A 57,671-nucleotide genomic window follows, 5' to 3' on the forward strand; every position below is an offset into this window, starting at 1 on the left:
TGGCACATCGCGTATTGGTCATGAAAGACGGCCGCATCGTGGAGCAGGGTCCGGTGCAAGCGGTGTTCGAATCGCCAGAGCAGCCGTACACCCGCAGTTTGCTCGCCGCCACCGCGTAATTCGTTAGGAATCAAGGGGCTTTCCCCAGCTTTTGCAGTACAATCCAAGCTCACGACCAAACGGGCGGGTATTTACCGCCCGTTTTTTTTGGGCGATTGTTTTTGATGTGTGGTTTTTGAATAGGGATTGATGCAGCGTGGCGTTACAGGAAATCGTTGAACAGACAGTGAGCGGCTTGGGTTACGACCTGGTGGAGATTGAACGCTCCGCTGGCGGCCTGTTGCGCATCACCATCGATTTGCCTTGGACCAAGCCCGCTGAAGGTGTCGTGCAAGTCGACGAGTTCATCAATGTGGAAGATTGCGAAAAGGTCAACCGCCAGTTGCTGTTTGCGCTGGAGGTGGACGGTATTGAATACAAGCGGCTGGAGGTTTCCTCGCCCGGTATTGACCGCCCCTTGCGCCACACGGCCGACTTCGAGCGTTTTGTCGGCCATGTGATCGACATCACGCTTAAGGCCCCCATGGGTGCAGCGGCCAACGGCCAGGTGCACGCCAGCCGCAAGAAGTTCCGTGGTGCGCTCGAACGTGTGGCACTGGAAGACGGTGCTGTGAGCTGGCAAATTGTGTGGAGCGATGCGCCGCTCCCGAAGCCCGGTCAGCGGGTGAGCAAGAAGCGTGTGCCCCCGCCTATGCAGGCCTTGGGTTTTACGCTGGATGAAATACGCGAAGCGCGCCTGGCTCCGATTGTGAGCTTCAAGGGGCGTGGACAGGGCGGCAGCACGGGTGGCGAAGAGCCGGCCGTGGGCCAGGAAGTTTAGTTTTGTTGTTGATAAGAGTGATCAGGAGAGTCATGGCATGAATCGCGAACTGTTGATGCTGGTTGAAGCTATTTCCCGTGAGAAAAACGTGGAACGTGATGTGGTGTTGGGCGCTGTGGAAGCAGCACTGGCGCAAGCCACCAAAAAGCTCTTCCCCGGTGAAGTAGATATCCGGGTGGCCCTGGACCGCGACAGCGGCAACTACGAAACCTTCCGCCGCTGGCACGTGGTGCCCAACGAGGCCGGTCTGCAACTGCCCGACCAGGAAATCCTGCTGTTTGAAGCACAGGAGCAGATTGCCGACATCGAAGTCGACGAGTACATCGAAGAGTCCGTGCCCTCGGTGCCCATCGGGCGCATTGGTGCCATGGCCGCCAAGCAGGTCATCCTGCAAAAAATCCGTGACGCCGAGCGCGAAATGCTGCTCAACGACTTCATGGCACGCGGCGAAAAAATCTTTGTTGGCACCGTCAAGCGCATGGACAAGGGCGACATCATTGTGGAGAGCGGCCGCGTCGAAGGCCGTCTGCGCCGCAGCGAGATGATCCCCAAGGAAAACCTGCGCACCGGCGACCGCGTGCGCGCCATGATCATGGAAGTGGACCTGACCCTTCGCGGTGCACCGATTGTGCTGTCGCGCTCGGCACCCGAGTTCATGATCGAGCTGTTCCGCCAGGAAGTGCCCGAGATCGAGCAAGGCCTGCTGGAGATCAAATCCTGTGCCCGTGACTCTGGCTCCCGCGCCAAGATTGCCGTGCTCTCGCACGACAAGCGCGTAGACCCCATCGGCACCTGTGTCGGCGTGCGTGGCACCCGTGTGAATGGTGTGACCAACGAGCTCGCTGGCGAGCGCGTGGACATTGTGCTGTGGAGCGAAGACCCTGCCCAGTTCGTGATTGGCGCGCTGGCTCCGGCCAATGTGTCCTCCATCGTGGTGGACGAAGAGCGCCATGCCATGGACGTGGTGGTGGACGAGGAAAACCTGGCCATCGCCATTGGCCGCGGCGGACAGAACGTGCGCCTGGCGTCCGAGCTCACCGGCTGGAAGATCAACATCATGGACGCTGCTGAGAGCGCGCAGAAGCTGGCTGTGGAGACCGACTCCGGCCGCCGCCTGTTCATGGAAAAACTCGATGTGGACGAAGAAATCGCCGACATCCTGATTGCTGAAGGCTTTACCAGCCTGGAAGAAGTGGCTTACGTTCCCTTGCAGGAAATGCTGGAGATCGAAAGCTTTGACGAAGACACGGTGCATGAGCTGCGCAACCGTGCCAAAGACGCCTTGCTGACGATGGAAATCGCCCACGAGGAAAATGTGGAAGGGGTCTCCCAAGACCTGCGTGATCTGGAAGGCCTGACACCTGAGCTGATCGGCAAGCTGGCCGACCAGGGCATTCACACCCGTGATGACCTGGCCGACCTGGCCGTTGATGAACTCACCGACATCACCGGCCAGACCGCTGAAGAGGCCACCGCCCTGATCATGAAGGCGCGCGCACATTGGTTTTCCAATGACGCCGCTTCTCAAGAGTAATGGTTATGCAATAGAAGTCCAGAAATGGCTGGCAGCTCCCACAAGGCACTGCCAGCCGACGCCAAAGGTTAAGTAACAAATGTCCAGTACGACCGTCGCCGAGTTCGCCAATGAGCTCAAGAAATCCACCGAGACGCTGATCGAGCAGCTGAAGTCGGCCGGAGTAGCCAAAACGGCTGCCACCGACCCGCTCAACGAAGCCGACAAGCACAAGCTGCTGAGCTACCTGCAGACCAGCCATGGCACTGCCGCGCCCGAGCGCAAGAAGATCACCCTGGTCAAGAAGCAGACCACCGAGATCAAGCAGGCCGATGCCAGCGGCAAGGCCCGCACCATCCAGGTGGAAGTGCGCAAGAAGCGCACCTTTGTGCGACGCGAAGACGGAACCGATCAGCCCGTGGACGGAATGGAGCATGACGAAGCCGAACAGGCACAGGCCGCACCCGCTGTGGACCATGCCGAACTGACCCGACGCGAGGAAGAAGCCCGCCACCAGGCCGAATTCATCCGCCGCCAGGAGGAAGAGCTGGCCCAGCGCCGCAAGGAACGCGAAGAGCAGGAAGCCCGCGCCGCCAGCGATGCCAACGACGCTGCTGCCAAGCAGGCCGCCGATGTCCAGGCTGCCAAGGAGCAAGCCGCCCGCGACGCTGCGACCAAGCCGCAAGTCAAGGCCAAGGCCAAGCCCGTGCCGGAAATCGACCACGCTGCCGTGGCTGCCGCCGCTGCTGCTGCCGCCGAACTCAAGCGCGAGCAGGACGCTGAAAAAGCCGCTGCAGCTGCGGCTGCCTCCAAGGCCCAGGCCATTGAAGACGCATCGCGCGCCGCCGATCTGGGCGACCGCCGCCGCAAGGCCGAAGCCGAAGCCGCGGCCATCCGCAACATGATGTCCGCGCCCAAGCGCGTGCTGGTAGCCAAGCGCCCCGAAGAAATCCGCGCCGAAGCGGCTGCCAAGGCCGGCATCAAGGGCACGCTGCACAAGCCGCCAGCTGGCACAGTGCCGCCCAAGCCGGGCGCCAAGCCCGCACCCGGTGCCGCCACGACAGCTGCCCCCGGCGCCAACAAGGAAGTCAAATCCGCCAAGCTGTCCAGCAGCTGGGCAGGCGATCCGGCCAAGAAGAAAGAGCTCAAGACCCGTGGCGACACCGGTGCAGGCGCTGGCCGTTCGACCAACTGGCGCACGGGCCCACGCGGCCGCCGTGGCAGCAATGACCGCGACCGTGACAACCACCAACAGCAGCAAGCGCCGGTGGAAACCCGCGTGCTGGAAGTGCACGTGCCAGAAACCATCACTGTGGCCGAACTGGCCCACAAGATGGCTGTGAAGGCGTCCGAAGTCATCAAGCAACTGATGAAGCTGGGCCAGATGGTCACCATCAACCAGCCGCTGGACCAGGACACCGCCATGATTTTGGTGGAAGACATGGGGCACAAGGCCGTGGTGGCTGCACTGGATGATCCGGAAGCCTTCACCGACGACGAAACCCTGGGCCAGCACGCAGAGTCCCTGCCGCGCGCCCCGGTGGTCACCGTCATGGGCCACGTGGACCACGGCAAGACTTCGCTCCTGGATTACATCCGCCGCGCCAAGGTGGCGGCCGGTGAAGCCGGTGGCATTACCCAGCACATCGGTGCCTACCACGTGGAAACTCCGCGCGGCATGGTCTCCTTCCTCGACACCCCCGGCCACGAGGCGTTTACCGCCATGCGTGCCCGCGGTGCCAAGGCTACCGACATTGTGATTCTGGTGGTGGCAGCAGACGACGGCGTGATGCCGCAAACCAAGGAAGCCATCAAGCACGCCAAGGCGGCCGGCGTTCCTATCGTGGTGGCAATCACCAAGTCGGACAAGCCCGATGCCAACCCCGAGCGCGTGAAGAACGAGCTGGTGGTGGAAGAAGTCGTGCCCGAAGAATTCGGTGGCGATTCTCCCTTTGTGGCCGTGTCCTCCAAGACCGGTATGGGCATCGATGCCTTACTGGAGCAGGTGCTGCTGCAAGCCGAAGTGCTGGAGCTCAAGGCCCCGGTGGATGCCATGGCCAAGGGCCTGGTCATTGAAGCGCAGTTGGACAAGGGCCGCGGCCCGGTGGCCACGGTGCTGATCCAGTCCGGCACGCTCAAGGCCGGTGACGTGGTGCTGGCGGGCCAGACCTATGGCCGCGTGCGCGCCATGCTGGACGAAAACGGCAAACCCATCAAGATGGCCGGTCCTTCCATTCCGGTGGAAATCCAGGGCCTGACCGAAGTGCCGCAAGCCGGTGATGAATTCATGGTCATGTCCGACGAACGCCGGGCCCGTGAAATTGCCACCTACCGCGCAGGCAAGTTCCGCAACACCAAGCTGGCCAAGCAACAAGCCGCCAAGCTGGAAAACATGTTTGGTGATCTGTCCAGTGGCGACGTCAAGATGCTGCCCATCATCGTCAAGTCCGATGTGCAGGGTTCCCAGGAAGCGCTGGCGCAGTCGCTGCTCAAGCTCTCCACCGAAGAGGTCAAGGTGCAGATGGTGTACGCCGCAGTGGGTGCCATCAGTGAGTCCGACATCAACCTGGCCATTGCCTCCAAGTCGGTGGTGATCGGCTTCAATGTGCGGGCCGATGCCGGTGCGCGCAAGCTGGCCGAGAACAACGGCGTGGACATCCGCTACTACAACATCATTTACGACGCGGTGGATGAGCTCAAGGCCGCCATGTCCGGCATGCTGGCCCCCGAGAAGCGCGAAGAGGTTATCGGTTCTGCCGAGATCCGCACCGTGTTCGTGGCCTCCAAGATCGGCACGGTTGCGGGTTGTATGGTTACCAGCGGCTTTGTCAACCGCAGCTCGCATTTCCGCCTGCTGCGCAACAACGTGGTGATCTACACCGGCGAGCTCGACTCCCTGAAGCGCATGAAAGACGATGTGCGCGAAGTCAAGGAAGGCTTCGAGTGCGGTATCAAGCTCAAGAACTACAACGACATCAACGAAGGTGACCAGCTCGAGTTCTTTGAAGTGCGCGAAATCGCACGGACGCTGTAAGTGGCAAGGGCAAAGAGACAAGCATGGTGAAGAAGAAGTCCTCCACCCCGAACCGCGGCTTTCGCGTGGCCGATCAGATCCAGCGGGATCTGACCGAGCTGATTGCGCGCGAGCTCAAAGACCCACGGGTGGGCATGGTGACCATCCAGGCGGTGGAAGTCACACCCGACTATGCGCACGCCAAGGTGTTCTTCAGCCTGCTGGTGGGCGACCCGGTGCAGACGGCAGAAGGTTTGAACCAGGCTGCGGGCTTCTTGCGTGCCGGACTGTTCAAGCGCCTGCACATCCACACCGTGCCCACGCTGCACTTCTACTTTGACCAGACGGTGGAGCGGGCGGCGGACATGAATGCGCTGATTGCGAAGGCCGTGGCTTCGAAGGCGAAGGACGACTGAACATGGAAAGCGCCGGGCCGTCCCAAGGAGCGACTGCCGCTCCCAAGGGCGGCAAGGTTTCCCAGCAAAAAGCCAAGGTGCAGCGCAGACCTGTGCATGGTGTTCTGCTCTTGGACAAGCCCTTGGGCCTTTCCAGCAACCAGGCTTTGCAAAAAGTGAAGTGGTTGTTACGGGCCGAGAAGGCAGGCCATACCGGCACGCTGGATCCGCTGGCCACGGGGGTGTTGCCCATTTGTTTTGGTGCGGCCACCAAGTTCAGCCAGGTGCATCTGGATGCCGACAAGGCGTATGCGACCACGCTGCGCCTGGGGCAAAAGACCAGTACGGCGGATGCCGAAGGTGAAGTGATAGAAGAGCGACCTGTGCAGTTCACGGTGGAGCAGCTGGAAGAAGCGGTGCAACGGTTTACCGGCCCCATCTCCCAGGTGCCGCCCATGCACAGTGCCCTGAAGAAGGATGGCAAAGCCCTGTACGAGTACGCCAGGGCTGGCATTGAGATTGAGCGGGAAGCCCGCCATGTGACGATTTACAGCATCCAGATCGTGGCAGCACGGCTGGACGCAGAGTGCCCGGAAGTGGACCTGGAGGTGGCGTGCAGCAAAGGCACCTACATCCGCACCCTGGGCGAGGACATCGGTGAGGCGCTGGGATGTGGCGCCCACCTCAGTGCGCTGCGCCGCATCCGCACCGGCGGGTTTGGCCAGGCGCAGTGTGTGACGGTCGCCGCGCTGGAAGCGATGAGTGACGCAGAGCGGCTGGCCTGTGTGCAGCCCCCAGAGGCGCTGCTCGCGGGTCACACCGTGGTCACGCTGGATGCCGACAATGCGGCACGGTTTTTGAGTGGAATGCGCAGGCGCGGTGCCTGGGGTGATGCGGATGCAGTGGCAGTTTTTGCCGAGCAACCGCGCGCACTTCTGGGTAGCGCGCATGTGAAAGGCGGGGAGTTGATCCCCACGCGGCTCTTGAGTCCGCCCGAGGTCAGTGAATCCCTGCAGCAGCAGTTAATGAATGTTTGAAAGTGAAATATGAGCCATAAGCAAATCAGAAATATCGCCATCATTGCCCACGTTGACCATGGCAAAACCACCATGGTGGACCAGCTGCTGCGCCAAAGCGGCACCTTTGCCGAGCACGAAAAAGTGGTCGACACCGTGATGGACAACAACGCCATTGAAAAAGAGCGTGGCATTACCATTCTGGCCAAGAACTGCGCCGTGACCTGGGAAGGCACTCACATCAACATCGTGGACACCCCCGGACACGCCGACTTCGGCGGCGAAGTGGAACGCGCCCTCTCCATGGTGGACGGCGTGGTGCTGCTGATTGACGCGCAAGAAGGCCCCATGCCCCAGACCCGCTTTGTGACCAAAAAGGCCCTGGCCCTTGGTTTGAAGCCGATCCTGGTGGTCAACAAGGTGGACAAGCCCGGTGCGCGCCCTGACTTCGTGGTCAACGCTGCATTTGATCTGTTCGACAAGCTCGGTGCCACCGACGAACAACTCGACTTCCCCGTGGTCTATGCCTCCGGCATCAACGGCTGGTCCTCGATGGAAGAGGGCGCTCAGGGTGAGCAGTGGGGCCCCGACATGTCGGCCCTGTTCAACACCATTCTGGCCCACGTGCCCGCACAAACCGGTGACCCCAAGGCACCGCTGCAGCTGCAAATCTCGGCGCTGGACTTCTCCACCTTCGTGGGCCGCATTGGCGTGGGCCGCGTCAGCCAGGGCACCATCAAGCCCATGATGGACGTGGTGGTCATGGAAGGTCCGGACGGCAAGCCGGTCAAGGGCCGTATCAACCAGGTCCTGACCTTCCAGGGTCTGGAGCGCGTGCAAGCCACTGAAGCCGGCCCCGGCGAGATTGTGCTGATCAACGGCCTGACCGACATCGGTATTGGCGTGACTATCACCGACCCTGCCAACCCTGCGCCGCTGCCCATGCTCAAGGTGGACGAGCCCACCCTGACCATGAACTTCTGCGTCAACACCAGCCCCCTGGCCGGCCGCGAAGGCAAGTACGTGACCAGCCGCCAAATCTGGGACCGCCTGCAAAAAGAGCTGCAACACAACGTGGCCCTGCGCGTGAAAGAGACCGACGAAGAAGGCATCTTCGAAGTCATGGGTCGCGGCGAATTGCACCTGACCATCCTCTTGGAAAACATGCGCCGCGAAGGCTACGAGATGGCTGTCTCCAAGCCGCGCGTGGTGTTCCGTGATGTCAATGGCGAGAAGCACGAGCCTATCGAGTTGGTCACAGCCGACATCGAAGAGCAGCACCAGGGCGGCGTGATGCAAGCCCTGGGCGAGCGCAAGGGCGATCTGGTGAACATGGAGCCGGACGGACGTGGCCGTGTGCGCCTGGAGTACCGTATTCCTGCGCGGGGCCTGATTGGCTTCACCAATGAATTTTTGAACTTGACCCGTGGTTCGGGCCTGATCTCCAACATCTTTGACAGCTACGAGCCGCACAAGGGTGACATTGGTGGGCGCAAGAATGGTGTGCTGATCTCCATGGACGCCGGTGAAATTTTCACCTACGCCCTGGGCAAGCTGGACGACCGCGGCCGCATGTTTGTGCGCCCCAACGACCCCGTGTACGAAGGCATGATTGTGGGCATCCACAGCCGTGACAACGACCTGGTGGTCAACGCCACACGTACCAAGCAGCTGACCAACTTCCGCGTGTCCGGCAAGGAAGATGCGATCAAGATCACGCCGCCCATCGACTGCACGCTGGAGTACGGTGTGGAATTCATCGAGGATGACGAGCTGGTGGAAATCACGCCCAAGTCCATCCGCCTGCGCAAGCGCCACTTGACCGAGAGCGAACGCAAGCGCGCTGGCCGTTAATCCGGCTTCCATCTGGTTACGCCTTGAAACTGCGCCACCACCACGCCGTCTGGCTGATGGTGCTGGTGGCACTCCTGTGGTCTACCGCAGGGGTGGCCACACGCTATCTGGAATACGCGCGCACCTTTGAGGTCACCTTCTGGCGGGCGCTGTTCGCGTCTCTCAGTCTGCTGGTGATCCTGCCCTTCTTCCAGGGCAGGGCCGTGTTTCAAAAAATACGCCACGCTGGTTGGGCCCTATGGGGCTCGGGCCTGTGCTGGGCCGTCATGTTCACGTCCTATATGGTGGCCTTCACGCTCACCACCGTGGGCCATGTGCTGGTGACCCTGTCGCTCGGCCCGCTGCTCACAGCCCTGGTGGCCCGCGTGGCCATTGGCTTCCAGGTTCCCCTGCGGACCTGGGTGGCGATTGTGGTGGCCGGCAGTGGCATGGCCTATATGTTCTCCTCCCAAATGGGCTCGGCCTCGCTGCTGGGCGGCCTGGTGGCCCTGACCATACCGATTGCAGCGGCCATCAACTGGACCATCAGCCAGTACGCGCACGACCAGGGCCATGCTCTCGATCTGGTGCCCGCCGTGCTGCTGGGTGCTGTGCTATCCACATTGGCTACCTGTGTGCTGGCCTATCCCTTCCAGGCAAGCAGGCACGACGTCATGCTACTGGGCTTGCTGGGCGTGTTCCAGTTGGCCATTCCCTGCGTTCTGTGCATGGTCTGCGCGCGTGTGCTGCATGCGCCGGAGATCTCGCTGCTGCAACTGCTGGAAGTTATTTTCGGCATCTTGCTGGCGTGGTTGGGGGCAGGGGAGGAGCCAGGCCTGCCGGTGCTGCTGGGCGGCACACTGGTGATTGGTGCGCTGGTCGCCAACGAGTTTTTGGCACAGACAGTCAAGCCAAGGCGCACTGAATAATCTGTCGCGTATGAATGCGAACACAGATAGTCGTTCTGTTCATACATTTCCCTCTCTTGACAACTAATTCACTAGTTTTTAAAAAAATATAAGTGCCAATTTGGCATTGCCACAGCCAGGGCCCGGCTAGGATTCGACGAGCGTTGTTCGAATCAAAAATATATTTCGGGGCTGCACACATTCAGGATGTGTGAATAAAACTATATGAATCTAGTAAAAGCGTTGGGTGCGCGGTTTGCGCGCGCAGGGATAGGTGCGTCCACTCTGTCCCTGATGTTGTTGGCCTCGCCCGCTTGGGCGGCCTTGGGTACATCGGTGACGCTGTCCACTGGATCGCTGACCGATATCTACCCCGGCCAGTCCACAACGCTGCGCATCACACTCTCCAATAGCAACAGCGGCAGCCCGGTAAGTGCCGTGGCCTTTGCCAATGCCTTGCCCGGCACGCTGAGCAACGGGCTCAAGGTGGCGGGTGTTGCGCTGTACAGCTGTGCCGATGGCAATGGTGCAGTCGCCACCTCGGGAACACTCACAGCGGTCACGGGCAGCCAGTCGATAGACCTCAACGGCGCCCGTGTGCCCGCCAAGGTGGGTACTACCGACGGCAGTTGCGTGATCGATATACCGGTCACGGCCTCCACCAGCACCGGCACGGCCCAAACCTATACCTACGCGATTGCGGGCGGGGCGGTCACCGGCAACGACGGGGGCAGCGTCAGCAATGTGGGTGCCGTCAGCCAGAGCATCAATGTGCGACTGCTGCAGCCCCTGCGTATTACCAAGGGCTTTGGCAACAGCACGCTGATCCTGGGCGGTGCCGCCACCACCCTGACGGTAACGGTCACCAACCCGAACCCGGTGGCCATGACCGGTCTGGGCTTTTCCGACGCCTTTCCTACCCTTGCCAACCCGGCGAACCTGGGTGCGGTAGAGGGCCTGATCAAGGTGGCCAACACACCCAACGCCAGCACCAGCTGCGCAGGCGGCGCGGCACCTGCGTTTTCACCCGCTCTGGCTGCGGGTGATACGTCTTTTGCCGTCAGCGGCGGCACCATTGCTGCCAACGGCACATGCACCGTGTCCTTTAATGTAGATGCCAACCACACGGCAGGCGCCTACACGCAGGGCGCCACCAACAGCATCAGCCGCACAACCCAGTTCCAGAACGATGTGGGCTTGCCCGCACTTGCCAACGCGACAGCCGGCTTTACGGTGCGCTCGCCTCTGAATGTGTCCAAGTCCGGCCCCGTGTCGCTGGCGGCAGGGCAGAGTGGCACCTTCACCATCGTGCTGGGCAACAGTGGCCCCGTGCCGCTGACAGCCACTTTTGATGATGCCCAGATCGACAATGACGCCAGCACCACCCCCCCGGGTCTGAGCGTCACCGGCGTGAGCGGCACCAACAGCGCCCTCACCAATGCCTGTGGCGGCACCCTGACCATCACCGGTGCCAATGAGGGCATTCGCCTGGCCGGCGGCCTGATTCCGGCTGCTGGCAGTTGCACCATCAGCATTGCGTTCACCGGCGCCTTGCCGGTGGCCAACACGCCCAAGGCCTTTCAAAACGTGCTGGCCACGGGTGCTGTGGATGTGGGTGATGCCGCCATCGTCAGCCAGCCCGTGAGCGCCACGGTCACCATTTACGACACCTTCAACATCGCCAAGGCCGGCCCTACGCCGTCCAACGCCGCAGCCGGCAGCCCGGCCCGGTTCCAGGTGGTGGTGGACAACTGGACAGCCAGTGACATGGCCGATGTGCGCATCAGCGACAGCCTGGCCAACGGACTGACCTTTCTCACCGGCGTCATCAACGCGGTGGACTACACGCCCACGGTCAGCGCCGGCTGTGGCAGCGTGAGCACCAGCAGTGCCGTGGGTGACACCACCGCCAACCTCACGGTGCAAACCGTGCCGCAACGCACGTCCAGCACCACGGCCGGGCGCTGCACCGTCAGCTTCTGGGCCATGACCGCCACCACCGCCAGCGTGGGCAGCAGCTACCCCAACCAGCTGGGTGCCAACACGGTTTGCTACCGGCCTGGCGCTGTGGATGTGTGCAACGGCACGCCCTCGAACACCGTCTCTGGCAACGTGGCCGATGTGATGGCCGTGGCCAAGTCCTTCAGCCCGTCCGGTACCCTCAACGAGGGTGTAACCACCCGCATGACGATCGCCATCAGCAACCTGTCGGTGAATGCGCTGAGCAATGTGGCCGTCAGTGACAACCTGCCTCTGGCCGCAGCAGGAGGAGGGCAGATGCGCCTGGCCAACCCCGCCAACGCCGCCACCACCTGCGGCGGCGGCCCGGTGATCAGCGCGCTGCCTGGCAGCACCTCCCTCCAGATGAATGGCGCTACCGTACCGGCGCGCGCCGGTGGCGGCACCGGCGCGGCGGGCTCGTGCAACCTGCAGGTGGACGTGGTGGCCGCAGCAGGCAGCTATACCAACATCGCCTCGGTGACGGGTTCGCAAATTTATGCCAACAATGTGCAGGCCAACAACGTCGGCCCCAAGACCGCTACCGCCGCCATCGTCTTCAACTCGGCACTGTGCAGCAGTGGCGCGCCTTGCAGCAAGACCTTCAACCCCGCGCAGGTGTCTTCCGGCGCACGCTCCACCGTCAGCATCCACCTGGTCAATGCGGGCTCGCTCGCGCTGACGGGCGTGGCCCTGACCGACCCGCTGCCTGGTGGCATGCTGGTGGCCACACCGGCCAACGCCTACACCAGCTGCGCAGGCGCCACCGCCATCACGGCCGTAGCCGGCAGCAGCAGCGTGGCCCTGACGGGTGCCACCGTGGCTGGCAACGCCAGTTGTGACCTGGTGTTTGATGTCACCGCCACCGGCAGCGCCAACTGGACCAACACCCTGGTGGCCGGCGCCATCACCGCCAACGGCGGCGTGTCCAACCAGACTGCCGTGACCGGCGTGTTGAACTACAGCCTGCCCACCAACCTGACCGTGGCCAAGGCCACCAGCCCCAGCACGCTGACTTTCCCCGGCCAGGTCAGCACGCTGACAATCACCATCAACAACGGCAATACGGCCGTCAGCAACCTGGCGCTGACCGACTACTTCACACTCAACGGCACCGCAGGCTCCACAGCCAACGGCATGGTGATTGCCTCTACGCCGTCTGCGACCACCACCTGCCCGGGTGGCACGGTCACGGCCGTGGCCGGTGCAGCCCAGGTGGCACTCGCAGGTGCGTCCCTGGCGGCCAATGCCTCCTGCAATATCACCGTCAACATCACCTCCACGGCGGTGGGCGGCATCACCAACTTCATCCCGGCGGCAGCCATACGGACCGACCAGGGCCTGAGCAACAGCGCCCAGGTTTCTACCAGTCTCACCACCCAGAGCAATGTGGGCCTGGCCAAGCAGTTCACGCCCAAGGTCATCAAGCCGGGCGAACGCTCGCGCCTGCGCATCACCTTCTACAACCCCACGGCGCAGCCGGTCACCCAGCTGTCCCTCACCGACAACCTGCCCACCAATATGGTGGTGCCCGCCGGCGCCAACCCGGTCAGCACCTGCACTGGCGCCAGCGTGACCGCGCCCACTGCGGGCAGCGTGCAGGTTGCCGGGGCCAACATCGTGGCCGCATCCAACGGCATATCGGCCTCGTGCTATGTGGAGATCGATGTGCAGGTCAATCTGGCCGGTGACTATGTCAACACCATTGCCGCCTCTGCCATCAGTGCTGAAGTCGGCGGTACGCCGGTCACCAATACCCAGCCCGCCAGCGACACCTTGCGCGCCAAGCAGCCGGTGCTGCTGCACAAGGCCTTCAGCAGCCTCACGCTCGACAGCGGCAACCCCACGCCCTTTACCACCGGCAGCGATACCAAGGCTCCCGGCCAGCTTGCAGTGCTGACCCTGCAGATCAGCAACCCCAACGCCATGGCACTCAACCAGGCCAGCCTGACGGACACCTTGCCCGCCAACATGGTGCTGGCCGCCGTGCCCAACGCGGCCACCACCTGCAGCGACGGCGTGGTGCAGGCCACGCCTGCGGGCACCTCGGTGCGCCTGACCGGCGCCACCCTGGCAGCCAACCAGAGCTGCACGCTCAGCGTCAATGTGCTCAGCAATATTCCTGGCAGCTATACCAACAGCCTGGCCTCCGGAGCCCTCAGCACGTTGGAAGGCGTCACCAATGAAAGTGCCACCAGCGCGCAGCTGGTGGTCACCACACCGCCTTCGGTAACCAAGCAGTTTGTGCCCAGCGTCATCTCCCCGGGGGCCACGTCCACGCTGACCATCGTCCTGGCCAACCCCAATGCCACGGCGGCCAGCCTCAGCGCGGCCTTTACCGACACCTTGCCCACCGCGCCCGACACCTTGGTGGTTGCGGCCACACCCAATGTGCAAACCACCTGCCCGGGCACTGTCACAGCCACCGCGCTGTCGGGCACGGTGCGCTACGCCAGCGGATCCCTGGTTCCGGCCGGTGGTTGCAGCATCAGCGTGGACATCACCGGCACAACGCCGGGCAACTACAACAACAACATCCCGGCCGGCAGCCTGCTCACCAACTTTGGCAGCAACCAGCAGGCCGCGAATGCGCCCCTGGTTGTCAGTACCCTGGGCTACATTTCTGGCCACGTGTTCCAGGACAACAACCTGGTGCCCAACGGCAGCTACGAGCCGCTGGTGGATACACCGATTGCCGGTGTGGCCATCGCGCTGCACGACGGCAGTAGCTGTGCCGCGCCCCTGCTGGTTCTGCCGGGCCTGACAAACCCCGTCACCACGGACACGCTGGGCAACTACCTGTTTGCCGGTCTGCAGGCCGGAACCTATTCCGTGTGTGAACCCACGCAACCCGCAGGCACCACCAACGGCATCACTACGGCGGGCAGCATCACGCCAGTGGCTGGCAGCGGCGGCACGCCCGGCACAGGCAGCAACCCCACGGCGACCAGCAGCCAGATTGCCAATGTGGTCCTGGGCAGCGGCGGCGTTGGGCTGGTCAGCGGCAGCGCCAACAACAATTTCGCCGAGATCGTGCCCTCCAGCATCAGCGGCACGGTTTACCTGGATCTGAACAACAACGGCCTGCAGGACGGCGCTGAAGGCGGCCTCTCTGGTGTGCCGGTAGACCTGCTCGATGGCGGCGGCGTGCTCATCACCAGCACCACCACCGATGCGGCCGGCCACTACAGCTTTGGCAACCTGCAGCCTGGCAGCTACGCGGTGCGCGAGCCCACCCAGCCCGCTGGCACGTCCAACGGCATCACCAGCGCAGGCGCGGTGGGCAACGGCGGCACGGCGGGCGCAGCGACAACGCTGACCACGCTGCCCAGCCGCATCGGCAGCATCGTGCTGCCGCCCAACACCGTGGCCAGCGGCAACAACTTTGCCGAGATACCCAATGGCCGCAGCGTATCGGGCACGGCGTTTCTGGACTTCAACAACAACGGCCTGCAAGACGGTGCTGACTACGGACTGGGCGGCCTGAGCGTGACCCTGAGCGGGCTGGACACCAACGGCAACACGGTAAGCCGCAGCACCACCACCGCTGCCGATGGCCGCTACAGCTTTGGCACCCTGCCCGAAGCAAACAGCAGCGGCTACACCATCAGCCAGTCCGAGCAACCCACGGGTACGGCCAACGGCATCAGCACGGCAGGCAGCACCGGCGGCAGCGCCACGGCTGCGGCCGTGGTGCCTGCCAGCATTGCCGGTGTGGGGCTGTCAGGCGCCAACACCGTGTCGGCCAACAACAACTTCGCCAAGGTGCCCAGCCCGGCGCCTGACCTGAGCATCGGCAAGACGCACAGTCCCTCCAGCTTTGCCGCGGGCAGCTCCACCGGCTACTACACACTGGCCCCGCGCAACGTGGGGCCGCTGCCCACCACTGCCGCCATCACCGTCACAGACACACTGCCCACGGGCATGACGCTGGCGCAAGCCCCCTCTGGCACAGGCTGGGCCTGCAGCGGCGCGCCGGGAGATTCCAGCTTCAGCTGCAGCACCAGCGCGGTAATTGCCGCCAACAGCAGCGGCCAACCTATCCAGGCCCGCGTGGCCGTGGCCAGTGGGCTGGAAGGCCAGATCCTGACCAACACCGCCGTCATCTCCGGCGGTGGTGAGCCCGCCGTCCTCAGCGGCAACAACAGCGCCAGCGACGCGGCTGCCATTGCCACCTCGGCCGCCGTCAGCGGCCACGTGTGGCTGGACGTTACCCATGACCGCATCTACAGCGCCGCCAGCGCTGGCCAGCCCGGCTGGAAGGCGGAGCTGCTGTTGAACGGCGTGCTGGTGGCCAGCACCACCACTGCGTCCGACGGCGCGTATGCGTTTGCAGGCCTGGCACCGGGTTCTGGCTACCAGATCCGCTTTCGCCACCCTGTGACCAATCTGGTCTGGGGCCGCGCCACACCCAATGAACTGGGCACCAGCTTCAGCAGCGGTCAGACGGCGGGCAGCACCAATGTCGCCAGCGGCGTGCGCTCCGGTGCCAACCCCGCAGGCGCGGTGGTCACGGACGGCACGCTGTCCAATCTGACCTTTACCTCCGGCACCACCACCATCCAGCAAAGCCTGCCCATAGATCCGGCCGGTGTGGTGTATGACTCGGTCACGCGCCAGCCCGTGGCCGGTGCGGTGGTAACCATCAGCGGACCACCGGGCTTCAACCCGGCGCTGGATGTTGTGGGTGGGCAGACCAGCTTCACCACCGGCACCGATGGCCTGTACCAGTTTCTGTTGAACCCCGGCGCACCCGCTGGCGTGTACGGCCTGGCCATCACGGTCTACCCCGGTGGCTATTCCAACCAGCCCTCGGCCATCATCCCGGTGTGCAGCAACACCCTGAGCGTGGGTGCCCTGCCGGCACCGGCCCTGGTGCAAACTGGCAACACCGCACCGCTGCCTGCGGCCAGTGTGCATGCACCGGCCAGTTGCCCGCTCAGCAGCGCGGCCCTGAGCGCGGGCAACCAGGGCAGCACGCAGTACTACAACAGCTTCCTGTTGTCAGGCGCATCAGCTAATGTGCTCAACAACCACATCCCGCTGGACCCGCTGTCGGGCAGCGGCTTTACCCTGAGCAAGACGGCAGACCGTCAGCTGGCCGAAGTGGGCGACACCGTGCGCTACACGGTGGAGGTGCGCCTGAACTCCAACGGCTTGCTGCCGCAGGTAACCGTGCGTGATGTGCTGCCCGCGGGCTTCACCCTGGTGCCGGGTACGGTGCGGATCAACGGCACAGCGGCGGCCAACCCCAGCGGGGGCCTGGGCCCCGTGCTGGGCTTCAACCTGGGCAGCCTGCGCGGCAGTGCCAATACGCTGGGCACGGCGCCGCAGTCGATCAAGCTGCAATACCGCGTGCGGGTGGGCGTGGGTGCGCAGCAGGGCAGCGGCATCAACGTGGCACGCGCCGTGGGCTGCGCCCTGAGTGCGGGCTGCCTGACGCCCGGCTCCCTGCAGCCGGTGGCCAACAGCGTGCAGTCCAACCAGGCGCAGTACAAGGTGACGGTCAGCGGCGGCGTTTTCAGTGACCTGGCCTGCGTGGCCGGCAAGATTTTTGTGGACTGCAACCACAACCACATGCAAGACCCCGAAGAGCTGGGCATACCCGGCGTACGCCTGTACTTTGAAGACGGCGCCTATGTGGTCAGCGATTCCGAAGGCAAATACAGCCGCTGCGGCATCCCGCCGCGCAGCCACGTGCTGGCCCCTGATCCGGGCACGCTGCCCCAGGGCGCACACCTCACCACGTCGAGCAACCGCAACCTGGGCGATGCCAACAGCCTCTTCATCGACCTGAAGAACGGCGAGCTGCACCGGGCCGACTTCATCGAAGGCAGCTGCAGCAACCGCGTGCTGGAGCAGGTCAAGTCCCGACGCAGCCAAGGCGAGGTGCGCTCGGTAGAAACAGAGAAAAACAAGGGCCCGGCCCTGCGCTTTAGAAGCAAGCCACCGGCCTACCCGCAGCAGGGAACCGACAGCGCCAACCAGTTGCTGGTCCAGCCACGCCAGGGAGCCAGCGATGCAAAATAAAAAATCCAACGCCCCCAAGCTCCGCCGCCCCCCGCACTACAGCGCCGTGGCCTGGGCCCTGGTGGCCTGCCTGCCGGCGGGCCTGCTGGCCCAGTCGATCAGCCCTGACGCTTTGGCTAACGCAGGCGGCAGCTACACGCCGCTGACCGCAACCCAGCGCAGCCCCTGGGCGCCCGACAGCGCGCCGCTCTATCCCTTGGCCAACCCGCAGGCCGTGCCACCCGCACAGCAAAGCGCGGTATTGGCAGCCGCCAGCGCAGCGGTGGACTACAGCGCCCATGCCGAGGCTGCCCAAGTGGTGGTGGAGGTGGACCGCAACGGCGTTCCGGCCGATGGCCAGTCGGCCGTGGTGTTGACCCTGCGCGTGCTGGGGCAGGACGGCCGGCCGCTGGCCAACCGCGTCTATGCCACGGTGGAAATCACCGGCGGGCGCCTGCTGTTGTCCGGTGCATCGACCGACGAGGCCGGCCCCGGCGCACGCGATGCCGACCGTGCCACACCCGGCGTGCAAGTGCCCGTGGTGGGCGGCGTGGCGCAGGTGCGCCTGCTGGCCCCGGCCACACCGCAGGACGTGCAGGTGCGCGCCACGGTAGGCGCCCAGCAGGCCTCTGGCCTGGTGAGCTTTGTGCCCGACATGCGGCCCATGGTGGCAGCCGGCCTGATTGAAGGCGTGATCCACTTCCAGGGGGGTGGCGGCCTGCTGTCGCCGGCCCGCACCAACGACGGCTTTGAGCGCGAGATCCAGCACGTGAGCCGCGTCTTTTCTGACGGGCAATACGCTGCCGGTGCGCGTACCGCCTTCTTCCTCAAGGGCGTGGTCAAGGGCGACTATTTGCTCACCGCCGCCTATGACTCCGACAAGGAAGTGCAGTCGCGCCTGATACGCGACATCGTGCCCGGCGAGTTCTATCCCGTGTATGGCGATGCTTCGCTGCGCGGCAATGACGCGCTCTCATCCACCGCCCTGTATGTGCGCGTGGACAAGGACAAGAGCTATGTGCTGTATGGCGATTTTTCCACCGGCGCGGGCAGCAGCGAACGCTCGGGCGGCGGCGCCGTGGCGGCCCTGCAGCAGCGCAGCCTGGGCGCCTACACGCGCAACGCCACCGGCCTGCGCGGCCACTACGAGCGCGACTCCGTCACGGCCAATGTGTTTGCCATCAATGACACCCTGCACCAGGCCGTGGACGAATTTGCCAGCCAGGGCAGCGGCCCCTATGGGCTGCGCAACAGCGGCGGAGTGCAGAACAGCGAAACCGTGGAAGTGGTGGTGCGTGACCGCAACATGCCCACGCGCATCCTGACGGTGCGGCCCCTGTTGCGGCTGGTGGACTACAGCTTCGAGCCCTTTAGCGGGCGCATTCTGCTGAACCAGTTTCTGCCCGCCTTCGATGCGGACCTGAACCCCGTGTCCCTGCGCGTCAGCTACGACGTGGACCAGGGCGGCGAAGCCTTCTGGATCGTAGGTGCCGACGGGCAGCTGCGCGTGAGCGACACGCTGGAGCTGGGTGCTGCAGTGGTGCAAGACCAGAACCCGCTGGCCAGCAGCGAGATCAGCAGCGCCAACCTGAGCTGGCGTGTGGCACCGTCCACCACGCTGGTGGCCGAGCTGGCGCAAACCACCGCCCTGGCCAACACCAACAGCGTCAACCAGAACAGCCTGCCCGGCTTCGCCGCACGCAGCGGCAACGTCACCGGCCAGGCTTGGCGCGTGGAAGTGGCGCACGAGACCGAATCCACCCAAGGCCGCGTGTTTGTGGGCCAGTCGGACCCCACCTTCAACAACCCCGCAGCCCTGCTGAACGGCGGCAAGGCCGAAGCCATGGTGCAGGGCGCCTACAAGCTGACTGACGCCACCAAGCTCTATGCCCAAGCCCAGCGCAGCGAAGACCGCAACCCCGGCATGGCCAGCCACGACGAAGCGCGCCTGGGCGTGAAGGTGAGGCTGACTGACAAGCTGTTCCTGGATGCCGGTCTGCGCACCGTGCACCAGGGCCAGGGCACGCTGACGGCCAGTGCTGCGCCCTTTGCGTCCACCAGTGGCCTGACCGGCAGCATCGCCAGCGGCGCGGCCGGTGGCCTGGCGGGCTATGGCAACCAGACCATTGACCCGGCCAGCGGCCTGCCCAGCATCCAGAGCAACACCCTGGCTGCATCGCCGACCCTCAACCAGGCCGTGGCCCTGCGCAGCGACACCGCACGCGTGGGCCTGGGCTACAAGGCCACCGAGCGCCTGACCCTGGGCGGCGAGGTGGAGAGCGCCATCAGCGGCGACAGCCTGCAGCGCTACGCCCTGGGCGGCGACTATCTGGTGGCCGAGCGCACCCGCCTGTATGCGCGCGCCGAACAGCAAACCGGCACGGCCAGCGCATCCACGCTCACGCCTTCTGGCACCCGCAGCAACGCGCTGGTGTTCGGGGTGGACAGCTCCTACTGGCATGACACGCAGCTGTTCAGCGAATACCGCCTGCGCGACGCCGTGTCGGGCCAGGACGTGCAGCTGGCCTCGGGCATACGCAACAGCTGGGACCTGCAGCCCGGCGTGCGCGCCGACGCCGCCTATGAATGGACCGAGGTGCTGTCGGGCGTGGCCCCCACCACGCAGGCCATCGCACTGGGCCTGGACTACACCGCCCACCCGCTGTGGCGCGGCTCCACCAAGGTGGAATACCGCGTCAGCGGCGACGTGCCCGGCTCGGCTGTGAGCCAGGCCTTTGACACCACCTTGTGGCAGGCCATGGTGGCCCGCAAGCTCAGCCGCGACTGGACTTTTCTGGCCCGCAATTATTTGCTGCAGACGGCATACGAGGCCCATGGCGGCGTATTCCAGGACCGCGTGCAACTGGGCGCCGCCTACCGTGACAACGAGCGCAACCGCGTTAACGCGCTGGCCAAGTACGAATACAAAACCGAGGTGGACGACAGCAACGCCGCCAGCGGCGAACTCAGCAGCCGCGCGCATATCGTGTCCGTCATTGCCGACTACCACCCGTCCCGGCCCTGGTGGCTTACAGGCAAGTTCGCCGCCAAATGGCAGCAAGACCAGTTTGAGGCCGGCGTGTCCGACAGCTTCCAGGCGCAGCTGTATTCCGGGCGCCTGACCTATGACATCACCGAGAACTGGGACCTGGGCCTGATGCTGGCCACTCAGATGGGCCAGCATGGCGCGCAGCAATCGGCCGCCGGTGTGGAGCTGGGCTATCTGGTGCAGCAAAACCTCTGGATATCGGCGGGCTACAACTACGCCGGCTTTGCGGCCGACGCGGACCTGGCCGGCTACGAATACACCCGCGAAGGCGTCTACCTGCGCCTGCGCTTCAAGTTTGACCATGACCTGTTTGCCAGCAGCAGCCAGACCATCAATCGCTCACTGGACCGATAAATGAACCCCACCCCACGCGCCCTGTCCATGGCCCTGTGCACGGCCCTGACCTTCACCCTGTCCCTCAGCCTGTGCGGCGGGGCCAGCGCCCAGACCCAGCTTGCGCCGCAGGCGCAGCGCATTTCGGACGCGGCCATCCATGCCGACTACCAGGCCTACCAGGCGCTGCAAACCCGCATCCACCAGCTCAACGAACACGGCGTGCCGGTGCGCAACTACCACCTCAGCAAAGCCCAGTGCTGGCTGGATGTGTCGCTGCACGAATACACCCGCAACGACCGCAGCGCCTTCCCGCAGGAGGCCCTGACCGAATCCGAAAAGCTCATCGTGGCGCTGGAGACCCATGCCACGCCGCTGCCCATGGACACGCCACTGGTGAACGGTGCGGCCCGCCTGCGCCCGGACCTGTGGGAGCGCAGCGCCGCCCTGAAGCAGGGCGGCGGATTTGCCTGCGCCTGGAACCAGGTGGCCTGCGCCGAGGTGGAACTGGTGCATGCCGGCAACGAATTCAACCAGCAGCAATGGCGCCACGCCAAGCCCTATGTGCAGATTGCAGAAGAGCTGGTGGCCGAGGGCAGCGATGCCGCTGCCGCCTGTGCGCCCGCACCCACCCCCGCTGTGGTGGCCGTGCCCGTGCCTGCTCCTGCAACCGCGGCAGTGCTGGCACCCGCGCCAGAAAAGCGCCTGGTGGCACTGACAGTGTCCGTGCTGTTCGACTTTGACCAGCACACGCCCGCGCACATACGCGCTTTCTCGCGCGCCGCGCTGGACGCCTTGCTGGCCCGCATCCAGGCCGAGGGCATTGCGGTAGACAGCCTCCGTCTTGTCGGCTACGCCGACCGCCTCAACAGCACCGGTGACAAGGACTACAACCAGAAGCTGTCGCAACGGCGCGTCAACACCGTGCGCGACCTGCTGGCCGCCAAAGGCCTGGTGGTCTCCGGCACCGTCATCGACGCCAAGGGCGACACTGCGCCCATTGCCGCCTGCCAGGGCAACTACACCAGCCAGGCGGAGACCGAAGAGTGCCTGCTACCCAACCGCAGGGTAGAGGTGGAGCTGCAGGGGCACGTGGGAGGGTAGGGCAGGCGAGGGCGTGCTGCATGCGGCACAGATCCCGCTGCCGCTGGGCGGCTTAGCGGCGAGCGCGGTCGCTCAGGGTTTTCTTGGACATCAGAAATTCCAGTCGGGCGAAGAAGCGATCCAGGAAGCCCTTGGGTTTTTCTTTGGGAGGGGTTGAGTTGTTCATGGTGTATTTGTCTCAGGTTGGCAGTTGCCAGCGGACCCTGGCTCTACACTGGTTCGTAGTCTAGCCCCTGACCCATTCTCTGTGGAGGTTTTTGGTCAAAGCCTGTTGACTGGTTGGAGCGGCCGACTGTGCCGGGTCGCAGGGGCGCCAAGTGGGCGCAAAATCCACCCTGACCACTTCAGGAGACAGACGTGTTTGAATCCGCACAAATCGGCCACAAGGTCAGCAAGCTCCAGTACAAGAAGGATGCACCCGTGCTGCGGGAGGCTTTGCTGGAATCCCAGATCAGCCTGTTCACCGAAAAGAAGTTCCCGGTGCTGGTGCTCATCAGCGGTGAAGACGGCGCGGGCAAGCGCGAAACCATCAATGTGCTGTACGAGTGGATGGACCCGCGCTACCTGACTACGCTGGCCTTTGAGGAGCCCAGCAGCGAAGAGTCCGAGCGGCCCGCGATGTGGCGTTACTGGCGCACGTTGCCACCCAAGGGGCGCATTGGCATTTTTGCGGGATCCTGGTATTCGGACCCGATTCGCATGCGGATCGAGGGGGAGTTGTCCTTGCGCGAGCTGGATGCGCGGGCGGCCCAGATCAACCGCTTTGAGGCCATGCTGGTCAACGAAGGTGCGCTGGTTCTGAAGTTCTGGATCCACCTGAGCAAAGAGGCGCAACGCGAGCGCTTCGAGACCCTGCAAAACGACCCGCACACAGCCTGGCGCGTCACGCCCTGGAGCTGGGAGCGACTCAAGACCTATGACAAGCTGCAAGAGGTTTCCAGCCATCTGCTGCGCATGACCAACACCGCCGCAGCCCCTTGGGTGGTGGTAGAAGGCGTGGATGAGTACTACCGCTCGCTCACCGTGGGCCGGGTGTTGCAGGCCGCCCTGGCCAGCAAGCTCGCCGGTGAGAAGCCGCCCGAGGCGACCCTGGCACCCATGGTGCGCGTGGATACGGACGGCCGCAATGTGCTGTCGGAGATGGATCTCGGACTGGCATTGGGTGACCGGGATTACAAGTCCGAGCTGAGCCGCCTGCAGGGCAGGCTGTCCGAGTTGGCGCGCGACCCGCGCTTCGGGAAGCGTTCACTGGTGGTGGCCTTTGAAGGGGCAGACGCGGCCGGCAAGGGCGGTGCCATACGGCGCATCACGGCAGCACTGGATGCGCGGCAGTTCCAGGTGATTCCGGTGGCCGCGCCTACAGAAGAGGAGCGGGCGCAGCCGCACCTGTGGCGCTTCTGGCGGCATCTGCCGCGCCACAACCACATGGCCATTTTTGACCGTACCTGGTATGGGCGCGTGCTGGTAGAGCGGGTGGAGGGCTTTTGTTCTCCAGCCGAATGGCAGCGGGCCTACAGCGAGATCAATGACTTCGAGCACGAACTGGTGGAGGCGGGCACCATCGTCGTGAAGTTCTGGCTGCAAATCAGCCAGGAGGAGCAGCTCAAGCGCTTCAAGGAGCGTGAGCAGATTGCCTTCAAGCGCTTCAAGATCACCGAAGAGGACTGGCGCAACCGCGAGAAGTGGGCGGCCTACCAGACCGCCATCTGCGACATGGTGGAACGCACCAGCACCGGGGAAGTGCCCTGGACGCTGGTGGAGTCCAACGACAAGCAGTACGCCCGGGTGAAGATACTGCGCACCCTGTGCGAGCGCCTGGAGGCGGCCCTTGCGGCAACGCCCAAGCAGCCGTCCAAGACCAAGACCGGCAAGGCCAAAACTGTCAAAGACAAGGGCACCAAGACTGTCAAGGCTGCCAAGACCACGGCAAACCCCGACAAAACCGGCTCCAACAACAAGACCGAGCGGCGCGCCATCAAGCGCGCGGCCAAGGCTGCCAAGGCGGCCTAGCAATGCTGGCTAGTAAGGCTTGAAGTTGCTGTTGCCCGCTCGTGCGCCGGGCGCTGCAATCGCTCGTGTCGGGCGTGCCAGCGTGCCCCGGCGCTCCTGCGCCAAGGCCTGACGCACGGGCGCTGCACCGCCTGCATCCCCCGTCTTGAAGAAGGCAATGCTTTGTTGCAGCTGTTCGGCCTGGCTGGACAGCTCTTCACTGGTGGCCGCCAGCTCTTCGGACGCAGACGCATTTTGCTGGGTGGCCCTGGTGAGCTGGCCCATGGCGCCGCCAATCTGCACCACCGACTCGCTCTGCTCGGAGCTGGCAGCGGCGATTTCCTGCACCAGCTCGCTGGTCTTCTGGATGCTGGGCACGATTTCATCGAGCAGTTTGCCCGCGCGCTCAGCAGTAGCCACGCTGTTGCCCGCGAGTTCGCCGATTTCGCGGGCCGCTTCCTGGCTGCGCTCGGCCAGCTTGCGCACCTCGGCCGCCACGACGGCAAAGCCCTTGCCGTGTTCACCGGCACGCGCAGCTTCGATGGCAGCATTCAGGGCCAGCAGGTTGGTCTGGTAGGCAATGTCGTCGACGATGCCAATCTTGGCAGCGATCTGCTTCATGGCCACCACGGTGTCATTGACGGCTTTTCCGCCGTCCACAGCCTCTTTGCTGGTCTTGGTGGCCATGCTGTCGGTCACTTTGGCGTTGTCGCTGTTCTGGTTGATCGAGGCCGACATGCTGTCCATGGTGGAACTGGTCTCCTCCACGCTGGCGGCCTGTTCACTGGCGGCCTGCGACAGCGACTGTGCCGTGGCGTTGACCTGGTTGGCCGCGCCGGTCAACGCATCGGCCGCCGAGTGCACCTCACCGAGCACGCGGGTCAGGTTCTCGGCGGTGGAGTTGGCACTGTCTTTGACCTGACCGAACAGGCCGGCGTAGTCGCGCTCGATGCGGTGGGTCAAATCGCCCTCGGCAAAGGCGCCCAAGAGCTGGGCCACATCGCTCAGGCCCTGTTCGCTGGTGTCCATCAGGCTGTTCATGCCGGTGGCCAGATTGGCAAAGAATCCTGTCTTGCCCTGGGCCGACAGGCGCTGGCTGAAGTCGCCTTGCCCGGCCGCCTGCACCAGTGCATCCACCTCTTTTTCGGCGGCCAGCTGGTCCGTCATGTCCTGCCACTGACCCACAGTGCCCAGGCGATCGCCCTTTTCATTGGTGACCGATGTTGTGGTCAGGTCATAGATGCGGCCGCCGAGTTGCAGGCGCGACTGCGCTGTTCCGTTCAAGGTGCGCAGGCGCTCCAGGGCCGCGCGGGAATCCGCATAGAAGATGCCAATGCTGCCATTGACCACCTTCTCCGGATCAAAGCCGGGAATCTGCTTTGCAAACCCTGCCTGGTGGTTGCGCAGCACATCACGCAGCGCATGGTTGATGTAGAGCACGGTACCGTCATCGGCGGCGATTCGAACCGGCACGCTGACATGGTCGAGCGCGTGGCGGATACGGGCGTTTCCAGCCGCGGCCAGCGCACTTTCCTGCAGCGTCTGGCGCACCAGATCCATTTGCGTCTTGAAGACAGCCTTGTCACCCGGTTGGGGGGGCAGCGTGTTGCTGAAGTTTTGCGCGGCGTATTCGGCAATCAAGGCATTGATGCCCATCTGGTCAGCGTTTTGGCCCTCTACCAGGTCATTGATCTGCTTTGCCAGGGTGGCAAATTCACCTGGCAAACCATCGGTGTCAATGCGCGCAGCCATCTGGCCTGCGCGCTGTGCTTGCGCCAGGTTTGCGATGGCCTGTATCACCTCCTGAATACGCACGGACAGTTGCTGCATGGTTGCCATCAGGCTGCTGCTGTCGCCGCTGCGCAGGATCGCGACCGTGTCCAGGCGCCCCTCGGTCACGGCATGTGCCAGTTGTCGGGCGGCCTGGGGTTCACCACCCAACTGGCGCATGACGGAGCGCACCAGGTGCAGACCCAGAGCCACCAACACGGCTGCTGCCAGGCCAATGATGGCCCAGTTCCAGTGCAGGCCTTTTTCGCCACTGAGCCGCGCATGGACCGTTGTGGTGTCAGACAGCTTTTCGATGGTGTCGCCAAACTCGCCCATGCTGACTTCCAGGCGCTTGAAGCGCTCTTCAAATCCGGGCCAGGCCGCATCGCCTTCTACCTTGGAGCTCTGCGCTGCTGCCACCAGATGCTGGGCCGATTGCACATACTGCTCAAGATCCGCCTTGAGTCCTCCCAATTGGGACTGGACGGTGGCTACATCGTGGCTGCCCACCGCTTTGAGCTGTTCCTGAAAGCTTTTGACGTGTTCGTCCAGGTCCGCCCGCACGGCTGCCTGGTCTTCGGCCGAAGGTTTGCCGCTGGCAGCCAGTCGCAGTGCGTTCAGTACGTCGCCGCGAATGGCGTCGTGCATCATGTCCGCCTGCATTTGTGCCCTGAGCATTTCCGTCGTGCGGTTGGACTGTTCTCCAAAGTCGGCCTGAATGTTGGCGTTGTAGACGCCCATGCCACCGACGGTCAGCAGGGCGGTCGTGGCCACGACCAACAAGAAATACAAGCGGGCTCTCAGACTGTGCATCAGATATCTCCAGAAAAAATTTTCCAACATGCAGGCATGCGAGGGGGCTGGGCCCAAGCTAGTAAGGCTTGAAGTTGCTGTTGCCCGGGCGGTTTGCGGGTGCGGCAATTGCTCGCATTTGGCGCGCAGATGAGCCGCGACGCTCCTGCGTCAAGGCTTGGCGCACGGGCACGGCAGCGACCTCATCACCCGTCTTGAAGAAGGCAATGCTTTGCTGCAACTGCTCGGCTTGGGCAGACAGTTCCTCACTGGTGGCTGCCAGCTGTTCCGAGGCCGAGGCGTTTTGCTGGGTCGCCCGGGTCAGTTGGCTCATGGCGCCACCAATCTGCACCACCGACTCGCTTTGCTCGGAGCTGGCTGCGGCAATTTCCTGCACCAGCTCGCTGGTCTTCTGGATGCTGGGCACAATGGCGTCGAGCAGCTTGCCTGCATGCTCTGCGGTGGCCACGCTGTTGCCCGCGAGTTCGCCGATTTCGCGGGCCGCTTCCTGGCTGCGCTCGGCCAGCTTGCGCACCTCGGCGGCCACCACGGCAAAGCCCTTGCCGTGTTCACCGGCACGCGCAGCTTCGATGGCAGCATTCAGGGCCAGCAGGTTGGTCTGGTAGGCAATGTCGTCGACGATGCCGATCTTGCCGGCAATCTGCTTCATGGCCGCTACCGTGTCGTTCACGGCCCGGCCTCCGTCCACGGCTTCGCGGCTGGTCTTGGTGGCCATGCCATCCGTGACGCGGGCGTTGTCACTGTTCTGGTTGATCGAGGCCGACATGCTGTCCATGGTGGAACTGGTCTCCTCCACGCTGGCGGCCTGTTCGCTGGCGGCCTGCGACAGCGATTGTGCCGTGGCGCTGACCTGGTTGGCTGCTCCTGTGAGGGCATCGGCTGCGGCATGTACCTCGCCCAAGACACGGGTCAGGTTCTCGGCGGTGGAGTTGGCGCTGTCTTTGACCTGGCCGAACAGGCCGGCGTAGTCGCGCTCGATGCGGTGGGTCAAATCGCCTTCGGCAAAGGCGCCCAAGAGCTGGGCCACATCGCTCAGGCCCTGCTCGCTGGTGTCCATCAGGCTGTTCATGCCGGTGGCCAGGTTGGCAAAGAAACCGGTCTTGCCCTGAGCCGACAGGCGCTGGCTGAAGTCGCCTTGCCCAGCCGCCAGCACCAGTGCATCCACCTCTTTTTCGGCAGCCAGTTGGTCCGTCACATCCAGCCATTGTCCAATGGTGCCCAGGCGCTCGCCGGTATCAGCAACCACCGAGGTGGTCGTCAGGTCATACACGCGGCTGCCCAGTTGCAGGCGGGACTGGGTGGTGCCGTTGAGGTTGCGCAGCCGGGCCAGTGCGGCTTGTGGATCGGCGTAGAAAATGCCGATGCTGCCATTGAGAACTTTGTCTGCATCAAAGCCTGGTATCTGCTTGCGGAACCCTTCCTGGTCCCGGCGCAAGGTATCGCTCAAGGCATTGTTCATGTAGATGATGGTGCCGTCGTCGGATGCGATGCGCACGGGCAGGCTGACATTGTCCAGTGCTGCCTTGACGCGGGCGTTGTAGCGCGCGGCCCGGTCAGACGCCACCAGTTGCTGCCGGGCGCCTTCGGCTGCCTCGGTGATTTTTTTCTTCTCGCCAGGCAGCATTTCCATGCGCCCTTCAAACTGGCCTTTGACGTATTGCCCGATCAGCTCCACCAGTCTGGCATTGAGCGTGGTCTGTGCGTCGACCATGGTGTTGAAGTCGGTGGCCATGGCGCCAAAGGCACCGGCGAAGTCCTGCGCCCGTATGCGGTAGCTGGTTTCCCCCAGTTCGTTGTGGCGCCTGGCCATCTCGGTCTGTGCAGCATTGAAGGCCACCAGCGTGGTCTGCATGGCACCCATGGATTGCAGCAATTGACCGGTTTCATCGGTGGCACGGGTGGCAACATCATTGTCCAGGTGGCCGTTGGCAACCGACCGCGCAACGGCAACAGCGCGCCCCAAGGGGCGCAGGATACTGCGGCCAATGGTGAAGGCCATCACCGCAGTCAGGGCCAGGGCCACCAAAACTGCTGCGACCACCTGCTCGAGTTCCAACATGAATTCCGCACGCAGGTCATCCATGTACATGCCCGAGCCAATCACCCAACCCCAAGGCTTGAAGCCTGCCACATACGAGACTTTTTCCACTGGCTGCTCCTGGCCAGGCTTGGGCCAGAGGTAACTCAGGTAACCAGCACCGTCTTTCTTCACGGTATCCACAAAGCGCACAAACACGGCATGGCCATCCGGGTCTTTGATGCCGCTGACATCCTGTCCATTGAGCTCTGGCTTGAAGGGGTGCGTCACCAGACGCACCTCCATGTCGTTGATCCAGAAATATTCCTTGCCGGCGTAGCGGGCGTCGTTGACCGCCTTGATGGCCATTGCCTGTGCCTGTTCGTGGCTGAGCTGACCCGAAGTTTCCTGCTTGTAAGTGGAGTCAACAATCGAACTGACGACTTCCACACCCTGTTTGATCGCCGTTTTGCGCGCCTCGTAACTGCTTTGGTACTGCATCCACAAAAGCAGGGCTGTCACGCAGACAAGCACCAGGGCCCCAAACCCTGCGAGCAATGCCAGCTTCCATTTGATGGACAGCTTGCTCAGCAAGCCTTCTGACGACGCAGCATGTGTAGCCAATCGATTTCCCCTCTTTTATTTAGATGCACCATTATGGTGGGCCCAAGAGACCGCGATTCCCAATTGTTGGGCTTTTTGCTTGTGGCAAACTCGCGGCCTCAAGCGTTTTGGCGATGCGCGCCACGCTTGTTTTTGAGTTGCCAGCGTACACCCCATCTCCATGCAAAAAATCATCGCGCAGATCGCGCAAGAAATCCGTGTTCGCCCCAACCAGGTGGAGACCGCCGTGGCCCTGCTCGATGGCGGCGCCACTGTGCCCTTTATTGCCCGCTACCGCAAGGAAGCCACCGACGGCCTGGACGACATCCAGCTGCGTGAGCTGGAAGCCCGCCTGAGTTACTTGCGCGAGTTGCGCGACCGCAAGCTGGCCGTGGTCAAGAGCATTGAAGAGCAGGGCAAGATGACACCGGCCCTGCTGGCCGCCATAGACGCCACCGCCACCAAGCAGGAGCTCGAAGACCTGTACCTGCCCTTCAAGCCCAAACGCCGCACCAAGGGCATGATTGCCCGCGAAGCTGGTCTGGAGCCACTGGCCGAGCGCCTGTTTGCCAACCCCGCCCTGGTGCCCGCCGACGAGGCGCAAGCCTTTGTGCTGGCCGAGAAGACCGAGGCCGGTGACGACTTCACGACCGTGCAGGCCGTGCTGGACGGCGTGCGCGACCTGCTGTCCGAGCGCTGGGCCGAAGACCCGGTGCTGGTGCAGGACCTGCGCGAATGGCTTTGGAAGGAAGGCCTGCTGCAGTCCACCCTGATGACCGGCAAGGACGAGACCAACCCCGATGTGGCCAAGTTCCGCGACTACTTTGCCTACGACGAGCCGATTGGCCGCGTGCCCTCGCACCGTGCACTGGCCGTGTTCCGCGGCCGCGCCCTGGACATGCTGGACGCCAAGCTGGTGCTGCCCGAGCCACCCGTGGCCGTGCCCGCAGCGGCTGTGGCCGGTGCCGCCAAGACCCGCGCCGCCCCGGTGGTGACGCTGGCAGAAGGCCGCCTGGCGTTGAAGCTGGGCTGGAGCCACCAGGGCAGGGCAGGTGACGACCTGATCCGCAAATGCGTGGCCTGGACCTGGAAGGTCAAGCTCAGCCTGTCCACCGAGCGCGACCTGTTTGCCCGCCTGCGCGAAGATGCCGAGACCGTGGCTATCAAGGTGTTTGCCGACAACCTGCGCGACCTGCTGCTGGCAGCACCGGCCGGTCCCCGCGTGGTGATGGGGCTGGATCCGGGCATTCGCACCGGCGTGAAGGTGGCGGTGGTGGATGCCACGGGAAAGCTGGTGGAAACCTCCACCGTGTTCCCGCATGAGCCGCGCAAGGATTGGGATGGTTCCCTGCACACCTTGGGCGCCCTGTGCATGCGCCATGGCGTGAACCTGATTGCCATCGGCAACGGCACCGCCAGCCGCGAGACCGACAAGCTGGCGGCCGACCTGATCAAGCTCATGGCAAAAGCGGGCACCGGCAGCGCAAGCGCAGCCGGGGGAGACGCCCCGGCCATCGACAAGGTTGTGGTGTCCGAGGCGGGAGCATCTGTCTACTCCGCCAGCGAATTTGCCTCGCAAGAGATGCCCGATGTGGACGTCAGCCTGCGCGGTGCAGCCAGCATTGCACGGCGCCTGCAGGACCCACTGGCCGAGCTGGTCAAGATAGACCCCAAGAGCATTGGCGTGGGCCAGTACCAGCACGACGTGAACCAGAGCGCGCTGGCCAAGTCCCTGGAGACGGTGGTGGAAGACTGCGTGAACGCGGTGGGCGTGGACCTGAACACGGCCAGCGTGCCTTTGCTCTCCCGCGTGTCGGGCCTGTCGGGCACCGTGGCCAAGGCTGTGGTGCGCTGGCGGGAAGCCCATGGCGCTTTCAAGAGCCGCCAGGACCTGCTGCAAGTTACCGGCCTGGGCGCCAAGACCTTTGAGCAAAGCGCAGGCTTTTTGCGCATACGTGGCGGTTCCAACCCGCTGGACATGACCGGCGTGCACCCCGAGACTTACCCCGTGGTGGAGCAAATCATCGCCAAGACCGGCAAACCGGTGGCCGAGCTGATGGGCCGTGCCGACATGCTCAAGACCCTGGCACCTGCGCTGTTTGCCAACGCGCAGTTTGGTGTCATCACGGTCAAGGACATCCTGACCGAGCTGGAAAAGCCGGGCCGCGACCCGCGCCCGGACTTCAAGGTGGCGCGCTTCAACGACGGCGTGGAAGACATCAAGGACTTGAAGGAAGGCATGGTGTTGGAGGGCACGGTGAGCAATGTGGCGGCCTTTGGCGCCTTTATTGACCTGGGTGTGCACCAGGACGGCCTGGTGCATGTGAGCCAGCTGGCCCACAAGTTTGTGAACGACGCGCGCGAGGTGGTCAAGACCGGTGACATCGTGAAGGTCCAGGTGGTGGAGGTGGACGTGGCACGCAAGCGCATTGCCCTGACCATGAAGATCGGTGCAGCACCGGCGCGCGCAGCGGGTGACCGCTCGGGCGACAACCGCTACCAGGGTCCGGCCCGTGGCGAGCGCCAGGTGGGCAGCCGCCGCGATGAGGGCGGCAGTGCACCCTCGGCCATGGCCAGTGCCTTTGCCAAGCTCAAACGCTAGCAGGCCTGGAATGGCTTGTGTAGGCCGCAGGTTTGCGGAAGATAATGGGCTTCCCTTTCGTGTGCGAAGGCACTTTTTAATATGAAGCTTTCCGAGTTGTTGGCACGGCAGTTCACTTTGCCGAGCATCCCCAAGGTCGTGGCACTGTTGCTGAGCGAACTGGATCGCAATGAGGTGGATCTTCAAAAGGTCAACCAGCTCATCAGCACCGACCCGGCACTCACCACGCGCCTGCTGCGCCTGGCCAACTCCGATTTCTTCAAGCTGGGCGGCAAGATCAACAGTGTCTCTGAAGCGCTCGCCCTCCTCAATCTGGACCTGGTACGCACCATGGCACAGGAAGCGGCCACCGGTGTGTCCATGCGCGCCGTGCCCGGAATCAACCTGCCGCGCTTTTGGGAATACAGCCTGAATGTGGCGCGTGTGTCGCGGTCGCTGGCCGGCGTAGTGCGGCAAAACCAGCAGGCTGCCTTTACCTGTGGCCTGATTCACGCCTTTGGCGAACTGGCCATGCACCTGGCCATGCCGGAGCAGACGGCGCTGTTGTCTGAAAAATTCGAGCCACTGGACATGCGCCGGGCCTCGGCAGAGCGCAATACCTTTGGCTATTCCTACGCTGCGGTCAGCGCCGGGTTTGCCAGCATGTGGCATTTTCCGCAACCCATGGTGGACGCGCTGGAGCACCAGTACGCGCCCTTTGAAAACAATGTGTACGAGCCCTTGGCCGGCGTGATCCATCTGGCCACCTGGCGGGCACGGGGCAAGGAAGCCAATATGAATGAACGCGCCTTGGCCGTGACCTTTCCGGGGTCCGTCGGCGTGGTGCTGTCCTTGGATATCGACATGGTGCTGCAGCAGGACCCATTCGATTGGGCCGCCCATACCTGATGCCTGGCCACACCCTTCGCAACCCGCTGGCGTTGCTCACGCCCACCATGCACAAGGTGCTGGAGCGCATGCACCGGGCACAGAAAGTGCCCATGCACGCCATGACGCCCCAGCAGGCACGCGCGGCCTACGCGGGTGCTGCCGAGGTGCTGGAAATTCCTGGCCAGGCGGTGGATCGGGTGGAGAGTTTCTCGGTCACTGCGCGTGATGGCTATGACATCCCCGTGCGGCTGTATGCGCCCACAGGTGCCGGCCTGCCGACCCTGGTGTATTTCCATGGCGGCGGCTTCACCATTGGCAGCATTGCCACGCATGATGCGCTGTGCCGCAGACTCAGCCACCTGGCCGATTGCGCCGTGTTGTCGGTGGACTACCGCCTGGCGCCAGAGCACAAGTTTCCGCAGGCACAGGACGATGCCTGGGATGTGGTGCAGTGGCTGGCAAGCAAAGGCGCTGCATATGGCCTGGACCCCAAGCGCATCGCCGTGGGTGGCGATAGCGCGGGCGGCACGCTCTCAGCCGTGTGCGCCATCCTGGCGCGCGATGCGGGCCTGCACCTGGCATTGCAACTGTTGTTTTACCCCGGCACAGCGGGCCATCAGGACACGCCCTCGCACCGGCGTTTTGCCAAGGGCTTTGTGCTCGAAGAGCCGCACATCACTTTCTTTTTTGAGCAGTACATCCGCAGCGCGGCAGACCGCGATGACTGGCGCTTTGCCCCGCTGGATGGCTTAAGGCCAGACGGTGATGTGGCTGACCTGAGCGGCGTGGCGCCTGCCTGGCTGGGCCTGGCGGAGTGCGACCCGCTGGTGGACGAAGGCCTGGCCTATGCCGACCGCCTGCGCATGGCGGGTGTGGCGGTGGACCTGGATATCTACAAGGGTGTGGTGCACGAATTCATCAAGATGGGCCGTGCGCTGCCCGAAGCCGCACAGGCCCATGCCGCTGCCGCACGGGCCTTGCGGGAGGCCTTTGCAATCTAGGCCTTAGAAGCCCAGGGAGGCGAGCAGGTCGTCCACGTCGGTTTGCTGCATGGCCTTGTCTGCGGTTTGGGGACCGGTCAGCACATGGGTGTCTACCGTGGCTGCAACCTGTGCTACTTCGGCCACAGGTGCTGCATGCTCTGGAGAGCTGTCCACCAGCAGTTGCACCAGCTGCAGCTCGGTGCGGGTAATGATGTCAATCACCTTCTGGATGACCTGGCCGGACAAGTCCTGAAAGTCCTGCGCCATCATGATGTCGCTGAGAACCAGGCTTTGCGTTTCGGCAAAATTGGCCGTACTTTGGGCAAACTTGCCGCAGGTGACCATCAGGCCACGTGCCACGTCCACCTTCAGGTCCGGGTTGGCGGCCATGCGGGTGAGCGACTCGCTGAGTTGCAGTCCCCGGGTTTGCAGATCGTTGCACTCCGGCTTGGCCGTTTCAACCAGGGTCAACACCTTGTTGGCTGCGTCTTCAGTCATCTTGCCAACGTAAGCCAGGCGGTCACGGGCATTGGGGATTTCGTGAACGATTTTCTGCAGGTTGTTGTTGCCCAGAACCGTCAATGCTTCATGCATTTCACGGGTAATGGCACCCAATCGCTCGAATGCTTCTTCTTTGGTCAGATGTGAGGACATTTATTTTTTGCCAATTGGAAGGTGAAAAGACCTTTCACCATTATGGAACCGAACGACAGCGGATTAGATGACCCAGTTGCCGGTTTCACCAGAAATTGCCAGTCTAGATATCTTCCAGCAGGGCATAGGGCAAGGGCAGCACGCTGAGTTGAGCCCCGGTGCTGCTGCCAGTGTGCAGGGTTCCCGCATTCAAAGCCGTCAACTGCAGTGAGACGATGGCATCGCAACCGCCTTGCGGTGCACTTGCCGCCTGTACCACCAGGCCTACGGGTTGCTCCGCATCACTGCTGCTGAAAATTTCCTGACCGGCCTGCAGATCTTGCCCGCAGTGCACCACAAAGGCCCGGCGCTTGAGCGTGCCCCTGAACTGGCTGCGTGCCACGACTTCCTGGCCGGGATAGCAGCCCTTTTTGAAGTTCACCCCGCCAACGGATTCGTAATTCAGCATCTGCGGCACAAAGGCTTCGAAAAGTGGCTGGCTCAGGGTGGCAATGCCACTGCGCACCTCGCTCCACAACCAGCTCTCCAGCGGCAGCTCTGCCCCGGCAGGTGCCGGTTCCGACACCGGCGCCACCCACAGTTGCCGGGCAAGGCCCAGAACCGGGTAGAGCGCGATGACGGTGGCTTCCCCCACTTGGCTCACAGCCCAGGGTGTGGCAGTAGCGGCGTCAGCCGTGGTGGCTTGCCCGGCCAGGCCGTAGAGGGCAAAGTCCTCTGTCGCATCACTGAGCTTGGCTTTGGCGCGCATGACAAACATGGACAGGCGTTTGAGTGTGGTGGCCAGCAGGTCTCGGCTGCCTATTAGCAGGATCTCTGTGGGGCTGCGCTTGAAGCCTATAAAGCTGGCCTGCATGCGGCCCTTGGCCGAGCAAAATGCCGCCAGCCGGGCCTGGTCCAGGCCGAGCAGCGCAAAGTCCTGTGTGAGCTGGCCATGCAGAAACTTGGCAGCGTCCTCGCCCTCGACGCGGATCACGCCCAAGTGGCTTAGCCTGGCAATTCCGTGAGGGCCGGCAGCGGTCTGGTTTTGGTTCATGTGTCCATTATGATTCGGACCATGTCTTCCTTCCTGGCTTAGGGCCGTGCGATATTTTGTAGCTCTTGTGCTGGCCGCTGCTTTGGGCCTTGGGATTGGCGCCTACGCCTGGGTCACCAGCCCGCTGGAGCTGTCATCGGCGTCCCTTGACTTGTCGATAGAGCCGGGCTCGAATCCGCGCGAGGTGGCGCTGCAGGTGCAGCAGGCTGGCGTGGCCGTCAATCCTGGGCTGCTGTACTGGTGGTTTCGGCTGTCCGGCCAGGCGCGCCAGATCAAGGCTGGCAGCTACGAACTGGAGCGCGGCACCACACCGCGGGATCTGCTGAGCAAGCTGGTGCGTGGGGAAGAGGCGCTGCGCAGCGTCACCCTGGTGGAGGGCTGGAACCTGCGCCAACTGCGTGAGGCCCTGAAAAAAGCGGACCAGCTCAAGCCCCTGACGGCCGATCTGACGTCTGAGGAGTTGATGCTGCAGGTCGGCAAGCCCGGCCTGCCCGCTGAGGGCCGCTTCTTCCCCGATACCTATACCTATGCCAAGGGCAGCACCGATCTGGCGCTGTTGCAGCGCGCCGCCCGGGCCATGGACAAAAAGCTGGAGGCCGCCTGGGCGCAGCGCGCCCCCGAGTCGCCGCTGCAGTCGCCCGAACAGGCGCTGATACTGGCCAGTATTGTGGAAAAGGAGACCGGCCGCGCCAGTGACAGGCCCCTGATTGCGGCAGTGTTTTCCAACCGCCTGCGCATAGGCATGCGACTGCAAACCGATCCAACGGTGATTTACGGCCTGGGCCCCTTGTTTGATGGCAATCTGCGCCGCGCCGATCTGCTGGCCGATACCGCCTGGAACACCTACACCCGCAACGGTTTGCCGCCCACACCCATCGCCATGCCTGGCTTTGGTGCCTTGCTGGCCGCCGTGCAGCCGGCCCAGTCCAAGGCTTTGTACTTTGTAGCACGGGGCGACGGTACCAGCCAGTTCAGCGCAAGCCTGGACGAGCACAACCGTGCGGTCAACAGATACCAGCGCAGTCAGCAATGAACGGAATATTTATCAGCTTCGAGGGCATAGACGGTGCGGGCAAGTCCACGCACATTGCGGCGCTGTCGGCTGCTTTTGAGGCACAGGGCAGGGTGGTCACGCTCACGCGCGAGCCCGGCGGCACGCCGCTGGCCGAACAGCTGCGCACCCTGGTGCTCAACGAGGCCATGGACCCCATGACCGAGGCCTTGCTGGTGTTTGCAGCGCGGCGGGAGCACATCCTGCAGGTGATACGCCCGGCGCTGGCCCGTGGAGAGGTGGTGCTGTGTGACCGATTTACCGATGCCACCTTTGCCTACCAGGGCGGCGGCCGTGGTTTTGACTGGGCCGTGCTCTCCACTTTGGAGACTTGGGTACAAGGGCAGGGCACCGAGGCATTCTTGCAGCCCAAGCTGACGATCTGGTTTGATCTGCCGCCGGCCGTGGCTGCTGCACGCCTGGTGTCGGCCCGTGTGCCGGACAAGTTCGAGGCGCAGCCCCAGGCTTTTTTTGAGCAGGTGGCAGATGGTTACGCACGGCGCTTTGCGCAGGACACCACGCGCTTTGCCCGCATTGACGCCAACCAGACGCCCGATCGGGTGTGGGCCCATGTGTTGGCAGCGGTTCGCAGCAAAGGCCTGTTGCCATGACGCAAGACGCGGCTTCGCAGGCGCCCGAGATTCCCTGGATTGCAGACCAGACGCGCCAGTTGCTGGCCCAGCAAGGCCACGCCTGGTTGCTGCACGGACCTTCGGGTTTGGGCCAGTACCGCCTGGCGCTCAACCTGGCACGTGCCTGGCTGTGCGAGGCACCCACCGCCCAGGGTGCCTGCGGTGTTTGCAACAGCTGCCATGCCATCGATGTGCGTACCCATGCCGATTTGTGCATGCTCATGCCCGAGACCACCATGCTGGAGCTGGGTTGGCCGCTGAGTGAGAAGGCCCAGTCGGACATAGACGACAAGAAGCGCAAGGCCAGCCGTGAAATCCGGGTCGATGCCATGCGTGACGCCATCGAGTTTTCCCAGCGCACCAGTGCGCGCGGGCGCGGCAAAGTGGTGCTGGTTTACCCGGCCGAGCAGATGAACGCGATCACTGCCAACGCCCTGCTCAAGACACTGGAGGAACCCCCGGGCGATGTGCGCTTTGTGCTGGCCACAGAGTCTTCACACCAGTTGCTCCCTACGATTCGCAGCCGCTGCCTGGGCCACGCCATGTCCTGGCCCGAGCCACAGCAGGCCAAGGCCTGGCTGCAGGCCCAGGGCCTGGACGGCGCCGAGGCAACCAGTTTTTTGCAGGCCGCCGGTGGCCGACCCGACGATGTGCTGAGCCTGCGCGCCAGTGGCCGCAAGGCGGAAGACTGGTCCCGTTTTCCTGCAGCCATGGCTGCGGGCGAAACGGCCTTTGTGCGGGATTGGCCTGTCTCTGAGCTGGTGGATGCACTGCAGAAGCTGTGTCACGATGCCCTGTGCATTAATCAGGACGCGGCACCGCGCTTTTTCGCGCTCAAACCAGCCAAAGCGCGGGGCGGCCCGTCAATTGCGTCCCTTTCGCAATGGGCGATATCACTGCAGAAAAGCCGAAAAACCATGGACCACCCTTTCAATGCAGGGCTTATGCAAGAAGCGCTTGTCGAGCAGGCCAGAACCGCCCTAAACTCTGCCCACTAACTCATCGCCATGGTCACCTCAAATACTGCAACTCCCAGGCCCAGCGTCATTCAGCTTTCCATCAAGGAAAAAGCTGCCCTGTACGCTGCGTACATTCCCGCGTTTGCGGATGGCGGTGTGTTCATCCCCAGCACGCGCGACTATGAGCTCGGCGACGACATGTATGTACTGCTGTCGCTGCCAGACGATATGCAGCGCTATCCGGTGGCTGGCAAAGTAGCTTGGGTCACACCCGCCAAGGCTGCTGGTGGACGTACCCAAGGTGTTGGCATCATGTTCCCCAAGGACGAAAAAACCCGCGCCCTGAAGCTCAAGATAGAAGAAATTCTGGGTGCTCATCTTTCTTCCGAGCGCCCTACACAGACCATCTGAGTGTTTACCGATTCCCACTGCCACCTTGCCTTCCCCGAGTTGACCGAATCCCTGGATGCCATCCGCCAAGCGATGGCAGAGGCCCAGGTTACGCGTGCCCTGTGCATCTGCACCACGCTGGAAGAGTTCCCCCAAGTCCACGGCCTGGCCCTGCAATACCCCAACTTCTGGGCCAGTGCGGGCGTACATCCTGACAATGAAGGCGTTACCGAACCCAGTCTTCAAGAGCTGATTCGCTTGGGCTCACTGCCCAAAGTGGTGGCCGTTGGTGAGACCGGCTTGGACTATTTCCGGCTCAATGGCCGCAGCATCGCGGATATGGAGTGGCAGCGCGAGCGCTTTCGGGTGCACATCCGTGCAGCCAGGCATTTGCAAAAGCCCTTGGTCATACACACCCGAAATTCGTCCAGCGACACGCTGGCCATCCTGCGGGAGGAGGGTGAGACGGGGGCAGTCGGTTCGGCAGGTGGCGTCTTCCATTGCTTTACTGAATCCATGGAAGTAGCCAGGCAGGCGCTGGATTTGGGGTTTTACATCTCGTTCTCAGGCATTGTGACCTTCAAGACGGCACAGGACATACGCGATGTGGCGGCCATGGTGCCACTGGACCGGGTGTTGATTGAGACCGACAGCCCTTACCTCGCTCCCGTGCCATTCCGTGGCAAGACCAACAACCCGTCCTATGTGCCGCTTGTGGCCAAGCAACTCGCGGCAGTGCGCGGCCAGAGCGTCGAAGCCATTGCGCAGGCCAGCAGCGATAATTTTTCGCGTCTGTTTGGTGTTGCAGATACCTGATGTTTAACTTCAAACAACTCTTGTATCCAATTGTTTTAATTGGATATTCTGTTTGTTTTGCCGGGTCTTACACCGATTTTTTCTCGGCCCTGGAACTGGACAACGCCAATGATGTCCAAGAGCTCTTGCAACGCGGTTTTGATCCGAATTCGGTCAATCCCAAGGGAGACTTGGCTTTGGTTGTGGCGCTTCGCCAGTCGTCCTACAAGGTAGCCAGGGTGCTGATTGCCAATCCCGCGACCCAGGTCGAAGCGCGCACGGACAAGGGTGAAAGTCCCTTGATGCTGGCTGCTATCAAGGGGCAGTTCGATCTCTGCCAGCAGTTGATCGCCAGGGGTGCAGACGTCAACAAGACCGGCTGGACGCCTTTGCATTACGCTGCGTCTGGCGGCATGTCAGCGGTCATTCAGTTGTTGCTGGACCATTACGCTTACATCGATGCCGAGTCGCCCAACGGCAGCACACCGTTGATGATGGCGGCCATGTATGGATCCGCGGATGCAGTGAAGACCTTGCTGTCTGCGGGAGCGGATCCCACTGTAAAGAATTCCCGCGGCCTGGGTGCGCTGGATTTCGCCACCAAGGCCAATCGTGTGGAGTCGGCTGCGCTCATTGCTGCTTCGTTACGTGCCAAGGCCCCGAACGGGGTTGCTGGTGAGTGGTAGCGCAAGCCCGGCTGGGGGCAGTTTTTGCTAGCGCAGTGACGGAGATTGGCCATTTCTCGCTCAACACGTTTACTTCATACGATGTATCTTATGTTAATAAACATGGGCTAACAAAAAAGCTCACAGAACCTTGAAATGCACCGTGGGCACATTGGGGTCTGCAAAGGAAGCACCCAGGGCCAGTTCACCCTCACCGTGCAGCACGCACTCCTCACGGCGCAGCAACACATCCGCTCCATTGGCACCTGTAAAACGGATCCAGCTGCCGTAGCTGCTGACGTCCACCAGCACCACACTGCCGTTGCGCCACTCCAGGCGGGCATGCGTTCGCGATACGCGCGGATCATTGACCATGAACTCCACGTTGCGCACACGCCCGATATGCACCGGCAACTCAAAGGACTTGAAAGACTGGGTGTGGTCCAACCAGCGCAGCTCTACTTCGCGGCCCAGCACATCGGATTCGCCCGGAACCAGCAAAGGGTCAATATCGCCCTGCATGGTCAGAAAGTCAGACACTTCCTCTTCGCGCCACTCGATCTGGTAGACCGTGCAAGGTTCGGCACGTCCGCGGATATTGATGGGGCCCAGAATTCTGAAAGTAACGCCCTGAGCCTCGGACACATCATGCAGCGAGGCCGCATCGGCCCAAATCTGGTTCGGGCCGCACAGGTCGCATAGACGTGCGGCTACGTTTACGGCATCGCCGTAGCAGTCGCCGGCTACAAGCTCCACATCGCCGGTAGCCAAGCCAATACGGATGGGCATGGCCGTACCTTTGGGGCTTCGCAGAATCCGGCCGAAATGAATGCGCTGCAGTTCCACTACAGCCCTGACGGCGCTCGCGCCATCAGGAAACATCGCCAGGACTCCGTCGCCCAATGTCTTGACGACACGCCCATTGGCCTGTTCACATTGCTGTGCAATCCACGCCGTGATTTTGGTGATCGTTTCAGTCGCAACTACATTGCCCAAGGCTTCGAACACGGCTGTGCTGCCATGTAAATCTGTAAATACGACCGTTGCCTGAACGCCCATCCCGATTGTCCCAGTGCTTGATAAAGACTGAAGTTTAGAGCATTGACGGCCAATTGCGAATGCAGGCCCGCATTTACCCGTGTAGATGGCCCCATGCCATTAAAGCGTCCCGTCCTTGCGTCACCAAATCCACCTTGGCACCTACGGGCAACAGCACTTTGGTCTGCACATGCCCATAGGGCAGATTGGCAAGAACTGGCGCGGAGATCTGATTCTGAAGCCACGCATTGATGGTCTTCAGGTTGAAGCCCTTGTCATGTGGCGTCAGCTTGAACTGGGTGAATTGGCCCATCAACACAGCCTTTTGCCGCGCCAACACACCCGCGTGCAATAGCTGGCTCAGCATGCGCTCGATGCGGTAAGGTGGCTCGGCTATGTCTTCCAAAAAAAGGATACCGCCAGAAATTTTTGGAAAGTACGGTGTGCCAATCAGGGAAACCAGCACCGCCAGATTGCCACCCCACAGGGTTGCGTTGTGGATTTCCAATTCCTGCAGCGGCGTGGCTTCTGGTTGGAGCGTACGGGATGCAGGGGGAAGCCGCCACCCTGCCCCTTCGCCCTGCCCCAGCAGCAAGTCGTTGAAGCAGTCTTCCATGATGTCGTCGGGTACTGGCTCCGCACCAAAGCCCTCGCACAGCGCGGGCCCAGCCCAGGAAATGCTGCCGGTCTTGGCCAGCAGAGCCAGTTGAAAAGCGGTGAAATCACTGATACCCACAAACTGCGTGCCGCCTTCGATGGCCTTGGCCACAGCAGAGTAGTCGATGCGGTCCAGGATGCGGGTCAGGCCGTAGCCACCCCGCGAAATCAGGGCCACATCGGCGCCACTGGCCGCTGCACGCGCGATGGAAGCCAGACGGGTGTCGTCGTCGCCAGCGAAGCGCATATGGCTGCTCAAGGCGTCGGTATCCACTTCGACCTCGTGCCCCAGGGCTTTGAGGCGCTTGATTCCGCGCCGGAATGCCGCCTTGTCGCGCACAGCCCCTGAGGGGGAATAGACGTAGATGTGTTTTTTCATGGGGCTATTTTCGCTTGGGGTGAAAGGCGCGCTCTGCGGCCCTGTGGCCCTTGTCAGGATAAGGCGCAGCCAATGCAGCCAATGCGCTTGCGTCGCCAGCGTCAGGCTTTGGTGGCTGCACCAGCAGGCCCTGGATGCGGTACTGTGGATTTGTCGTCAGGTTCTGCACCAGCGGATGTGACGCATCAGGCGCCACCAGAACCAGGTTATGCAGTTCCAGGCGCTCAATCAACTCCTGCAAACAGCGCAGATGCCAGTCCGGGTTGTGGAAAGCTTCCCGTTTGGGCTTGTCGCTTCTGCCGAACCCGATCAAATCCGGCGCCACCACGCGCCGGCCCGGGCCGATCAAACCCGCAATTGTGGAGCGCATGTTGTAGCTCCAGCCCGGGATGGGATGCAGAACCAGATACACCTCTTGGCTGGCCTCGGAGCCTTCGTCCAGATAGTGCAGGCGCAAGCCGTCCAGGCTGGGCAGGTCACTGACGTAATGCGGCTGCCACGGAAAGTCCAGCAACTGCGTAAAACAGGACTCCGGTGTGCGCAGTGCGTCTTCGCGCACGGGCGTCGCCCCGTCCCGCTGCTCGGCCCGTCTGGACCGGAAGAAGTCCTGCAGTTGAAGTGCGGCCTGTTGCGACAACACCTGGCCTTGCACCGCCGTCTGGTGGTTCAGGCGGGCCTGTGCAAACAGATCCAGTACCGAGCCCGCGCAGCCGGTCTTGCTGTCTGGCGCACCAAAGACCACGCGTTGAAGGCGGCTGTGCAGCATGGCGCCACAGCACATGGCGCAGGGCTCCAGCGTCACATACAGGGTGCAGTCGTCCAGCCGGTAGTTGCCAAGGGCCTGGGCTGCGGCACGCAGGGCGTTGATTTCGGCATGGGCCGTGGGGTCGCACGACTGGATGGGGCTGTTGCGCCCGCTGCCAATCACCACTCCGTCCTTGACCACCACCGCGCCCACCGGCACCTCACCCGCAACGGCCGCCTCGTCCGCCAGCCGCAGGGCCAGCTGCATGAAAGCAGCGTCCTGTGGACTGGCAGCGTCAGCGGTATGCGGCATGCGCGTTAGCGGGGGCTTATTCCCACTCGATGGTGGCGGGCGGCTTGCTGCTCACGTCATAGGTCACGCGGTTGATACCACGCACCTCGTTGATGATGCGGCCGGACACCTTCTTCAGGAGCGCATAGGGCAGCTCGGCCCAGTCGGCGGTCATGAAGTCGCTGGTCTGTACCGCACGCAGGGCCACGACGTAATCGTAGGTGCGGCCGTCGCCCATCACGCCCACGCTCTTCACCGGCAAGAACACGGTGAAGGCCTGGCTGGTCAGGTCGTACCAGGACTTGCCACTTTCCTCGTCAATGAAGTTGCGCAGTTCTTCAATGAAGATGGCATCGGCCCGGCGCAGCAGGTCGGCGTATTCCTTTTTGACCTCACCCAGGATACGCACACCCAGGCCGGGGCCCGGGAACGGGTGGCGGTAGACCATGTGAAACGGCAGGCCCAAGGCCACGCCGAGTTCACGCACCTCGTCCTTGAACAGCTCGCGCAGCGGCTCCAGCAGTTTGAGGCCCAATTGCTCGGGCAGGCCGCCCACGTTGTGGTGGCTCTTGATGGTGACAGCCTTCTTGCCCTTGCCGCCGCCGGACTCGATCACGTCCGGGTAAATCGTGCCCTGGGCCAGCCATTCCACATGGCGCGACTGGTCGGCGCGCAGCTTGGCGGCCTCAGCCTTGAACACTTCCACAAACTCGCGGCCGATGATCTTGCGCTTGGCTTCGGGCTCGGCAACGCCAGCCAGATGGCCCAGAAACTGCGCCTCCGCATCCACGCGCACGACCTTGGCGTGCAGCTTGCCGACGAACATGTCCATCACCATGTCGCCTTCGTTCAGACGCAAAAGGCCGTGGTCCACAAACACGCAGGTGAGCTGGTCGCCAATGGCGCGGTGAATCAGGGCTGCGGCCACTGAGGAATCGACACCGCCGGACAGGCCCAGAATGACTTCGTCCGTGCCCACCTGGGCGCGGATTTTGGCCACGGCCTCGGTGATGTAGTCGCCCATGATCCAGTCCGGGCGCGTGTTGCAGATGTCCAGCACAAAGCGCTCCAGAATCGCTGCACCGCGCTTGGTGTGGGTGACTTCCGGGTGGAACTGCACGCCATAGAAGTGCCGGGTCTCGTCGGCCATACCGGCAATCGGGCAGCTGGGTGTGCTGGCCATCAGGGTAAAGCCATGCGGCAACTCGGTGACCTTGTCGCCGTGGCTCATCCAGACCTGCAGCATGCTCTGGCCTTCGGATACATAGTCCTGGATGCCGTCCAGCAGCCGGGTGTGACCGTGGGCCTGCACATCGGCATGGCCAAACTCCCGCTTGTGGCCGCCCTGGACCACACCACCGAGCTGGTGCGCCATGGCCTGCATGCCGTAGCAAATGCCCAGCACCGGAATGCCCAACTCAAACACCGCCTTGGGTGCTTTGTCGGTGGTGTCTTCATAGACACTGGCGTGGCTGCCCGAGAGGATGATGCCCTTGAGCGAACCGTCGCGTGCATAGGCACGCAGCCACTCGTCCGTCACATCGCAGGGATGGACTTCGCAGAACACATGGGCCTCGCGGATGCGACGCGCAATCAGCTGGGTGACCTGGGAGCCGAAATCAAGAATCAGGATTTTTTGGTGCATGGCGTGCTTTATTCAGCCCTGTAATTGGGGGCTTCCTTGGTGATCTGCACGTCATGCACATGGCTCTCGCGAATGCCTGCCGTGGTGATCTCCACAAACTCCGCCCGGTCCTGCATGTCGGCAATGGTGGCGCAACCGCAGTAGCCCATGCTGGCCCGCAAGCCGCCAGCCATCTGGAACACGATGGACACCATGGAGCCTTTGTAGGGCACGCGGCCTTCAATGCCTTCGGGCACCAGCTTGTCGGCATTCGGATTGCCGGTGCTGGACTCCTGGAAGTAGCGGTCCGCACTGCCCTGCTGCATGGCGCCAATGCTGCCCATGCCGCGGTAGCTCTTGTAGCTGCGGCCCTGGAACAGGATGACCTCGCCCGGTGCCTCTTCGGTACCGGCAAACATGCCACCCATCATCACCGTGCCCGCACCTGCTGCGATGGCCTTGGAGATGTCACCGCTGTAGCGCACGCCGCCGTCCGCAATCAGCGGCACGCCGGTGCCGCGCAGGGCGGTGGCCACGTTGTCGATGGCAGTGATCTGGGGCACGCCCACACCGGCCACGATACGGGTGGTGCAAATAGAGCCCGGGCCAATGCCGACCTTGACCGCATCGGCCCCGGCTTCCACCAGAGCCAGCGCTGCGGCGCCCGTGGCAATGTTGCCGCCCACCACATCCACATGGGGGTAGTTCTGCTTGACCCAGCGCACCCGCTCAATCACGCCCTTGCTGTGGCCGTGCGCTGTGTCCACCACGATGGCGTCCACACCGGCGTTGACCAGGGCCTGCACACGCTCTTCGGTGCCCTCGCCCACGCCAACCGCTGCACCTACGCGCAGGCGTCCGGTGGCGTCACGCGCCGCGTTCGGGAAATTGAGCTGCTTGGTAATGTCTTTGACGGTGATCAGGCCCTTGAGCTCAAACGCGTCATTCACCACCAGCAGGCGCTCCAGCTTGAACTTGTTGAGCAAGGCCTTGGCCGCTTCAGGCGTGGTGCCGTCCGGCACGGTGATCAGGCGCTCGCGCGGCGTCATGATTTCGCGCACGGTCTGGTCGTAGCGGGTCTCGAAGCGCAGGTCGCGCCCGGTCACGATGCCCACCACCTTGCCACCTTCACAGACCGGAAAGCCGGACACACCGAGCTTGTCGGACAGGGCCATGACCTGGCGCACCGTGGTCTCGGGGGTGATCACCACCGGGTCGCGCAGCAGGCCGGACTCGTAGCGCTTGACCTTGAGGACTTGCGCTGCCTGTTCGGCCACGGTCAGGTTTTTGTGCACGATGCCGATGCCGCCTTCCTGCGCGATCGCGATGGCCAATCTGGCCTCGGTCACGGTGTCCATGGCTGCCGAGACGAGCGGCAGGTTCAGGGCGATATTGCGGGAGAAACGGGTGGCGAGAGAGGTGTCCTTGGGAAGGACTTGGGAGAACGCTGGTACCAACAACACATCGTCGAAGGTCAGCGCTTTGCCGAGAAGGCGCATGTCAAAGCTCCAAAAGGCAGATTGTACCCGCGCGTGCGGTGGTCACAGGCCTTCGGCACAGCTACACTGGCGCCATGAAAATACTTTCTGCCCTCCTGACCCTGGCCCTTGTAGGCGTTTGCAGCACGGCCATGGCGCAGTGGCAATGGCTGGACAACGACGGCCGCAAGGTGTTTAGCGACCGCGCACCTCCGCCCGATGTCATGGAGAAAGACATCCTCAAGCGCCCTGGCGGCCTGGTGCGCCCCCCCGTGGTCAAGGATGCCGGCAGCAGCGACGGTGCTGCTGCCGCACCCCAAGACGCCCCTGCTGCGCGCAGCATTCCCCTGACCACTGGCGTGGACAAGGACCTGGAGGCCAAGAAGAAGCAGGCAGCGGACGCCGAAGCTGCCAAACGCAAAGCCGAAGAAGAGCGCGTCACCAAGGCCCGCGTGGAAAACTGCGCACGCGCCAAGCAGAGCCTGAGCACATTTGACTCGGGTCTGCGCATTTCGCGCACCAATGCCTCGGGCGAGCGCGAGGTGATGGATGACACAGCCCGCGCCGTAGAGCGGGCACGCATTCAGGGCTTGGTTGAGAGCGAATGCAAGTAGTTTTGCAGGCCCGGATACGCTCCCAGAGGCTTCAGTAACCGGATTTGGCCCCGGCCCGGCGCTTGGAAAACAGGCCTGTGGTGCGTGCACCCTGTTGGCTGAAGCGCTCGCGGCGCGCCACCTTGGGGTCTACCTTCAGCACCCGGTACAACTCCACGCGGTCACCCTCCCGCAATACATGGTCTACGGGCAGCTTGCGGCCCCACACACCGGTCTGCAGGGCATCGACTTGCGCATCGGGCACACCTGCGAGCAAACCGCTTTCGCGGATCGCGTCCACCAGGCGGCTGCCGTGGGGTAACTGCAAACGCACTTCAGCGCATTGGCGGGCAGAGGCGCTGTAGCACACCGCTACCGCAAGGCTGGATTCACTCACCGTAGACTTGCTGGGCGCGTTTGACAAAGGCTTCCACCAGACTGGAGGCAATCTTGTCAAACACCGGCCCGACCAGCTTGCCCAGCGTGATGCTCTCGAAGCCGTAATTCAGGGTCAGGTCCACGCGGCAGGCACGCTGGCTGCCGTCACCTACGGGCAGGAAGGTCCACTCACCGTCCAGATTGGAAAACGGCCCCTTCACCAGCTTGAGCTCCACACGCTGGCCGGGTACATGGGTGTTGCTGGTGACAAAGGTCTGGCGCACGCCACCAAAAGAGATGCTGATCTCGGCCAGCATGCCGGTATCGCTTTGTTCCAGTACACGTGCCTGGTCGCACCAAGGCAGAAACTGGGGATATTGGGCTACATCGGTGACCAACCCGTACATTTCTTCGGGGGTGTACCAGATCAAAACGGACTTGTGAACAGTTTTCATAGAATCAGGGTATGCGCGGGATTGTAGACAAGCCGTGACAGTGCATCTTTCTGAGCACGGCTTTCTTTTCGTCACCCAGCCCCCATTTGAGATCCATGGCCAAAAAACCCGAAACCGCTACCCGCATTGCCGACAACAAAAAGGCCGCCTTCAACTACTTCTTTGAAGAGCGCCTGGAAGCCGGCATTGTGCTGGAAGGCTGGGAGGTCAAGTCCCTGCGCGAGGGCAAGGTGCAACTGACCGAAGGCTACGTGGTGGTGCGCGGCGGGGAACTGTTCCTGATTGGTCTGCAAATCCACCCCCTGCACACCGCCTCCACCCACATCAGCCCGGACAAGGTGCGGACCAAAAAGCTGCTGCTGCACAAGGAGCAGATCAAGCGCCTGACGGCCAAGGTGGAACAAAAGGGCTACACCCTGGTACCCATCAACCTGCACTGGAAGTCCGGCAAGGTGAAATGCGAGATCGCCCTGGCCAAGGGCAAGGCTGAGCACGACAAGCGCGACACCATCAAGGACCGCGAAGGCAAACGCGAGGTGGAACGCGCCATGAAAGTCCATAGCCGATAGCCTGAAACCATAAAAAAAGCCCTCTTGCGAGGGCATTTTTTATGCAGAGGCCACAGCCTCTGGCATCAACCGCCCTTGCTGGGACGCTTGCCGGGGTTCTTCTTGCTGCGGGTAGACACGCCGCGTTCCAGGCTGATGCGTTGGCCACGGCCGCCGGTGGGCAGTGTGAAACCAGGCAGGGTTGCGGGACGGGGAGTGGCTTTGCGCGAAGCTTCGGTAACGATTTTGTTGCCCATTTGGTTTTCCAAGAGAAATAAGTAAAGACCCCCTATTTGAACATTTTTTGAAGGGCCACCTCCAGCGCCCTTCTGGCCGCTCCTTCCAACGGCCTTTGCAGGGCCCGCAGGCTTTGCCGCAGGCCTTGCGACACAATGTCCGCATGCAAGCCTTTTACAGCGACCGCTTCGTGCTTCCCCTGCCTCCAGGCCACCGTTTCCCCATGGAGAAGTACCGGATGTTGCGCGACCGGCTGACGCAAGACTTGCCCGAGGTGCGCATGCTGCAGGCCCCGGAGGCAACCGACGGTGAGCTGGCCCTGGCCCATGACCCGTCCTACATCGAGGCGATTGCCGATGGCTCGGTGGACGCCAAAATCCTGCGTGAAATCGGCTTTCCCTGGAGTCCGGCCATGGCTGCTCGGGCAAGGCGTTCGGTGGGTGGAACCCTGGCCGCTGGACGCGCTGCCATGCAGGAAGGCGTGGCCGCCAACCTGGCTGGCGGCACGCACCATTCCTATGCCAACAAGGGTGGCGGCTTTTGCGTCTTCAACGACATGGCGGTCACGGCCCGGGTGCTGCAGACCGAATGGAGCCGCCGCTACGGCAGCCAGCACCCTGCCTTGCAGGTGGCCATCATCGACCTGGATGTGCACCAGGGCAATGGCACGGCCAGCATCTTTCGAAACGACAAAAGCGTCTTCACCCTGTCGCTGCATGGCGAGAAGAACTTCCCCTTTCGCAAGGAAGACAGCGACCTGGACCTCGCCCTGCCCGATGGCTGCACCGACGACGACTACCTGGCAACGCTGGAGAACGCACTGCTGGACCTGGAAGGCCGCTTTGCGCCCGGCCTGGTGCTGTACCTGGCCGGTGCCGATCCGCACGAGGGCGATCGCCTGGGCCGACTGAAGATCAGTTACGACGGCATGCAGGCGCGCGACCGCCGGGTATTCGACTGGTGTTTTGCGCGCGGCCTGCCCTGCGTGTTTGCCATGGGCGGTGGTTACGGCACCGACATCAGCACCACGGTGCAGGTGCAGCACAACACCTACCGCATTGCGCTGGAGTACTGGCAACGCTGGCAGGCCCTGCCTGGGGCAAGGCGGGTGGGCTGAACGTCCCCGGTTTCTCAGTCCGTGGCGATTTGGACCGGGTTCACGCTGCGGGCCCCGGTGGCCAGGCGCTTGAGGTACTTGAAGGTGCCCGTGGCATGGGCACACAGATGGCCTCTGCCATCAAACACGCTGGCCTGGGTAAAGGCCATGGTGGCGGTGCGGTGCATCAGTTCACCCTTGGCTACCAAGGGTCCGCGCTCACTGGGAATGGCCGGCTTCATGAAGCTGGTTTTCATCTCAATGGTCACCACGCCCATTTCCGGGCAGACACTGCGTGCGGCCGTGGCCATGGTCACATCCAGCAACGTCATCAGCACGCCGCCATGGGTTACGGCAAAGGAGTTGAGCAACTCGGGCTTGGGTGGCAAATGGATTTCGGAGCGCCCGTCCTGAAAAGCCAGCAGTTCCAGACCCAGGTGTTGGACGAAGGGGATATCCACCCCAAAGCTGAGCGGGCTCATCCGATGACGGCGCTCACGCCACCGTCCACGGCCAGCCACTGGCCGGTAATGTGTTTGCCAGCATCCGACGCAAACAGCAGGCATACGCCCTTCAGGTCTTCGTCATCGCCCAGGCGCTGGAGCGGCGCGGCAGCGGCCATCTTGTCTTCGCCCACCGTGCTGAGCAGGCCAGCCGTCATCTTGCTGGGGAAGAAGCCTGGGCAGATGGCATTGACGGTGATGTTGTATGCCCCCCACTCTGCCCCCAGGGCGCGGGTGAAGTTGATCACTGCGCCTTTGGAGGTGTTGTAGGCAATGGTCTTCATGAAGGGCGGGTTGCCGTTGAGGCCGGCAATCGAGGCCACGTTGATGATGCGCCCGCTGCGCCTGGCAATCATGCTCTTGCGGGCCACTTGCTGGCTGAGCAAAAAATAGCCCCGCACATTCAGGTCCATCACCTTGTCCCAGGCCTCCACAGGATGGTCTTCGGCGGGTGCACCCCAGGTGGCGCCAGCGTTGTTGACCAGGATGTCGATGTCACCCATGCGGTGCAAGGTCTGGTCCACCAGACGCGCAACGTCTTCTTCTTTGGCGCAGTCGGCAGCAATCCAGCGTGCATCGATGCCTGCAGCCTGCAGGTCGCCTACCGCCTGCTCCAGGTCATCGGGCTTGCGTGAGCAGAGCATGATGCGGGCCCCGGCCTCGCCCAGGGCATGCGCCATTTGCAGGCCCAGGCCGCGCGAGCCGCCCGATACCAGGGCAGTGCGCCCGGTCAGGTCAAAGAGTTGGTGTACGGTGCGCGCGCCCATGGCCCGGCCCTACTCTTCGCGCTGGCGTGAACGCCAGAAAAAAACCGCCAGACCAAGACCCAAGGCAATGCTGCCCACGGCGTACAGCCCGGTGGCGTCCGTGCCTTGGGTGTTTTCGGTGAACCAGCCCAGCACCAGAGCCAGCAGACCACCGTACACCAGGGGCCAAATGACGCGCTCCATACGCAGCAGGCGCGCATTGGAGGTGCCGTTGTATTTGTCAAAAAAGGACATGAGGATCTACTTTCGAACGTGCGAGCGACGCAGTTGCAGGAAACCGTAACCATACCCGAAGCGCGCACGCCATCGGGCAGGAACGCGGCTTCAGGTGTTGGGAAGCCGGTAGTCCTTGAGCATCTCGCGCAGCCGGCTTTTTTGCATTTTGCCGGTGCCGCCCAAGGGTATGGCATCCACAAACACCACGTCATCCGGAATTTGCCACTTGGCTATCTTGCCCTCGTAAAAGGCCAGCAGGGCCTCGCGGCTGAGCTCGGCATCCTGCTTCTTCATCACGGCAATGATGGGTCGCTCGTCCCACTTGGGATGCTTGATGCCTATGCAGGCGGCCATGGCCACGCCCGGGTGCGCCATGGCAATGTTCTCTACATCGATGGAGCTGATCCACTCGCCGCCGGACTTGATCACGTCCTTGCTGCGGTCGGTGATCTGCATGTAGCCGTCGGCATCGATGTTGGCCACATCCCCGGTGGGGAACCAGCCGTCCACCAGGATGGGGCCACCATCGCCCTTGTAATACTCACTGGCCACCCAGGGGCCTTTGACCAACAGGTCGCCGCAGGCTACGCCATCCCAAGGCAGCTCCTGTCCATCGCCGTCGACGATTTTCATGTCCACGCCATACAGGCTGCGACCCTGCTTGGCGCGCAGCTTGAGCTGCTCGTCGGAACCCAGCGACAGATGCTTGTTCTTCAAGGTGCACACCGTGCCCAGCGGGGATATTTCTGTCATGCCCCAGCCGTGCAGCACCTCCACGCCATAGTCGTCATGAAAGGCCCGGATCATGGCGGGCGGACAGGCCGAGCCACCTATCAGTGTGCGCGTGAGTGTGCCAAAGCGCAGTTTGTTGGCCTGCACATGGGAGAGCAGCATTTGCCAGACGGTTGGGACGCCGGCTGCATAGTTCACCTTCTCGGACTCCATCAGCTCGTAAATGGACTTGCCGTCCATGGCCGGTCCCGGAAAGACCAGTTTGGCACCTGTGATGGCGGCCGAATACGGCAGGCCCCAGGCGTTGACGTGGAACATGGGCACCACCGGCAATATGGCGTCACGCGCACTCACATCCAGTGCGTCCGGCAGTGCGCTGGCCATGGCATGCAGCACAGTGGAACGGTGGCTATAGAGCACGCCCTTGGGGTTGCCCGTGGTGCCGCTGGTGTAACACATGCTGGAGGCGCAGTTTTCTTCAAAGTCCGGCCACTCGTAGATGCTGGACTCCGCGCCTATCCAGGCCTCGTAACTGAGCAGGCCGGGGATGCCGCTGTCTTTGGGCAATCGGTCCTCATCACACAGGGCGATGAAGCGTTTGATGGTGCGGCAGCGGCTGTGCACGGCCTGCACGATAGGCAGAAAGCTGAGGTCAAAGCACAGCACCTGGTCTTCGGCATGGTTGGCAATCCAGACAATCTGGTCCGGGTGCAGGCGCGGGTTCAGGGTATGGATGACGCGCCCGGAACCGCTCACGCCGTAATACAGCTCCATGTGCCGGTAGCCATTCCAGGCCAGTGTGGCCACGCGGTCCCCAAAGCCCAGGTTCCAGCGGTCCAGGGCGTTGCCCACCTGTCGCGAGCGGGCCGCCAAATGCCGGTAGTTGGAACGGTGGATATCACCCTCGACCCGGCGCGAGATCACTTCCGCATCGCCGTGGTGCCGGGCGGCAAATTCGATCAGGGTCGAAATCAGCAGCTGCTGGCTCTGCATCAATCCAAGCATGGGTTTGTCTCCTGCATTTTTATGGGTGTGTGCCGCGCCATATTGACTTTTTGCGAGCACATCACAGGCCGCATGGTACCTGTTGCATGGCCCCAAAGAGTGCTGGCGTTCGGCAAAGCAGTGACAATCCCCGCATGCCCGTATCCACCCCGACAGAAGCCCCTGTAGCGCCGACTCTTTCCTGGCAGCACAGCTTTGCAGCCCTGGGCGAAAGCTTTTACGTACCCCTGGGTGCCACCCCCCTACCCGCCCCCTACTGGGTAGGGCACAACGCGGCCCTGGGTACCGAGCTGGGCTTGCCCGCGGACTGGTCACAGTCCGAATCCTGGCTGCAGGCGCTGACTGGCAACACCACCCTGCCGGGCAGCCAGCCGCTGGCCTCGGTCTACAGCGGCCACCAGTTTGGTAACTGGGCCGGGCAGTTGGGCGATGGCCGGGCCATCCTGCTGGGCGAGGCAAAGGGCCTGGAGTGGCAGCTCAAGGGAGCCGGGCTGACACCTTTTTCACGCATGGGTGACGGGCGTGCTGTCTTGCGCAGCAGCGTACGAGAATTCCTGTGCAGCGAGGCCATGCACGGCCTGGGCATACCCAGCACGCGCGCCCTGTGCGTCACAGGGTCGGATGCGCCGGTGCGCCGCGAAACGCTGGAGACCGCAGCGGTGGTGACGCGCCTGGCACCCAGCTTCATCCGCTTTGGCCACTTTGAGCACTTCTGCCACACCGACCAGCACGGCGAACTCAAGCGCCTGGCGGACTACGTCATAGACCGCTTCTACCCGGCCTGCCGCAGTGCTGCGGATGGGGATAGCAACCCCTATGTGGCCCTGCTGGCCGCGGTGACCGAGCGCACGGCGCAGATGGTGGCGCACTGGCAGGCGGTGGGCTTTTGCCACGGTGTGATGAACACCGACAACATGAGCATCCTGGGCCTGACGATTGACTACGGGCCGTTCCAGTTTCTGGACGGCTTCCAGCCTGGCCACATCTGCAACCACTCGGACCACCAGGGCCGCTACGCCTTCAACAAGCAGCCCAACGTGGCTTACTGGAACCTGTACTGCCTGGGCCAGGCCCTGCTGCCGCTGATAGAAGAGCAGGAGCAGGCCATTGCCGCGCTGGAGACCTTCAAGACCCATTTTCCCCAGGCTCTTGGCCAGCGCTTTGGCGCCAAACTGGGGCTGCAAGCCGGGCAGATGGCACCGCAGGAACTGGTGGACACCCTCCTGCAACTGCTGGCCAGCGAAGCCGTGGACTACACCATCTTCTGGCGCCGCCTGAGCCACTGGACGCACGCGCAAAGCGCAGAGGATGCGTCCGTGCGCGACCTGTTTGTGGACCGCGCTGCCATTGATGCCTGGCTGCTGGCCTATGGCAGCCTGCATGCGTTGGCTGAGCGTCCCCAGGCCTCCCGGCGCATGCTGGCGGCCAACCCGAAATTTGTGCTGCGCAACCACCTGGGTGAATTGGCCATCCGCGCGGCGCGCCAAAAAGATTTCAGCGTGTTGGCCCAATTGCAGTCTGTGTTGCAGGCGCCCTTTGACGAACATCCTGAGCACCAGTCCTTTGCCGACTTTGCACCCGATTGGGCCGCCGGCATCGAGATCAGCTGCAGTTCCTGAAACCCCTTTTTCCGGAGACACCCCATGACCTACAAGATCGAAAAAACCGCTGAAGAGTGGAAAGAGCTGCTCAAAGCCAAAAATGCCGAACCCCTGGCTTTTGACGTGACCCGCAAGGAGGCCACCGAGCGCGCCTACACCGGCAAACTGGAGAGCAACAAGGCTGCAGGCGTGTACCGCTGTATCTGCTGCGACAAGCCACTGTTCTCGTCCGACACCAAGTACGAGTCCGGCAGTGGCTGGCCCAGCTACTTCCAGCCCCTGGCGCCCGATGCGGTGGGCACCAAGGTGGATGGCCTGCTGTGGATGAAGCGCACCGAGGTGCACTGCGCAGACTGCGGCGCCCATCTGGGCCATGTGTTCGAAGACGGCCCGGCCCCTACCGGCCTGCGCTATTGCATGAACTCGGCTTCGCTACACTTCGTGCCTGAATGAAAACACTGCTCGACTTCCTTCCCTTCGTCCTTTTCTTTGGCGCCTTCAAGCTCTACGACATCTATGTAGGCACAGCCGTGCTGATGGCGGCCACCGCCGTTCAGATGCTGGTGGTCTACCGGCTGGATGGCCGCCTGCAGGCCATGCAGAAAATCACGCTTCTGCTGGTGCTGGTGTTTGGCACCTTGACCCTGGTGCTGCACGACGAGCGCTTTATCAAGTGGAAGCCCACCGTGCTGTACGCGGCCATGTCCATCGCCCTGGCCATTGCGCTGTGGGTGATGCGCAAGAATGTGCTCAAGCTCATGCTGGGCAGCCAGCTGGAATTGCCAGAAATGGTCTGGCACAAGCTCAACCTGGCCTGGATGGTTTACACCGCCTTCATGTCGGCCCTGAATGCCTATGTGGTGCTGAACTACAGCACCGAAGCCTGGGTCAGCTTCAAGGTCTGGGGCTATGTGTTCCCGCTCACCTTTTTGGTGGCGCAGGGCTTCTACATCGCCCCCCACCTCAAGGCTGACCAGGCGCCACCTGAAGACGGAGCATCCCAATGAGCACCGCCCTGGAGATCACGGCCTCGGCACTGGAAGCGCGACTGCGTGAGCGGCTCCAGCCCAGCCGGCTGGAAGTGCTGGACGAAAGCGCACAGCACGCCGGGCATGCGGGCTCCAACGGCAGAGGAGCGGGCACCCATTTCCGGGTGCGCGTGGCTTCACCCTTGTTTACAGGTTTGCGTCACGTAGGACGGCATCGGCTTGTGTATGATGCGCTGCAAGAATTCATGGCTGCGGGAGTTCACGCTTTGGCCATTGAAACCCTTGATTGATTACCAGGAAACTAAACGAATGAAAAAGCAAATTTTGTCGGCTTTGGCCCTTGCGGCTTGCATGGGTGCTGTGTCACCTGCGGCTTTTGCCCAGAACGTCGCCATTGTCAATGGTGTGGCGATCTCCAAGGACCGCGTGGAAGCGCTGGCCCAGCAAGTGGCCCGTTCCGGCCGCCAGATCACTCCTGAAATGCAGGGTCAATTGCGTGATGAAGTCATCGCCCGCGAAATTTTTGCCCAGGAAGCGCACAAGCGCGGTCTGGACGCCACCGAAGACTTCAAGAACCAGATCGAGCTGACCAAGCAGTCCATTCTGATCCGCGAGTTGTTCACCGACTACCAAAAGAACAACCCGGTCACCGATGCCGAGATCAAGGCCGAGTACGACAAGTTTGCCGCCGCCAATGCCGGCAAGGAATACAAGGCCCGCCACATCCTGGTGGAAAAAGAATCGGAAGCCACGGACATCATTGCCAAGATCAAAAAGGGTGCCAAGTTTGAAGACCTGGCCAAGAAGATGTCCAAGGACCCAGGTTCGGGCGCCAAGGGCGGCGATCTGGATTGGGCCAACCCCGGCAACTACGTGAAGGAGTTTTCCGACGCGCTGGTGGGCCTGCAAAAGGGCAAGACCACCGAAACCCCGGTGAAGAGCCAGTTTGGCTTCCACGTTATCCGTCTGGACGACGTGCGCGATGCCCAATTGCCCAAGTTTGAAGAGGTCAAGCCGCAAATTTCCCAGCAACTGCTGGCGCAAAAAATGGCCAAGTACCAGGAAGAACTGCGCGCCAAGGCCAAGATTGAATAATCTGGCTTAGCCCCCAAAAAAACGCGGCCCCGGCCGCGTTTTTTTTGAGTGTCTGAGGGCGCCTGCTCTTCAGGACGACAGCTTATTCAGCTGCAGCTCTATCGCCAATTTGGCATCGGCCACTGAAGAGAAAAAGCAGCCCGATTGCATTGGGGCCTTGGGCATATGGGCGGGTGCTGGCCACAGCATGCCGTTGAGCCAGAGTGCTGTGCAGCCACCAATATCCTTGACCTTGATGGTGCAGACCGGCACATCGCCGAGCAACGCGGTACGGGTGTGGGGTGTTTCAATCCAGGTGATCAAAGCCATAGGCTTCCTCCTTTGTGTTTGTGTGTTTGAGTGCGCAAATTTTAGAGGCCGGGTGGTCTGTCCGCAATCAGTGATTGCACCCGGCTGGGATAATCTCGCACCATGTCCCTGCAAAACCACCAACTGGAACTTTTGGCACCCGCACGCAACCTGGAGATCGGACTGGAGGCGGTGCAGCACGGAGCGGACGCGGTTTACATCGGCGGTCCCTCGTTTGGCGCGCGCTCCAGCGCCGACAACAGTGTGAGCGATATTGCGCAGCTGGTGCGCCATGCCCACCGCTTCAACAGCCGCATCTTTGTCACCCTGAACACCATCTTGCGTGACGATGAACTCGAGGGCGCCCGCACGCTGGCCTGGCAGCTGTATGACGCCGGGGTGGACGCGCTCATCGTGCAGGACATGGGCCTGCTGGAAATCGACCTGCCGCCCATACAACTGCACGCCAGCACCCAGACCGATATCCGCACGCCGCAAAAGGCCCGCTTTTTGCAGGATGCAGGTCTGTCGCAAATCGTCCTGGCGCGCGAACTCACGGTGCAGCAGATTGCGGCCATCCGGGCCGCCACCGATGCCGAACGCTGCAGCCTGGAGTTCTTTGTGCACGGCGCGCTGTGTGTGGCCTATAGCGGCCAGTGCTACATCAGTGCGGCCCACACCGGGCGCAGTGCCAACCGGGGCGAATGCAACCAGGCCTGCCGCCTGCCCTACCAGGTGGTGGACGCCCAGGGCCGCTTTGTGGCGCATGACAAGCACGTGCTGTCCATGAAGGACAACAACCAGAGTGCCAACCTGGCCGCGCTGGTGGATGCGGGCGTACGCAGCTTCAAGATCGAGGGCCGCTACAAGGACATGGGCTATGTGAAGAACATCACCGCCCACTACCGCCGCCTGCTCGACGCCCTCATCGAAGAGCGCCAGTCGGGCGACTATCCGTTGGCGCGCTCCAGCAGCGGACGCACCACCTTCACCTTCACGCCAGACCCGGACCAGAACTTCAACCGCGAGTTCACCGACTACTTTGTCAACGGCCGCCAGGACACCATAGGCGCCTTTGA

General features: G+C 62.8%; 47 protein-coding genes (2 of these 47 cut by a window edge). 30 read left to right on the plus strand and 17 right to left on the minus strand.

Annotated elements, in window-relative coordinates; translation table 11 throughout:
* The 12 genes from DIC66_RS01575 to pap all read left to right on the plus strand — a co-directional run.
* Window positions 1-119, plus strand: partial view of an ABC transporter ATP-binding protein gene (locus DIC66_RS01575; RefSeq protein ID WP_117173362.1) — the end only. The gene continues 1,537 nt to the left of window position 1, outside the view; only the last 119 of its 1,656 coding nucleotides appear in the window; its start codon lies beyond the left edge, outside the window; its stop codon occupies window positions 117-119.
* A gap of 137 nt (window positions 120-256) precedes the next feature.
* Window positions 257-880: a ribosome maturation factor RimP gene (rimP, locus tag DIC66_RS01580; protein ID WP_117173364.1), complete on the plus strand. Its 624-nt coding sequence runs from the start codon at window positions 257-259 to the stop codon at window positions 878-880.
* 37 nt (window positions 881-917) lie between these two features.
* Complete coding sequence (gene nusA / locus DIC66_RS01585; protein ID WP_117173366.1) at window positions 918-2,414, plus strand: transcription termination factor NusA; 1,497 nt, start codon at window positions 918-920, stop codon at window positions 2,412-2,414.
* Between the two features lie 79 nt (window positions 2,415-2,493).
* On the plus strand, window positions 2,494-5,427 hold the full coding sequence (gene infB / locus DIC66_RS01590; RefSeq protein ID WP_117173368.1) for a translation initiation factor IF-2: 2,934 nt from the start codon (window positions 2,494-2,496) through the stop codon (window positions 5,425-5,427).
* Between the two features lie 23 nt (window positions 5,428-5,450).
* Window positions 5,451-5,822 (plus strand): 30S ribosome-binding factor RbfA, encoded by a 372-nt coding sequence (rbfA, locus tag DIC66_RS01595; RefSeq protein ID WP_117173370.1) that lies wholly within the window; start codon window positions 5,451-5,453, stop codon window positions 5,820-5,822.
* Window positions 5,823-5,824: 2 nt separating this feature from the next.
* Window positions 5,825-6,838 carry a tRNA pseudouridine(55) synthase TruB gene (gene truB, locus DIC66_RS01600; RefSeq protein ID WP_117173372.1) on the plus strand — a complete coding sequence of 338 codons (1,014 nt, stop codon included), beginning with the start codon at window positions 5,825-5,827 and terminating at the stop codon, window positions 6,836-6,838.
* Window positions 6,839-6,847: 9 nt separating this feature from the next.
* On the plus strand, window positions 6,848-8,671 hold the full coding sequence (typA, locus tag DIC66_RS01605; protein WP_117173374.1) for a translational GTPase TypA: 1,824 nt from the start codon (window positions 6,848-6,850) through the stop codon (window positions 8,669-8,671).
* A 23-nt stretch (window positions 8,672-8,694) separates the two neighbouring features.
* Window positions 8,695-9,579 (plus strand): DMT family transporter, encoded by an 885-nt coding sequence (locus DIC66_RS01610; protein ID WP_117173376.1) that lies wholly within the window; start codon window positions 8,695-8,697, stop codon window positions 9,577-9,579.
* Between the two features lie 204 nt (window positions 9,580-9,783).
* Window positions 9,784-17,586 carry an SdrD B-like domain-containing protein gene (locus tag DIC66_RS01615; protein ID WP_117173378.1) on the plus strand — a complete coding sequence of 2,601 codons (7,803 nt, stop codon included), beginning with the start codon at window positions 9,784-9,786 and terminating at the stop codon, window positions 17,584-17,586.
* Complete coding sequence (locus DIC66_RS01620) at window positions 17,576-20,968, plus strand: Ig-like domain-containing protein (protein ID WP_117173380.1); 3,393 nt, start codon at window positions 17,576-17,578, stop codon at window positions 20,966-20,968. The genes DIC66_RS01615 and DIC66_RS01620 overlap by 11 nt, the downstream gene beginning before the upstream one ends.
* On the plus strand, window positions 20,969-22,051 hold the full coding sequence (locus tag DIC66_RS01625; protein ID WP_117173381.1) for an OmpA family protein: 1,083 nt from the start codon (window positions 20,969-20,971) through the stop codon (window positions 22,049-22,051).
* 357 nt (window positions 22,052-22,408) lie between these two features.
* Window positions 22,409-24,061 (plus strand): polyphosphate:AMP phosphotransferase, encoded by a 1,653-nt coding sequence (pap, locus tag DIC66_RS01630; protein ID WP_117173383.1) that lies wholly within the window; start codon window positions 22,409-22,411, stop codon window positions 24,059-24,061.
* Window positions 24,062-24,070: 9 nt separating this feature from the next.
* On the opposite strand, the gene DIC66_RS23320 is transcribed toward pap, so the two are convergent.
* Window positions 24,071-26,623, minus strand: a complete 2,553-nt coding sequence (locus DIC66_RS23320; RefSeq protein ID WP_233505742.1) for a methyl-accepting chemotaxis protein — start codon at window positions 26,621-26,623, stop codon at window positions 24,071-24,073.
* A 58-nt stretch (window positions 26,624-26,681) separates the two neighbouring features.
* Window positions 26,682-29,162 carry a cache domain-containing protein gene (locus DIC66_RS01640; RefSeq protein ID WP_233505743.1) on the minus strand — a complete coding sequence of 827 codons (2,481 nt, stop codon included), beginning with the start codon at window positions 29,160-29,162 and terminating at the stop codon, window positions 26,682-26,684.
* A 262-nt stretch (window positions 29,163-29,424) separates the two neighbouring features.
* Here DIC66_RS01640 and DIC66_RS01645 point away from each other — a divergent pair, with 262 nt between their 5' ends.
* From DIC66_RS01645 to DIC66_RS01655, 3 genes are all read left to right on the plus strand, one after another.
* Window positions 29,425-31,845, plus strand: a complete 2,421-nt coding sequence (locus DIC66_RS01645) for a Tex family protein (protein WP_117173385.1) — start codon at window positions 29,425-29,427, stop codon at window positions 31,843-31,845.
* Window positions 31,846-31,926: 81 nt separating this feature from the next.
* Window positions 31,927-32,733 (plus strand): HDOD domain-containing protein, encoded by an 807-nt coding sequence (locus tag DIC66_RS01650; protein ID WP_117173387.1) that lies wholly within the window; start codon window positions 31,927-31,929, stop codon window positions 32,731-32,733.
* Window positions 32,733-33,716: an alpha/beta hydrolase gene (locus DIC66_RS01655; protein ID WP_233505744.1), complete on the plus strand. Its 984-nt coding sequence runs from the start codon at window positions 32,733-32,735 to the stop codon at window positions 33,714-33,716. The genes DIC66_RS01650 and DIC66_RS01655 overlap by 1 nt, the downstream gene beginning before the upstream one ends.
* 3 nt (window positions 33,717-33,719) lie before the next feature.
* Here the strand turns inward: DIC66_RS01655 and DIC66_RS01660 are convergent, their stop codons facing one another.
* Both DIC66_RS01660 and ygfZ read right to left on the minus strand, forming a co-directional pair.
* Window positions 33,720-34,352, minus strand: coding sequence for a protein phosphatase CheZ (locus DIC66_RS01660; protein ID WP_117173389.1), 633 nt, complete (start codon window positions 34,350-34,352; stop codon window positions 33,720-33,722).
* Between the two features lie 103 nt (window positions 34,353-34,455).
* The gene (gene ygfZ, locus DIC66_RS01665) at window positions 34,456-35,385 is read right to left on the minus strand and encodes a CAF17-like 4Fe-4S cluster assembly/insertion protein YgfZ (RefSeq protein WP_117173391.1); all 930 of its coding nucleotides are present in this window, start codon (window positions 35,383-35,385) and stop codon (window positions 34,456-34,458) included.
* Window positions 35,386-35,431: 46 nt separating this feature from the next.
* Here ygfZ and mltG point away from each other — a divergent pair, with 46 nt between their 5' ends.
* The 6 genes from mltG to DIC66_RS01695 are packed head-to-tail and all read left to right on the plus strand — an operon-like array spanning window position 35,432 to window position 39,898.
* Window positions 35,432-36,418 carry an endolytic transglycosylase MltG gene (gene mltG / locus DIC66_RS01670; protein WP_117173393.1) on the plus strand — a complete coding sequence of 329 codons (987 nt, stop codon included), beginning with the start codon at window positions 35,432-35,434 and terminating at the stop codon, window positions 36,416-36,418.
* On the plus strand, window positions 36,415-37,047 hold the full coding sequence (tmk, locus tag DIC66_RS01675) for a dTMP kinase (protein WP_117173395.1): 633 nt from the start codon (window positions 36,415-36,417) through the stop codon (window positions 37,045-37,047). Before mltG ends, tmk begins: the two co-directional genes overlap by 4 nt.
* The gene (locus DIC66_RS01680; RefSeq protein ID WP_117173397.1) at window positions 37,044-38,066 is read left to right on the plus strand and encodes a DNA polymerase III subunit delta'; all 1,023 of its coding nucleotides are present in this window, start codon (window positions 37,044-37,046) and stop codon (window positions 38,064-38,066) included. Before tmk ends, DIC66_RS01680 begins: the two co-directional genes overlap by 4 nt.
* A gap of 9 nt (window positions 38,067-38,075) precedes the next feature.
* Window positions 38,076-38,438, plus strand: a complete 363-nt coding sequence (locus DIC66_RS01685) for a PilZ domain-containing protein (protein ID WP_117173399.1) — start codon at window positions 38,076-38,078, stop codon at window positions 38,436-38,438.
* Window positions 38,439-39,233, plus strand: coding sequence for a TatD family hydrolase (locus tag DIC66_RS01690; RefSeq protein ID WP_117173401.1), 795 nt, complete (start codon window positions 38,439-38,441; stop codon window positions 39,231-39,233). It begins immediately after the preceding gene.
* Window positions 39,233-39,898 (plus strand): ankyrin repeat domain-containing protein, encoded by a 666-nt coding sequence (locus tag DIC66_RS01695; protein WP_117173403.1) that lies wholly within the window; start codon window positions 39,233-39,235, stop codon window positions 39,896-39,898. Before DIC66_RS01690 ends, DIC66_RS01695 begins: the two co-directional genes overlap by 1 nt.
* Window positions 39,899-40,018: 120 nt before the next feature.
* Here DIC66_RS01695 and DIC66_RS01700 read toward each other — a convergent pair whose 3' ends face one another.
* The 5 genes from DIC66_RS01700 to guaB form a co-directional block, all read right to left on the minus strand.
* A complete protein-coding gene (locus tag DIC66_RS01700) occupies window positions 40,019-40,936 on the minus strand; it encodes an adenylate/guanylate cyclase domain-containing protein (RefSeq protein ID WP_117173405.1) in 918 nt (305 codons plus the stop codon).
* Between the two features lie 73 nt (window positions 40,937-41,009).
* Window positions 41,010-41,951 (minus strand): LD-carboxypeptidase, encoded by a 942-nt coding sequence (locus tag DIC66_RS01705; protein WP_117173407.1) that lies wholly within the window; start codon window positions 41,949-41,951, stop codon window positions 41,010-41,012.
* 4 nt (window positions 41,952-41,955) lie between these two features.
* Window positions 41,956-43,008, minus strand: coding sequence for a tRNA adenosine(34) deaminase TadA (tadA, locus tag DIC66_RS01710; protein ID WP_117173409.1), 1,053 nt, complete (start codon window positions 43,006-43,008; stop codon window positions 41,956-41,958).
* Window positions 43,009-43,024: 16 nt separating this feature from the next.
* Window positions 43,025-44,632, minus strand: coding sequence for a glutamine-hydrolyzing GMP synthase (guaA, locus tag DIC66_RS01715; RefSeq protein ID WP_117173411.1), 1,608 nt, complete (start codon window positions 44,630-44,632; stop codon window positions 43,025-43,027).
* Between the two features lie 8 nt (window positions 44,633-44,640).
* Window positions 44,641-46,110 carry an IMP dehydrogenase gene (guaB, locus tag DIC66_RS01720; RefSeq protein WP_117173412.1) on the minus strand — a complete coding sequence of 490 codons (1,470 nt, stop codon included), beginning with the start codon at window positions 46,108-46,110 and terminating at the stop codon, window positions 44,641-44,643.
* A 74-nt stretch (window positions 46,111-46,184) separates the two neighbouring features.
* On the opposite strand from guaB, the gene DIC66_RS01725 reads away from it, so the two are divergent.
* Window positions 46,185-46,703, plus strand: coding sequence for a DUF4124 domain-containing protein (locus DIC66_RS01725; protein WP_117173414.1), 519 nt, complete (start codon window positions 46,185-46,187; stop codon window positions 46,701-46,703).
* A 31-nt stretch (window positions 46,704-46,734) separates the two neighbouring features.
* Here the strand turns inward: DIC66_RS01725 and DIC66_RS01730 are convergent, their stop codons facing one another.
* Window positions 46,735-47,079 (minus strand): RnfH family protein, encoded by a 345-nt coding sequence (locus DIC66_RS01730; protein WP_199534637.1) that lies wholly within the window; start codon window positions 47,077-47,079, stop codon window positions 46,735-46,737.
* Window positions 47,072-47,515 carry a type II toxin-antitoxin system RatA family toxin gene (locus DIC66_RS01735; RefSeq protein WP_117173418.1) on the minus strand — a complete coding sequence of 148 codons (444 nt, stop codon included), beginning with the start codon at window positions 47,513-47,515 and terminating at the stop codon, window positions 47,072-47,074. The genes DIC66_RS01730 and DIC66_RS01735 overlap by 8 nt, the downstream gene beginning before the upstream one ends.
* A 95-nt stretch (window positions 47,516-47,610) precedes the next feature.
* On the opposite strand from DIC66_RS01735, the gene smpB reads away from it, so the two are divergent.
* Window positions 47,611-48,084 (plus strand): SsrA-binding protein SmpB, encoded by a 474-nt coding sequence (gene smpB, locus DIC66_RS01740; RefSeq protein ID WP_117173420.1) that lies wholly within the window; start codon window positions 47,611-47,613, stop codon window positions 48,082-48,084.
* Between the two features lie 65 nt (window positions 48,085-48,149).
* On the opposite strand, the gene DIC66_RS23205 is transcribed toward smpB, so the two are convergent.
* Entirely contained in the window at window positions 48,150-48,320 is a 171-nt protein-coding gene (locus DIC66_RS23205) for a hypothetical protein (RefSeq protein WP_199534638.1), read from the minus strand.
* Window positions 48,321-48,463: 143 nt separating this feature from the next.
* On the opposite strand from DIC66_RS23205, the gene DIC66_RS01750 reads away from it, so the two are divergent.
* Window positions 48,464-49,417 carry a histone deacetylase family protein gene (locus tag DIC66_RS01750; RefSeq protein WP_117174116.1) on the plus strand — a complete coding sequence of 318 codons (954 nt, stop codon included), beginning with the start codon at window positions 48,464-48,466 and terminating at the stop codon, window positions 49,415-49,417.
* Between the two features lie 14 nt (window positions 49,418-49,431).
* Here the strand turns inward: DIC66_RS01750 and DIC66_RS01755 are convergent, their stop codons facing one another.
* From DIC66_RS01755 to DIC66_RS01770, 4 genes are all read right to left on the minus strand, one after another.
* Entirely contained in the window at window positions 49,432-49,878 is a 447-nt protein-coding gene (locus tag DIC66_RS01755; RefSeq protein WP_117173424.1) for a PaaI family thioesterase, read from the minus strand.
* Entirely contained in the window at window positions 49,875-50,666 is a 792-nt protein-coding gene (locus DIC66_RS01760) for an SDR family oxidoreductase (RefSeq protein WP_117173426.1), read from the minus strand. Before DIC66_RS01760 ends, DIC66_RS01755 begins: the two co-directional genes overlap by 4 nt.
* A gap of 9 nt (window positions 50,667-50,675) precedes the next feature.
* Complete coding sequence (locus tag DIC66_RS01765) at window positions 50,676-50,900, minus strand: hypothetical protein (RefSeq protein WP_117173428.1); 225 nt, start codon at window positions 50,898-50,900, stop codon at window positions 50,676-50,678.
* Between the two features lie 90 nt (window positions 50,901-50,990).
* The gene (locus DIC66_RS01770) at window positions 50,991-52,619 is read right to left on the minus strand and encodes a 3-(methylthio)propionyl-CoA ligase (protein ID WP_117173430.1); all 1,629 of its coding nucleotides are present in this window, start codon (window positions 52,617-52,619) and stop codon (window positions 50,991-50,993) included.
* A gap of 134 nt (window positions 52,620-52,753) precedes the next feature.
* Here DIC66_RS01770 and DIC66_RS01775 point away from each other — a divergent pair, with 134 nt between their 5' ends.
* From DIC66_RS01775 to DIC66_RS01795, 5 genes are read left to right on the plus strand one after another with little or no spacing between them, the layout of a single operon-like run.
* Window positions 52,754-54,238 carry a protein adenylyltransferase SelO gene (locus DIC66_RS01775; protein WP_117173432.1) on the plus strand — a complete coding sequence of 495 codons (1,485 nt, stop codon included), beginning with the start codon at window positions 52,754-52,756 and terminating at the stop codon, window positions 54,236-54,238.
* A 24-nt stretch (window positions 54,239-54,262) separates the two neighbouring features.
* On the plus strand, window positions 54,263-54,673 hold the full coding sequence (gene msrB, locus DIC66_RS01780) for a peptide-methionine (R)-S-oxide reductase MsrB (protein WP_117173434.1): 411 nt from the start codon (window positions 54,263-54,265) through the stop codon (window positions 54,671-54,673).
* Window positions 54,670-55,227: a septation protein A gene (locus tag DIC66_RS01785; RefSeq protein ID WP_117173435.1), complete on the plus strand. Its 558-nt coding sequence runs from the start codon at window positions 54,670-54,672 to the stop codon at window positions 55,225-55,227. Before msrB ends, DIC66_RS01785 begins: the two co-directional genes overlap by 4 nt.
* Window positions 55,224-55,499 carry a BolA family protein gene (locus DIC66_RS01790; RefSeq protein WP_117173437.1) on the plus strand — a complete coding sequence of 92 codons (276 nt, stop codon included), beginning with the start codon at window positions 55,224-55,226 and terminating at the stop codon, window positions 55,497-55,499. The genes DIC66_RS01785 and DIC66_RS01790 overlap by 4 nt, the downstream gene beginning before the upstream one ends.
* A gap of 19 nt (window positions 55,500-55,518) precedes the next feature.
* Complete coding sequence (locus DIC66_RS01795) at window positions 55,519-56,304, plus strand: peptidylprolyl isomerase (protein WP_117173439.1); 786 nt, start codon at window positions 55,519-55,521, stop codon at window positions 56,302-56,304.
* A 69-nt stretch (window positions 56,305-56,373) separates the two neighbouring features.
* Here the strand turns inward: DIC66_RS01795 and DIC66_RS01800 are convergent, their stop codons facing one another.
* Window positions 56,374-56,613 (minus strand): hypothetical protein, encoded by a 240-nt coding sequence (locus DIC66_RS01800; RefSeq protein WP_117173441.1) that lies wholly within the window; start codon window positions 56,611-56,613, stop codon window positions 56,374-56,376.
* Window positions 56,614-56,715: 102 nt separating this feature from the next.
* Between DIC66_RS01800 and DIC66_RS01805 the strand changes: the two genes are divergently transcribed.
* A protein-coding gene (locus DIC66_RS01805) for a peptidase U32 family protein (protein ID WP_117173443.1) crosses the window boundary here: on the plus strand, window positions 56,716-57,671 show its 5' end (the start). It continues 1,063 nt past the right edge of the window; only the first 956 of its 2,019 coding nucleotides appear in the window; it begins with the start codon at window positions 56,716-56,718; the stop codon falls past the right edge of the window.

Origin of the sequence: Rhodoferax lacus (assembly GCF_003415675.1) — a bacterium.
Classification (GTDB): domain Bacteria; phylum Pseudomonadota; class Gammaproteobacteria; order Burkholderiales; family Burkholderiaceae_C; genus Allorhodoferax; species Allorhodoferax lacus.

Excerpts from the sequence above, each read along its gene's own strand:
- nusA (WP_117173366.1), top strand. The coding sequence starts at position 918 with ATGAATCGCGAACTGTTGATGCTGGTTGAAGCTATTTCCCGTGAGAAA.
- infB (WP_117173368.1), top strand. The coding sequence starts at position 2,494 with ATGTCCAGTACGACCGTCGCCGAGTTCGCCAATGAGCTCAAGAAATCC.
- rbfA (WP_117173370.1), top strand. The coding sequence starts at position 5,451 with ATGGTGAAGAAGAAGTCCTCCACCCCGAACCGCGGCTTTCGCGTGGCC.
- truB (WP_117173372.1), top strand. The coding sequence starts at position 5,825 with ATGGAAAGCGCCGGGCCGTCCCAAGGAGCGACTGCCGCTCCCAAGGGC.
- typA (WP_117173374.1), top strand. The coding sequence starts at position 6,848 with ATGAGCCATAAGCAAATCAGAAATATCGCCATCATTGCCCACGTTGAC.
- DIC66_RS01615 (WP_117173378.1), top strand. The coding sequence starts at position 9,784 with ATGAATCTAGTAAAAGCGTTGGGTGCGCGGTTTGCGCGCGCAGGGATA.
- DIC66_RS01620 (WP_117173380.1), top strand. The coding sequence starts at position 17,576 with ATGCAAAATAAAAAATCCAACGCCCCCAAGCTCCGCCGCCCCCCGCAC.
- DIC66_RS01625 (WP_117173381.1), top strand. The coding sequence starts at position 20,969 with ATGAACCCCACCCCACGCGCCCTGTCCATGGCCCTGTGCACGGCCCTG.
- DIC66_RS23320 (WP_233505742.1), bottom strand. The coding sequence starts at position 26,623 with ATGCACAGTCTGAGAGCCCGCTTGTATTTCTTGTTGGTCGTGGCCACG.
- DIC66_RS01645 (WP_117173385.1), top strand. The coding sequence starts at position 29,425 with ATGCAAAAAATCATCGCGCAGATCGCGCAAGAAATCCGTGTTCGCCCC.
- DIC66_RS01650 (WP_117173387.1), top strand. The coding sequence starts at position 31,927 with ATGAAGCTTTCCGAGTTGTTGGCACGGCAGTTCACTTTGCCGAGCATC.
- DIC66_RS01655 (WP_233505744.1), top strand. The coding sequence starts at position 32,733 with ATGCCTGGCCACACCCTTCGCAACCCGCTGGCGTTGCTCACGCCCACC.
- DIC66_RS01660 (WP_117173389.1), bottom strand. The coding sequence starts at position 34,352 with ATGTCCTCACATCTGACCAAAGAAGAAGCATTCGAGCGATTGGGTGCC.
- ygfZ (WP_117173391.1), bottom strand. The coding sequence starts at position 35,385 with ATGAACCAAAACCAGACCGCTGCCGGCCCTCACGGAATTGCCAGGCTA.
- tmk (WP_117173395.1), top strand. The coding sequence starts at position 36,415 with ATGAACGGAATATTTATCAGCTTCGAGGGCATAGACGGTGCGGGCAAG.
- DIC66_RS01680 (WP_117173397.1), top strand. The coding sequence starts at position 37,044 with ATGACGCAAGACGCGGCTTCGCAGGCGCCCGAGATTCCCTGGATTGCA.
- DIC66_RS01685 (WP_117173399.1), top strand. The coding sequence starts at position 38,076 with ATGGTCACCTCAAATACTGCAACTCCCAGGCCCAGCGTCATTCAGCTT.
- DIC66_RS01695 (WP_117173403.1), top strand. The coding sequence starts at position 39,233 with ATGTTTAACTTCAAACAACTCTTGTATCCAATTGTTTTAATTGGATAT.
- DIC66_RS01700 (WP_117173405.1), bottom strand. The coding sequence starts at position 40,936 with ATGGGCGTTCAGGCAACGGTCGTATTTACAGATTTACATGGCAGCACA.
- DIC66_RS01705 (WP_117173407.1), bottom strand. The coding sequence starts at position 41,951 with ATGAAAAAACACATCTACGTCTATTCCCCCTCAGGGGCTGTGCGCGAC.
- tadA (WP_117173409.1), bottom strand. The coding sequence starts at position 43,008 with ATGCCGCATACCGCTGACGCTGCCAGTCCACAGGACGCTGCTTTCATG.
- guaA (WP_117173411.1), bottom strand. The coding sequence starts at position 44,632 with ATGCACCAAAAAATCCTGATTCTTGATTTCGGCTCCCAGGTCACCCAG.
- guaB (WP_117173412.1), bottom strand. The coding sequence starts at position 46,110 with ATGCGCCTTCTCGGCAAAGCGCTGACCTTCGACGATGTGTTGTTGGTA.
- DIC66_RS01725 (WP_117173414.1), top strand. The coding sequence starts at position 46,185 with ATGAAAATACTTTCTGCCCTCCTGACCCTGGCCCTTGTAGGCGTTTGC.
- DIC66_RS01735 (WP_117173418.1), bottom strand. The coding sequence starts at position 47,515 with ATGAAAACTGTTCACAAGTCCGTTTTGATCTGGTACACCCCCGAAGAA.
- smpB (WP_117173420.1), top strand. The coding sequence starts at position 47,611 with ATGGCCAAAAAACCCGAAACCGCTACCCGCATTGCCGACAACAAAAAG.
- DIC66_RS23205 (WP_199534638.1), bottom strand. The coding sequence starts at position 48,320 with ATGGGCAACAAAATCGTTACCGAAGCTTCGCGCAAAGCCACTCCCCGT.
- DIC66_RS01750 (WP_117174116.1), top strand. The coding sequence starts at position 48,464 with ATGCAAGCCTTTTACAGCGACCGCTTCGTGCTTCCCCTGCCTCCAGGC.
- DIC66_RS01755 (WP_117173424.1), bottom strand. The coding sequence starts at position 49,878 with ATGAGCCCGCTCAGCTTTGGGGTGGATATCCCCTTCGTCCAACACCTG.
- DIC66_RS01760 (WP_117173426.1), bottom strand. The coding sequence starts at position 50,666 with ATGGGCGCGCGCACCGTACACCAACTCTTTGACCTGACCGGGCGCACT.
- DIC66_RS01765 (WP_117173428.1), bottom strand. The coding sequence starts at position 50,900 with ATGTCCTTTTTTGACAAATACAACGGCACCTCCAATGCGCGCCTGCTG.
- DIC66_RS01770 (WP_117173430.1), bottom strand. The coding sequence starts at position 52,619 with ATGCTTGGATTGATGCAGAGCCAGCAGCTGCTGATTTCGACCCTGATC.
- DIC66_RS01775 (WP_117173432.1), top strand. The coding sequence starts at position 52,754 with ATGCCCGTATCCACCCCGACAGAAGCCCCTGTAGCGCCGACTCTTTCC.
- msrB (WP_117173434.1), top strand. The coding sequence starts at position 54,263 with ATGACCTACAAGATCGAAAAAACCGCTGAAGAGTGGAAAGAGCTGCTC.
- DIC66_RS01785 (WP_117173435.1), top strand. The coding sequence starts at position 54,670 with ATGAAAACACTGCTCGACTTCCTTCCCTTCGTCCTTTTCTTTGGCGCC.
- DIC66_RS01790 (WP_117173437.1), top strand. The coding sequence starts at position 55,224 with ATGAGCACCGCCCTGGAGATCACGGCCTCGGCACTGGAAGCGCGACTG.
- DIC66_RS01795 (WP_117173439.1), top strand. The coding sequence starts at position 55,519 with ATGAAAAAGCAAATTTTGTCGGCTTTGGCCCTTGCGGCTTGCATGGGT.
- DIC66_RS01800 (WP_117173441.1), bottom strand. The coding sequence starts at position 56,613 with ATGGCTTTGATCACCTGGATTGAAACACCCCACACCCGTACCGCGTTG.